General features: G+C 73.5%; 54 protein-coding genes and 1 tRNA gene (2 of these 55 cut by a window edge). 45 read left to right on the top strand and 10 right to left on the bottom strand.

What is annotated here, in order from left to right; genetic code table 11:
- The 9 genes from SJY07_RS02805 to SJY07_RS02765 form a co-directional block, all read left to right on the top strand.
- A protein-coding gene (locus SJY07_RS02805) for an NAD kinase (protein ID WP_380156890.1) crosses the window boundary here: on the top strand, window positions 1–111 show its final stretch. Its footprint begins 828 nt before the window's first position; the window shows 111 of its 939 coding nt (coding positions 829–939); its start codon lies off the left edge, out of view; its stop codon occupies window positions 109–111.
- Between the two features lie 16 nt (window positions 112–127).
- A complete protein-coding gene (gene recN / locus SJY07_RS02800) occupies window positions 128–1945 on the top strand; it encodes a DNA repair protein RecN (RefSeq protein WP_380162117.1) in 1818 nt (605 codons plus the stop codon).
- A gap of 18 nt (window positions 1946–1963) precedes the next feature.
- Complete coding sequence (gene steA, locus SJY07_RS02795) at window positions 1964–3184, top strand: putative cytokinetic ring protein SteA (protein ID WP_328295748.1); 1221 nt, start codon at window positions 1964–1966, stop codon at window positions 3182–3184.
- 67 nt (window positions 3185–3251) lie between these two features.
- Window positions 3252–4220, top strand: coding sequence for a copper transporter (locus tag SJY07_RS02790; RefSeq protein ID WP_380156887.1), 969 nt, complete (start codon window positions 3252–3254; stop codon window positions 4218–4220).
- Complete coding sequence (locus SJY07_RS02785) at window positions 4217–5077, top strand: hypothetical protein (protein WP_380156885.1); 861 nt, start codon at window positions 4217–4219, stop codon at window positions 5075–5077. The genes SJY07_RS02790 and SJY07_RS02785 overlap by 4 nt, the downstream gene beginning before the upstream one ends.
- Complete coding sequence (murJ, locus tag SJY07_RS02780) at window positions 5074–6693, top strand: murein biosynthesis integral membrane protein MurJ (RefSeq protein ID WP_380156883.1); 1620 nt, start codon at window positions 5074–5076, stop codon at window positions 6691–6693. Before SJY07_RS02785 ends, murJ begins: the two co-directional genes overlap by 4 nt.
- Window positions 6694–6709: 16 nt before the next feature.
- Window positions 6710–7768, top strand: a complete 1059-nt coding sequence (locus SJY07_RS02775; protein ID WP_380156881.1) for a glycosyltransferase family 4 protein — start codon at window positions 6710–6712, stop codon at window positions 7766–7768.
- Between the two features lie 50 nt (window positions 7769–7818).
- Complete coding sequence (locus SJY07_RS02770) at window positions 7819–9537, top strand: CTP synthase (RefSeq protein ID WP_328295753.1); 1719 nt, start codon at window positions 7819–7821, stop codon at window positions 9535–9537.
- A complete protein-coding gene (locus SJY07_RS02765; RefSeq protein ID WP_328295754.1) occupies window positions 9534–10208 on the top strand; it encodes an NUDIX hydrolase in 675 nt (224 codons plus the stop codon). The genes SJY07_RS02770 and SJY07_RS02765 overlap by 4 nt, the downstream gene beginning before the upstream one ends.
- Before the next feature lie 3 nt (window positions 10209–10211).
- Here the strand turns inward: SJY07_RS02765 and SJY07_RS02760 are convergent, their stop codons facing one another.
- Together SJY07_RS02760 and SJY07_RS02755 are read right to left on the bottom strand one after the other, a co-directional pair.
- Window positions 10212–11135 (bottom strand): methyl-accepting chemotaxis protein, encoded by a 924-nt coding sequence (locus SJY07_RS02760; RefSeq protein WP_328295755.1) that lies wholly within the window; start codon window positions 11133–11135, stop codon window positions 10212–10214.
- Window positions 11132–11677, bottom strand: a complete 546-nt coding sequence (locus SJY07_RS02755; protein ID WP_380156878.1) for a PAS domain-containing protein — start codon at window positions 11675–11677, stop codon at window positions 11132–11134. The genes SJY07_RS02760 and SJY07_RS02755 overlap by 4 nt, the downstream gene beginning before the upstream one ends.
- Window positions 11678–11783: 106 nt before the next feature.
- Here SJY07_RS02755 and xerD point away from each other — a divergent pair, with 106 nt between their 5' ends.
- The 27 genes from xerD to SJY07_RS02620 all read left to right on the top strand — a co-directional run bounded on the left by xerD (window position 11784) and on the right by SJY07_RS02620 (window position 41162).
- Window positions 11784–12815, top strand: coding sequence for a site-specific tyrosine recombinase XerD (xerD, locus tag SJY07_RS02750; RefSeq protein WP_380156876.1), 1032 nt, complete (start codon window positions 11784–11786; stop codon window positions 12813–12815).
- 377 nt (window positions 12816–13192) lie between these two features.
- Window positions 13193–14008 carry a ParA family protein gene (locus SJY07_RS02745; protein WP_380162115.1) on the top strand — a complete coding sequence of 272 codons (816 nt, stop codon included), beginning with the start codon at window positions 13193–13195 and terminating at the stop codon, window positions 14006–14008.
- A 211-nt stretch (window positions 14009–14219) separates the two neighbouring features.
- Window positions 14220–16829, top strand: a complete 2610-nt coding sequence (locus tag SJY07_RS02740) for an AMP-binding protein (RefSeq protein ID WP_380156875.1) — start codon at window positions 14220–14222, stop codon at window positions 16827–16829.
- A gap of 165 nt (window positions 16830–16994) precedes the next feature.
- Complete coding sequence (locus SJY07_RS02735) at window positions 16995–17729, top strand: SAF domain-containing protein (protein ID WP_380156872.1); 735 nt, start codon at window positions 16995–16997, stop codon at window positions 17727–17729.
- A gap of 3 nt (window positions 17730–17732) precedes the next feature.
- The gene (locus SJY07_RS02730) at window positions 17733–18524 is read left to right on the top strand and encodes a hypothetical protein (RefSeq protein WP_328295761.1); all 792 of its coding nucleotides are present in this window, start codon (window positions 17733–17735) and stop codon (window positions 18522–18524) included.
- A gap of 95 nt (window positions 18525–18619) precedes the next feature.
- Window positions 18620–19915 (top strand): CpaF family protein, encoded by a 1296-nt coding sequence (locus tag SJY07_RS02725; protein WP_380162113.1) that lies wholly within the window; start codon window positions 18620–18622, stop codon window positions 19913–19915.
- Window positions 19903–20787, top strand: coding sequence for a type II secretion system F family protein (locus SJY07_RS02720; RefSeq protein WP_380156870.1), 885 nt, complete (start codon window positions 19903–19905; stop codon window positions 20785–20787). Before SJY07_RS02725 ends, SJY07_RS02720 begins: the two co-directional genes overlap by 13 nt.
- A complete protein-coding gene (locus SJY07_RS02715) occupies window positions 20787–21749 on the top strand; it encodes a type II secretion system protein (RefSeq protein WP_380156868.1) in 963 nt (320 codons plus the stop codon). The genes SJY07_RS02720 and SJY07_RS02715 overlap by 1 nt, the downstream gene beginning before the upstream one ends.
- 27 nt (window positions 21750–21776) lie before the next feature.
- Window positions 21777–22010 carry a hypothetical protein gene (locus SJY07_RS02710; protein ID WP_328295765.1) on the top strand — a complete coding sequence of 78 codons (234 nt, stop codon included), beginning with the start codon at window positions 21777–21779 and terminating at the stop codon, window positions 22008–22010.
- A complete protein-coding gene (locus SJY07_RS02705) occupies window positions 21977–22408 on the top strand; it encodes a TadE/TadG family type IV pilus assembly protein (RefSeq protein WP_380156866.1) in 432 nt (143 codons plus the stop codon). Before SJY07_RS02710 ends, SJY07_RS02705 begins: the two co-directional genes overlap by 34 nt.
- Window positions 22405–22815, top strand: coding sequence for a TadE/TadG family type IV pilus assembly protein (locus tag SJY07_RS02700; protein WP_380156864.1), 411 nt, complete (start codon window positions 22405–22407; stop codon window positions 22813–22815). The genes SJY07_RS02705 and SJY07_RS02700 overlap by 4 nt, the downstream gene beginning before the upstream one ends.
- Entirely contained in the window at window positions 22812–23297 is a 486-nt protein-coding gene (locus SJY07_RS02695; RefSeq protein ID WP_380156862.1) for a pilus assembly protein TadG-related protein, read from the top strand. Before SJY07_RS02700 ends, SJY07_RS02695 begins: the two co-directional genes overlap by 4 nt.
- Complete coding sequence (locus SJY07_RS02690; RefSeq protein ID WP_380156860.1) at window positions 23273–23881, top strand: hypothetical protein; 609 nt, start codon at window positions 23273–23275, stop codon at window positions 23879–23881. The genes SJY07_RS02695 and SJY07_RS02690 overlap by 25 nt, the downstream gene beginning before the upstream one ends.
- Window positions 23881–25017: a hypothetical protein gene (locus tag SJY07_RS02685; RefSeq protein WP_380156858.1), complete on the top strand. Its 1137-nt coding sequence runs from the start codon at window positions 23881–23883 to the stop codon at window positions 25015–25017. The genes SJY07_RS02690 and SJY07_RS02685 overlap by 1 nt, the downstream gene beginning before the upstream one ends.
- 51 nt (window positions 25018–25068) lie before the next feature.
- Window positions 25069–26955 carry a LysM peptidoglycan-binding domain-containing protein gene (locus SJY07_RS02680; protein ID WP_380156857.1) on the top strand — a complete coding sequence of 629 codons (1887 nt, stop codon included), beginning with the start codon at window positions 25069–25071 and terminating at the stop codon, window positions 26953–26955.
- Between the two features lie 124 nt (window positions 26956–27079).
- Entirely contained in the window at window positions 27080–27367 is a 288-nt protein-coding gene (locus SJY07_RS02675) for a WXG100 family type VII secretion target (RefSeq protein WP_328295772.1), read from the top strand.
- A gap of 299 nt (window positions 27368–27666) precedes the next feature.
- The gene (locus tag SJY07_RS02670) at window positions 27667–32007 is read left to right on the top strand and encodes an FtsK/SpoIIIE domain-containing protein (protein ID WP_380156854.1); all 4341 of its coding nucleotides are present in this window, start codon (window positions 27667–27669) and stop codon (window positions 32005–32007) included.
- Between the two features lie 4 nt (window positions 32008–32011).
- Window positions 32012–32968, top strand: a complete 957-nt coding sequence (locus SJY07_RS02665; protein ID WP_380156852.1) for a segregation and condensation protein A — start codon at window positions 32012–32014, stop codon at window positions 32966–32968.
- Window positions 32965–33711, top strand: a complete 747-nt coding sequence (gene scpB, locus SJY07_RS02660; protein ID WP_380156850.1) for an SMC-Scp complex subunit ScpB — start codon at window positions 32965–32967, stop codon at window positions 33709–33711. Before SJY07_RS02665 ends, scpB begins: the two co-directional genes overlap by 4 nt.
- Entirely contained in the window at window positions 33708–34700 is a 993-nt protein-coding gene (locus SJY07_RS02655) for a pseudouridine synthase (RefSeq protein ID WP_328295776.1), read from the top strand. The genes scpB and SJY07_RS02655 overlap by 4 nt, the downstream gene beginning before the upstream one ends.
- A 35-nt stretch (window positions 34701–34735) precedes the next feature.
- The gene (aroH, locus tag SJY07_RS02650) at window positions 34736–35098 is read left to right on the top strand and encodes a chorismate mutase (RefSeq protein WP_328295777.1); all 363 of its coding nucleotides are present in this window, start codon (window positions 34736–34738) and stop codon (window positions 35096–35098) included.
- Between the two features lie 19 nt (window positions 35099–35117).
- Window positions 35118–36230, top strand: coding sequence for a prephenate dehydrogenase (locus tag SJY07_RS02645; RefSeq protein WP_380156848.1), 1113 nt, complete (start codon window positions 35118–35120; stop codon window positions 36228–36230).
- Window positions 36231–36366: 136 nt separating this feature from the next.
- Entirely contained in the window at window positions 36367–37101 is a 735-nt protein-coding gene (cmk, locus tag SJY07_RS02640; protein ID WP_380156846.1) for a (d)CMP kinase, read from the top strand.
- Window positions 37098–37853 (top strand): lysophospholipid acyltransferase family protein, encoded by a 756-nt coding sequence (locus SJY07_RS02635; RefSeq protein WP_328295780.1) that lies wholly within the window; start codon window positions 37098–37100, stop codon window positions 37851–37853. The genes cmk and SJY07_RS02635 overlap by 4 nt, the downstream gene beginning before the upstream one ends.
- The gene (der, locus tag SJY07_RS02630; RefSeq protein ID WP_380156843.1) at window positions 37850–39337 is read left to right on the top strand and encodes a ribosome biogenesis GTPase Der; all 1488 of its coding nucleotides are present in this window, start codon (window positions 37850–37852) and stop codon (window positions 39335–39337) included. Before SJY07_RS02635 ends, der begins: the two co-directional genes overlap by 4 nt.
- A gap of 58 nt (window positions 39338–39395) precedes the next feature.
- Window positions 39396–39472: transfer RNA gene (locus tag SJY07_RS02625), tRNA-Pro, on the top strand.
- Between the two features lie 169 nt (window positions 39473–39641).
- Complete coding sequence (locus tag SJY07_RS02620) at window positions 39642–41162, top strand: APC family permease (protein WP_380156841.1); 1521 nt, start codon at window positions 39642–39644, stop codon at window positions 41160–41162.
- 12 nt (window positions 41163–41174) lie between these two features.
- On the opposite strand, the gene SJY07_RS02615 is transcribed toward SJY07_RS02620, so the two are convergent.
- The 3 genes from SJY07_RS02615 to SJY07_RS02605 all read right to left on the bottom strand — a co-directional run bounded on the left by SJY07_RS02615 (window position 41175) and on the right by SJY07_RS02605 (window position 43362).
- The gene (locus SJY07_RS02615) at window positions 41175–41750 is read right to left on the bottom strand and encodes a TetR/AcrR family transcriptional regulator (protein ID WP_328295795.1); all 576 of its coding nucleotides are present in this window, start codon (window positions 41748–41750) and stop codon (window positions 41175–41177) included.
- Between the two features lie 52 nt (window positions 41751–41802).
- The gene (locus SJY07_RS02610) at window positions 41803–42138 is read right to left on the bottom strand and encodes a YnfA family protein (RefSeq protein WP_328295796.1); all 336 of its coding nucleotides are present in this window, start codon (window positions 42136–42138) and stop codon (window positions 41803–41805) included.
- A 72-nt stretch (window positions 42139–42210) separates the two neighbouring features.
- A complete protein-coding gene (locus tag SJY07_RS02605; protein ID WP_380156839.1) occupies window positions 42211–43362 on the bottom strand; it encodes a glycerol dehydrogenase in 1152 nt (383 codons plus the stop codon).
- Window positions 43363–43489: 127 nt separating this feature from the next.
- Here SJY07_RS02605 and SJY07_RS02600 point away from each other — a divergent pair, with 127 nt between their 5' ends.
- The 5 genes from SJY07_RS02600 to SJY07_RS02580 are packed head-to-tail and all read left to right on the top strand — an operon-like array spanning window position 43490 to window position 47937.
- The gene (locus tag SJY07_RS02600; protein WP_328295798.1) at window positions 43490–44368 is read left to right on the top strand and encodes an ABC transporter ATP-binding protein; all 879 of its coding nucleotides are present in this window, start codon (window positions 43490–43492) and stop codon (window positions 44366–44368) included.
- Window positions 44365–45126, top strand: a complete 762-nt coding sequence (locus SJY07_RS02595; RefSeq protein WP_380156836.1) for an ABC transporter permease — start codon at window positions 44365–44367, stop codon at window positions 45124–45126. The genes SJY07_RS02600 and SJY07_RS02595 overlap by 4 nt, the downstream gene beginning before the upstream one ends.
- A gap of 20 nt (window positions 45127–45146) precedes the next feature.
- Entirely contained in the window at window positions 45147–46244 is a 1098-nt protein-coding gene (locus SJY07_RS02590; protein ID WP_380156834.1) for an ABC transporter substrate-binding protein, read from the top strand.
- A complete protein-coding gene (locus SJY07_RS02585) occupies window positions 46241–47305 on the top strand; it encodes an LLM class flavin-dependent oxidoreductase (RefSeq protein WP_380156832.1) in 1065 nt (354 codons plus the stop codon). Before SJY07_RS02590 ends, SJY07_RS02585 begins: the two co-directional genes overlap by 4 nt.
- Window positions 47302–47937: a cysteine hydrolase family protein gene (locus SJY07_RS02580; protein WP_380156830.1), complete on the top strand. Its 636-nt coding sequence runs from the start codon at window positions 47302–47304 to the stop codon at window positions 47935–47937. The genes SJY07_RS02585 and SJY07_RS02580 overlap by 4 nt, the downstream gene beginning before the upstream one ends.
- Here the strand turns inward: SJY07_RS02580 and SJY07_RS02575 are convergent.
- The 4 genes from SJY07_RS02575 to SJY07_RS02560 are packed head-to-tail and all read right to left on the bottom strand — an operon-like array spanning window position 47927 to window position 50873.
- The gene (locus tag SJY07_RS02575) at window positions 47927–48721 is read right to left on the bottom strand and encodes an anti-sigma factor domain-containing protein (protein WP_380156828.1); all 795 of its coding nucleotides are present in this window, start codon (window positions 48719–48721) and stop codon (window positions 47927–47929) included. The genes SJY07_RS02580 and SJY07_RS02575 overlap by 11 nt on opposite strands.
- Window positions 48708–49310: a sigma-70 family RNA polymerase sigma factor gene (locus tag SJY07_RS02570; RefSeq protein WP_328295804.1), complete on the bottom strand. Its 603-nt coding sequence runs from the start codon at window positions 49308–49310 to the stop codon at window positions 48708–48710. The genes SJY07_RS02575 and SJY07_RS02570 overlap by 14 nt, the downstream gene beginning before the upstream one ends.
- Before the next feature lie 50 nt (window positions 49311–49360).
- Window positions 49361–50047, bottom strand: coding sequence for a class F sortase (locus SJY07_RS02565; protein ID WP_380156826.1), 687 nt, complete (start codon window positions 50045–50047; stop codon window positions 49361–49363).
- Complete coding sequence (locus tag SJY07_RS02560; protein WP_328295806.1) at window positions 50028–50873, bottom strand: DUF4397 domain-containing protein; 846 nt, start codon at window positions 50871–50873, stop codon at window positions 50028–50030. The genes SJY07_RS02565 and SJY07_RS02560 overlap by 20 nt, the downstream gene beginning before the upstream one ends.
- A gap of 256 nt (window positions 50874–51129) precedes the next feature.
- Between SJY07_RS02560 and SJY07_RS02555 the strand changes: the two genes are divergently transcribed.
- Together SJY07_RS02555 and hrpA are read left to right on the top strand one after the other, a co-directional pair.
- Window positions 51130–51252, top strand: coding sequence for a twin-arginine translocation signal domain-containing protein (locus SJY07_RS02555; protein ID WP_380156824.1), 123 nt, complete (start codon window positions 51130–51132; stop codon window positions 51250–51252).
- A gap of 540 nt (window positions 51253–51792) precedes the next feature.
- On the top strand, window positions 51793–55944 hold the full coding sequence (gene hrpA / locus SJY07_RS02550; protein ID WP_380156822.1) for an ATP-dependent RNA helicase HrpA: 4152 nt from the start codon (window positions 51793–51795) through the stop codon (window positions 55942–55944).
- Between the two features lie 78 nt (window positions 55945–56022).
- On the opposite strand, the gene SJY07_RS02545 is transcribed toward hrpA, so the two are convergent.
- Entirely contained in the window at window positions 56023–56778 is a 756-nt protein-coding gene (locus tag SJY07_RS02545) for an SDR family NAD(P)-dependent oxidoreductase (protein ID WP_328295809.1), read from the bottom strand.
- A gap of 230 nt (window positions 56779–57008) precedes the next feature.
- Here SJY07_RS02545 and SJY07_RS02540 point away from each other — a divergent pair, with 230 nt between their 5' ends.
- Together SJY07_RS02540 and SJY07_RS02535 are read left to right on the top strand one after the other, a co-directional pair.
- The gene (locus SJY07_RS02540; RefSeq protein ID WP_328295810.1) at window positions 57009–57593 is read left to right on the top strand and encodes a CDP-alcohol phosphatidyltransferase family protein; all 585 of its coding nucleotides are present in this window, start codon (window positions 57009–57011) and stop codon (window positions 57591–57593) included.
- Window positions 57590–57671: the 5' end (the start) of a DUF881 domain-containing protein gene (locus SJY07_RS02535; RefSeq protein WP_328295811.1), read on the top strand. The gene runs 773 nt beyond the window's last position; 82 of the gene's 855 nt are visible here — the first part of the coding sequence; it begins with the start codon at window positions 57590–57592; the stop codon falls past the right edge of the window. The genes SJY07_RS02540 and SJY07_RS02535 overlap by 4 nt, the downstream gene beginning before the upstream one ends.

Raw genomic sequence — 57671 nt, 5'->3', positions numbered from 1 at the left:
ACGATCCGGCTGGCGCGGCTGAGCTCCGGCAGCTTCACCGACCGGCTCGTGGCCAAGTTCGGCCTGCCCGTCCAGGGCTGGCGGGGTCCGCGCTCGAGCGAGGACGGGTGACGGCGTGATCGAGGAGATGCACATCCGCTCCCTGGGGGTCATCCGCGACGCGCGGCTCCCCCTGGGGCCCGGGCTCACCGTGATCAGCGGGGAGACCGGCGCGGGCAAGACGATGGTCGTGACCGGTCTCGGACTGCTCATGGGGGAGCGCGCCGACGCCGGAGCCGTCCGCGCGGGCGACGACGCGGCCGTCGTCGAGGGCCGGATCCAGGTCCCCGAGGACGGTGCCGTCGCGGCCCGCACCCGCGAGGCGGGCGGCGAGGTCGACGAGGGTGAGCTCCTGCTCGTCCGGACCCTCTCGGCGACCGGTCGCAGTCGGGCCCACGTCGGTGGTCGCAGCGCACCCGTCGGGGTGCTGGCCGAGATCTCCGAGCACCTCATCGCCGTACACGGTCAGACCGACCAGCTCCGACTGCGCTCGGGGGCGCAGCAGTTGCGCGTGCTGGACGCCTTCGCCGGAGCGGTCGTGGCGAAGGACCTCGCCGAGTACCAGCAGGTCCACGCCCGCTGGCGGACCCTCAGCGCCGAGCACGACCACGTCGCCGGCCACTCCGCCGAGCGGGCCCGCGAGGCGGAGCTGCTGCGACTGGGCCTGGAGGAGGTGGAACGCGTCGATCCCCAGCCCGAGGAGGACGTCGCGCTGCGTGAGGAGTCCGATCGCCTCGCCCACGTCGAGGTCCTCCGGGAGGCCGTCTCGACGGCTCACGAGGCGCTCACCGGAGAGGCCAGCGGGGGAGACGGAAGCGGGGAGGGCGGGGCCGACGCACGGGTCGACAGCGCCCGTCGCGCCCTGAGCCAGGCCGGCGATCACGACCCGGCGCTGTCCGGGTTCGCGGCCCGCGCCGGGGAGGTCTCCTACCTGTTGGCGGACCTCGCGACCGAGGTCGCGGCCTACGCGCAGTCCCTCGAGGCCGACCCGTTGCGCCTCGCCGTCGTCCAGGAACGCCGTGCGCTCCTGACGTCGCTGGTGCGTCGCTACGCGACCGACCCCTCCGAGGGGGTCGCGGGAGTGCTCCGGTGGGCGGGGGGCGCGGCGGAGAGGCTGCTCGACCTCGACGACGACGGCCGGCTGGAGACACTGGCCAAGGAACGCGACGAGCTCGAGGGACAGTTGCGCGCCCTGGCCGCTCGACTCAGCGTCGCCCGCCGGGCCGCCGCGTCGACGCTGGAGGAGCGGGTGGCGAGCGAGCTCACCGCGCTCGCCATGCCCAGCGCGCGCATCGAGGTCGCCGTCCACACCGGCCACGACCTCGGACCGTGGGGTTGCGACAGCGTCGAACTGCTCCTCGCCGCGCACTCCGGGGCGGCCCCACGACCGCTGTCGCGCGGTGCCTCGGGCGGTGAGCTGTCCCGGGTGATGCTGGCCCTCGAGGTCGTCCTGGCCGGGACCGACCCCGTGCCGACCATGGTCTTCGACGAGGTCGACGCGGGTGTGGGGGGCCGCGCCGCGGTCGAGATCGGCCGACGGCTGGCACGGCTGGCGCGCACGACCCAGGTCGTCGTCGTCACCCACCTCGCCCAGGTCGCGGCCTTCGCCGACAGCCACCTCACGGTCGTCAAGACCGACGACGGCAGCGTGACCGAGTCCGGGGTGGTGCGTCTCGACGACGAGGGACGGGTCACCGAGCTCGCCCGGATGCTCTCCGGCAGCGGGTCGGGGACCGCCCGCGCGCACGCCGAGGAGCTCTTGAACTCCTCGCGTGCGGAAGCGGTGCAGGAGACCGGGGCCGGGCGCACGAGCAGGTCACGTCCGGCGCGTGCGGCACGGGGCGGTCCTGCACCCGTGGGACGATCGAGCACTGCTGCGCGGAAGCCGCGCGGGCGTGCGACGTAGGGGTGGAGGAGTTCGACGGTGATCAGGCGGCGACGAGCGCGCGGTGACGCGGCCGGAGCCGAGTCGAACGGGACGACCGGCACCCTCGACGTGGTGAAGGGGACGGCGCGGGTGGACCGCCGGACCAAACGGCTCACCAAACGCCTCAAACCCGGGGACGTCGCCGTCATCGACCACCTCGACCTCGACCGGGTCTCCGCCGAGGCGCTCGTCGCCTGCCACCCGGCCGCGGTGGTGAACGCCTCCCGCAGCACCTCCGGCCGCTACCCGAACCTCGGACCCGGAATCCTCGTCGACGCCGGCATCCCCGTCATCGACGAGGTCGGGGACGACGCCATGACCGCGCTCGTCGAGGGCGCGAAGCTCCAGCTCGACGACGACGTCGTCCGCGTCGACGGGCAGGTCGTGGCCCGCGGACGCCGGTTGACCCCCGAGGTCGTCGCCGCGGACATGGAGGTCGCTCGCGCGGGTCTGTCGTTGCAGTTGGAGGCCTTCGCGGCGAACACGATGGAGTACCTGCGCCGCGAGCGCGACCTCCTGCTCGACGGGGTCGGGGTGCCCGACATCCGCACCGACCTCGACGGTCGCCACGTCCTCATCGTGGTCCGCGGGTACCACTACAAGGAGGACCTGGTCACGCTGCGGCCCTACATCCGCGAGTACAAGCCGGTCCTCATCGGGGTGGACGGGGGCGCCGACGCGATCCTCGAGGCCGGGTACAAACCTGGCCTGATCGTCGGTGACATGGACTCCGTCTCGGACGCGGCGCTGCGCTGCGGCGCCGAGGTCGTCGTGCACGCCTACCGCGACGGGCGTGCGCCCGGTCTGGAACGGGTCCGGTCGCTGGGCATCGACGCGGTCGTCTTCCCCGCCACCGGGACCAGCGAGGACGTCGCGATGCTGCTCGCCGACGACAAGGGTGCGACGCTCATCGCCGCCGTCGGCACCCACGTGACCCTCGTGGAGTTCCTGGACAAGGGCCGCTCGGGCATGGCCAGCACCTTCCTCACCCGGTTGCGCGTCGGCGGCAAGCTCGTCGACGCCAAGGGGGTGTCCCGGCTCTACCGGTCCCGGGTCTCCGACTCCCAGGTCGTCGTCCTCGTCCTCTCCGGCGTGCTGGCCCTCGTCGCCGCGCTGCTGGTCACCCCGACGGGCCAGGCGATCCTCGCGGTCACCGGTGCCCGCTTCGAAGACCTGTGGGCGGGGTTCCTCGGCCTGCTGCCGGGGGAGGGGCCGTGACCGGCGCGTCCCGCCGAGGGCGCCTGGACCGACTGCACCGCACCACTTCTCGACGACAGGATGCCCAGTGATCGACTTCCGATACCACGTCGTCTCGCTGGTGTCGATCTTCCTCGCGCTCGCCGTCGGGATCGTCCTGGGCGCCGGTCCGCTGAACGAGGGCATCTCGACGGGGATCACCGACCAGGTGAAGCAGCTGACCGCGGAGAAGAACCAGTTGCGCTCTGAACGCGACGCCGCGCTCACGGCCACCAAGGCGCAGGACAGCTGGGCCGAGGCTGTCACGCCGGCGTTGGTCGCCCGTCAGCTCGGTGGTCGCAGCGTCGCCGTCGTGGAACTCCCCGGTGCCGACTCCAGCCAGGTCGACGCCACCGTCGACGTCCTGGAGCAGGCGGGTGCGATCGTGTCCACGCAGGTCACGATCCAGAACAGCTGGATCGACCCCGCGAAGCAGAGCGACCGCGACGACGTCGCCGACGAGCTGACCGGTCAGCTGACCACGGCGCCGGCCACCGACGCCGGCACCGAGGACGTGCTCGCCGCGGAACTGGCCCGGGCCCTCGTCACCACCGAGCTCGCGCAGACCGGTCAGCCAGACGAAGGCGGTGCAGCGGTGCTGAAGACGCTGACCGACGCGGGCCTCGTCGAGGTCGACGGCGGAACCGACGCGAGCGGTCAACGGGCGACGCTCGCCCTGCTCGTCGGTGGGGCGCCCGACTCCGACGCCACCGACGCCCAGGTCACCAAGGACGACGCGGCCTGGGTCGCGCTCGCCCGCGAGCTCGACGCCGCCAGTGCGGGCGCGCTGCTCGCGGGTCCGCCCGAGGCGGCCGCCGACGGTGGACCGGTCGCGGCGCTGCGTTCCGACAAGGACGTCGCGGCCACCGTCAGCGGGGTCGACGACCTCGACTCCCCGATCGGGCGGGTCAACGTCGTCCTCGGGCTGCGCCAGCAGCTGTCCGGAGGCGCGGGCCAGTACGGGACCGCGGGCTCCGCCGACGCCGTCTCCCCGCAGCTGCCGGCGGCACCGCAGTGAACGGCGCCTCGACCCCGCGCTCCGCGCTGGCGCTCACCGCAGCCCGCGGGGCGGGTCGCCGCCTCGGCGCGCTGCTGCGGGACCACCCGCCGGCGGGGGCAGGGCGTTGGGACCGCCGGAACCACCGCGGAGCAACCGTCACCCTGCTCGAGGGGCCCACCGCGGCCCTCGCCGTCGCCACCGGGTCGTTGGCCTCCCGACCGCCGTACCGGGTCGCGGGAGTCGTCGCGGCCCTCGGTGCGGGGGCCTTCGGCGCGTTGGACGACCTCACCGAACGGGCCGGGGACCGGGACGCCGGTGCGCGTGGTCTCCGCGGTCACCTCGAGGCGCTGCGCCGGCGTCGTGTCACCACGGGGGCCTGGAAGGTGCTGGGCATCGGCGCGACCGGGCTCGCCGCCGCGGTGGTGGTGGACCGGCCCCGCACGGCCGGGCAGGTGGTCAACACCCTCGTCGGTGGTGCCTTGGTGGCGGGCAGCGCCAACCTGCTGAACCTCTTCGACCTGCGTCCGGGGCGTGCGGTGAAGGTCGCGACGGTCGTGGCCGTGTCGTTGGCCGTGGGAGCCTCCGGCAGTGCCGGCGCGGCGGCGGCCCGCCCCTGCGCGGCCGCCGTCCTCGGCGCCTGCTCGGCCGTCCTGCCCGACGATCTCGCCGGGCGCAGCATGCTCGGCGACACCGGCGCGAACGCCCTCGGCGGGGTCCTCGGCGTCGCCGCGCTCGCCCGGTGGGACCGGCCTGGTCGCTGCCTGGCCCTGGCCACCGTGGTGGGGCTGACCCTGGCCTCGGAACGGATCAGCTTCAGCCGGGTCATCGAGTCCGTGCCGGTGCTGCGGGAGCTCGACCGCCTCGGCCGTCCGTGACGCCGAAGGTCCGCTCGGTCGCCGCCGCCGCGGCGTCGGTCGCCCTGCTGACGGTCTTCGCCCGCCTCGCGGGGTTCGGCCGGATCCTCGCCTTCAGCCAGACCGTCGGTGACACCTGTCTCGGCACTGCCTACCAGACCGCCAACCAGGTCCCCAACGTCCTCTTCGAGGTCGTGGCGGGAGGGGCGCTGGCGGGGGTCCTGGTGCCGCTGCTGTCCTCCCGGCTCGCCTCGGGGGACGAGCGCCAACGTGCCGACGCGTCCCGGACGGCGTCGGCCGCGCTCACCTGGAGCGTCCTCGTCCTCGTCGTCGTCGCCGGGCTCACGGCGTTGCTGGCGCGGCCCGTCATGGGGCTGCTGCTGCGTGGCGGCTCCGTCGAGGGGTGCGGGGACTCATTGCTGCGCACCGGCACCGTCATGTTGTGGGTCTTCCTGCCGCAGGTCCCGCTGTACGCCGTCGCCGTCGTCTTCGCCGGGGTCCTGCAGGCCCAGCAACGCTTCACCGCCCCGGCCGCCGCGCCCCTGGTCTCCAGCCTCGTCGTCGGCCTCGCCTACCTGGTCGTCGGCTGGATGGTCCCGGCCGCGGTCGTCCGCGGGAACCTGGCCGCGGTCCCCGACCGGGCCGTGGCGGTGCTCGCCGGGGGGACCACCCTCGGGGTCCTCGTGCTGGCCCTCGCGCACGCTCCGGCCCTGCGCAGCGCCGTCCGCTGGCGCCCGACCCTGCGCCCGACCCCCGGCGACGGGTCCCGGTTGCGCTCGCTGGCCCTGTCCGGACTCGCCGTCCTGCTCGCCCAGCAGGTGGTGACCATCGCGATCACGGTGGCCGCGAACGACGGCGCGACCGGTGCGGTGAACCGCTGGAGCTACGCCTGGGCGATGTTCCTGCTGCCCTACGCCGTGCTCGCCGTCCCCGTCGCCACCGCCGTCTTCCCACGCCTCTCGCGCGCTGCGGAAGGGGCCCACGAGGACTTCGCGACGATCCTCGCGCCCGCGGTGCGCGTCGTCCTGCTGGTCAGCTCGCTCGGGGCCGCTGCCCTCGCGGCCGTCGCCGCGCCGGTCGCCGTCGTCTTCGTCGCGAGTCGTGTCGGGTCCGGGCAGTCCGGGGACCTCGCGGCGGCACTGGTCCTCTTCGCGCCGGGACTGCTGGGGTACGGACTCGTCGCCCTGCTGACCCGGGCGCTCTACGCCCTCGGCGAGGGGCGCTCCGCGGCGGCCGGCACGGTGGCCGGCTGGGTCGTCGTCCTCATCGGCGTCGTCGTCCTGCCGGCGGTGCTGCCCGACGAGCGCGTCGTGAGCGCGCTCGCCCTCGCGCACACCCTCGGGCTCACCGTGGCCGGGGTCCTGCTGCTGCGCGCCGTCCACCGCGCAGCCGGACCCGGATCCCTCACCGGGCTCGTCCGCGTCGTCGTCGCCTCGCTGCTCTCGGCGTTCGCGGGCGGGCTCGTGGGCGGGCTGGTCGGGGCCCGGGTCGGCGTGCACGGGATCGCGGGCGAGGTCGCCCTCGGCGTCGGCGTCGGCGTGCTCGCCGTCCTCGTCTGGGCGCTCGTGGCCCGGTTCACCGCCCCCACCGACGTCCGTGCGCTCACGGGCACCCTGCGGCGCGTCGTGCGCCGCTGAGCCAAGGAGAACCCTCGTGTCGAACGGTCCCGTCGTGTTCGTCCTCGCCAGCAGCGCCGGAGGAGTCGGCCGCCACGTCGTCCAGCTCTGCGCCGGACTGCGCGCGGACGGCGTCGACGTCCGTGTCGCGGCGCCCGCGGAGACGTTGCGGCGCTTCGCCTTCGACGCGGCGACCACGGCCGTGGAGATCGGTGCGAGCCTCGACCCGGTCCGGGACCTGCGAGCGGTCGCGGCGCTGCGTGCGGCGCTGCACGCGGTTCCCGGGGCGCTGGTCCACGCCCACGGGGTGCGGGCCGGGCTCGTCGCGGCGCTCGCGGTCGGGCGACGGACCCCGTTCGTGGTGACCCTGCACAACGCCGTCCTCGGTGCGGGGCCGCGCGCGCGGCTCGGCCTGGGCGTCCTGCGCGTCGTCTGCCGTCGGGCCGACGTCGTCCTCGGGGTCTCGGAGGACCTGGTGCAGATCGCCCGGGCCCTGGGGGCGCGGACCGCCGAACGGGCCCTCGTGCCCGCACCGGAACTCCCGGCGGGGGAGGCGACCCGGGGGCGCGCCGTCCTGGGGGAGGGCCCGGTGGCCCTGGCGGTCGCGAGGCTCGCCCCGCAGAAGGGGCTGCCGACGCTGCTGGACGTCGCCGACCGGCTCACCCTCGGGCGCATCGTCGTCGTGGGGGAGGGGCCGCTGCACGACGAGCTCGCGGCCCGGGTCCGCGACGAGCGGCTCCCCGTCACGCTGGTCGGTCGACGCGACGACGTGGCCGACCTGCTGGCCGCCGCCGACGTCGCCCTGAGCACGAGCCTCTGGGAGGGCCAGCCGGTCTTCGTCCAGGAGGCCCTGCGGGCGGGGGTGCCGGTGGTGGCGACCGACGTCGGTGGCACCCGGGAGGTCACGGGGGACGCCGCCGTCCTGGTGCCCGTGGGAGACCCCAGGGCGTTCGCGGACGCCCTGGACGCCCTGCTGGGTGATCCGGCTGCGCGGGAGGACCGTGGACGCCGCTCCGCGGCCCGTGCGGCCCGGCTGCCGGACGCGGCGGCGGCGCTCGCCCAGGTCCGCGGGGTCCACGACCGTCTCCGGTCCTGATCGCGCGGCGCGGCGGCGAGGAGGCCGTGCGTCCGGTACGCTCGAACTCCGTGGCGAACCGCAGCACTCCCGAGTCCCCCACCCAGCACGTCTTCGTGACCGGGGGTGTGGCCAGCTCCCTCGGGAAGGGGCTCACGGCCTCCAGCCTCGGCCGACTCCTCCGGGCCCGTGGCCTGCGGGTGGCGATGCAGAAACTCGATCCCTATCTCAACGTCGACCCCGGCACGATGAACCCGTTCCAGCACGGCGAGGTCTTCGTGACCGACGACGGTGCCGAGACGGACCTCGACATCGGCCACTACGAACGCTTCCTCGACGTGCGTTTCGACGCCTCCGCGAACGTGACCACCGGCCAGGTGTACTCGTCGGTGATCGCCAAGGAACGTCGTGGCGAGTACCTCGGCGACACCGTCCAGGTCATCCCGCACATCACCAACGAGATCGTCGACCGGATGCGGGCCCAGGCCCGCGACGACATCGACGTGATCATCACCGAGGTCGGCGGGACCGTCGGCGACATCGAGTCGCTGCCGTTCCTCGAGGCCGCCCGCCAGGTGCGGCAGCGCCTCGGCCGCGACAACGTGTTCTTCGTCCACGTGTCCCTGGTGCCCTACATCGGTCCCAGCGGAGAGCTCAAGACGAAACCCACCCAGCACTCCGTCGCGGCCCTGCGCAGCATCGGCATCCAGCCCGACGCCATCGTCTGCCGCGCCGACCGGGAGATCCCCGAAGGCGTCAAGCGGAAGATCGCCTCCATGTGCGACGTCGACGACGAGGCCGTGGTGGCCGCGATCGACGCGCCCTCGATCTACGACATCCCGAAGGTCCTGCACCGCGAGGGTCTCGACGCCTACCTCGTCCGCAAGCTCAACCTGAGCTTCCGCGACGTCGACTGGACCACCTGGGACGACCTGCTGCGTCGCGTGCACAACCCGCGTCGCCACGTCGAGATCGCCCTCGTGGGCAAGTACATCGACCTTCCCGACGCCTACCTCTCGGTCACCGAGGCGTTGCGCGCCGGTGGTTTCGCCGAGGACGCGAAGGTCGACATCCGGTGGGTGGCGGCCGACGACTGCGCCACCCAGGAGGGTGCGCAGAAGCAGCTGCACGGGGTCGACGCGATCTGCGTCCCGGGCGGTTTCGGGGTGCGCGGCATCGAGGGCAAGCTCGGTGCGCTGCGCTGGGCCCGCGAGAACGGTGTCCCGACGCTCGGTCTCTGCCTCGGTCTGCAGTGCATGGTGATCGAGTACGCGCGCAACGTCGCCGGCCTGCGGAACGCGAGTTCCACGGAGTTCGAGCCCGACGCGAAGCACCCGGTCATCGCGACGATGGCCGAGCAGCGCGAGATCGTCTCCGGTGACGGCGACATGGGCGGCACCATGCGCCTCGGGTCCTACGAGGCGGTCCTCCAGCAGGGTTCCGTCGTGGCGACCACCTACGGCAGCGAGCGGATCTCGGAGCGCCACCGTCACCGCTACGAGGTGAACAACTCCTACCGCGACCAGCTGTCGAAGAAGGGCCTCGTCTTCTCGGGCACCTCCCCCGACCGCGAACTCGTCGAGTTCGTGGAACTGCCCGCCGACGTCCACCCGTACTACGTCGGGACCCAGGCCCACCCGGAGTTCAAGTCGCGCCCGACCCGGGCGCACCCGCTGTTCTCCGGTCTCGTCGCGGCGGCTCTGCGTCGTCAGCGCGAGGGGCAGCTCATCGACGTGGACCCGCAGCCCGCGGAACCCGTGACCGAGCAGCTCTCGGACGTGACGGCATGAGCTTCCCGGAGGAACTGCAGGTTCCCCTCGTCGACGGGGCGGAGCTGTCGGACGCACCGGCGCAGCGTCGCCTCGCGGGCAGCGAGGTCGTCTTCGCCGGGCACGTCTGGGACGTGGTGAGCGAGACGGTGGAGCTCACCGACGGTTCCCCGGTCGTGCGTGACGTCCAGCGCCACCCGGGTGCGGTGACCATCCTGGCTCTCGACGACGACGAGAACGTCCTGTTCATCAAGCAGTACCGCCACCCGGTCCGCCGGGAGTTGTGGGAACTGCCGGCCGGGCTGCTCGACGTCGCCGGCGAGGCGCCCCTGCTGGCGGCGCAGCGCGAACTCGCCGAGGAGGCCGACCTCGTCGCCTCCGACTGGGCCGTCCTGGTGGACTGGTTCAACTCGCCGGGAGGTTCCAGCGAGGCGAACCGCGTCTACCTCGCCCGCGGGTTGTCCGCGGTGGCGCCGGCGGACCGGCACGTGCGCGAGGACGAGGAGAAGGACCTCGTCCCCGTCCGCGTCCCGTTGGCTCAGGCCGTGGACGCGGTGCTCTCCGGTCGTTTCGCGAACCCGGGCAGCGTCATCGGGGTGCTCGCCCTGCAGGCGGCCAGGGCGAGCGGCCTGGACGCGCTGCGCCCGGCCGACGCTCCCTGGCCGACCGGGCTGCTGCGACCGCAGGGGTAGTCCTCAGGAACCCCGGACGGTCGCGACGAAACCGCCGACCTGCTGCTGCAGGAGGCCGGCGATCTCCGACAGTCCGGTGGTTCCGCCTCCACCGGAGACGGCGTCGGTGATGGCGCCGACCTCGGCGTCCATGCTCTCGATCCGGGCGGCGACACCCTCGATGACGGCCACGGCCTCCTCGGTGGCCTGCTGGCTCGCCGCCACCTGCGCGGCGATGACCGAGTTGGACTGGGCGGCCTGGTCGGCGAGGCGCTTGACCTCTTCGGCCACGACGGCGAACCCCGCCCCGGCCGGCCCGGCGCGCTCGGCCTCGATGGTCGCGTTCAGCGACAGCAGACGGGTCTGCGCGGCGACCTTCTCGATGAGCTTCACGGCCTCCTCGATGCGCGAGGACGCCTCGCGCAGCGATCCGACCGTCGCGACGGCCCGTTGGACCTGCTCGACGGCGTCGCGGGCCGTGCGGGCGAGCTCGGCGGCCCCGGCCCCGGCGCTGGTGGCCCCGGCGCTCACCTGCTCGGAGGCCCCGAGGACGGTGGACTCCAGTTCGTCGGCGAGGGCGAGGCGACTGGCGGTCGCCTGGTCCAGCTCGGCGCCGGCGGTCGCGCTGGCGCGGCGCGCGGCGTCGATGACCTGGGCGCCGTTGCGGAACGCGCCCCGGGTGCCGCCGAGGAGGAAGCGGCGGTGGAACCGGCCCTCGCTGGCCGCCGTCAGCGTCGCGGACGCGTCGCGGACGAAGGCGTCGGTCATGTCGAGCTGGTGGTTGAAGGCGGTGCGCAGCTCGACCAGCACGGCGTCGTCCCCGAGGTAGGGCACGCGGGCCTCCAGGTCGCCCGCGGCGGCCCGTCCGGCGACGGCCGCGACGGTGCGCAGGACGTCGTCGTGCGTGCGGCCGGTGGTGGCTGACGGCTTGCGTCGCAGCAGGTTCACGCGGCCACTCCTTCGGGACTGAGGGACCAGACGAACTCGTCGTAGGTCATCCCCGCGGTGTCGAGACGTTCGGTGAGGAGGGCACGGGAGGCGGCGACGGCCTCGGCGGGTCGGCTGAACCGGGCCTCGACGGCCAGCAGTTCGTCGTAGAGGCGGCGCACCGCGGTGAGGGCCGCGGGGACCGGGACCCGGCGGTTGGAGTGGTAGCCGAGCAGCTTCCCGTGGGCGTCGACGCTGGGGGTCACGTGCGCCAGCACCCAGTAGTGCGCACCGTCGGCGGCCAGGTTCACGACGTAGGCGAAGATCTCGCTGCCGCTGCGCAGGGTCTCCCAGAGCAGGTCGAAGATCCCGCGAGGCATCCCGGGGTGCCGGATGATGTTGTGCGGCTGGCCCACGACCTCGCCCTCGGTCAGGGCGGACACGCGGAGGAAGACGTCGTTGGCGTAGGTGATGAGCCCGCGCGCATCGGTCTTCGTCACGATCAGCTCGTCGTCGCCGAAGCGCCGTTCGACGCCGGTGGGTGAAGTTCTCGATGCTCGCACGCAGGTGTGGTCGGCCGAACGGGTGAACGACTTGACCGGATCTTTCCGCCCGGTCCCGGCGTGTGTCCCCGGTCACGGCGCGGTGCGCGCCCCGTAGGGTCGGAGCGTGTCCGCCCAGGTCCTCGCCGCTGCCCCCGGTGACTCCGGGGAACCCCGCGAGGCGAGCGCCCTGCAGGCGGCGGTCCGGGACTACCTCGCTCACCTGCAGGTGGAACGCGGCCTGTCCGCCAACACGCTGGGGGCCTACCGCCGTGACCTGGCCCGTTACGTGCGCTTCCTGGCCGGCCGGGGGATCACCGATCCCCGTCAGGTCGACGAGGCCGCCGTGAGCGCGTTCGTCGTGACCCTGCGCACCGGCGAGGACGGCGCGGCGGTGCTCACGGCCAGTTCCACCGCCCGGGCGGCCTCCGCCGTCCGCGGGTGGCACCGGTTCCTGCACGCCGAGGGCCGCAGCGCCGACGACCCCTCGGTCCTGGTGCGACCACCGGCGCCACCGCGTCGCCTCCCCGCGGCGCTGACGGTGGAGGAGGTCACCCGGCTGCTCGACGTCGCGCGGTCCGGCGGTGACGGCGGGCAGTCGGCCGTGCCCTTGCGCGACGCCGCGCTGCTCGAGGTCCTCTACGGCTGCGGGGCGCGCATCAGCGAGGCCGTGGGGCTCGACGTCGACGACGCGATGCCCGAGGTGCTGGGTGAGACGGGCGTGGTCCGGTTGCGCGGCAAGGGGTCGAAGGAACGGGTGGTCCCCATCGGGTCCTACGCCCGCACCGCGCTCGAGCAGTACCTCGTCCGATCCCGTCCGCAGCTGGTGGCCGCGGGGCGGGGGACACCCGCGTTGTTCCTCAACACCCGTGGCGGTCGGCTCTCGCGACAGAGTGCGTGGGCGGTGCTCCAGTCGGCGGCGCGTCGGGCGGGGATCACCCGGGCCGTCTCGCCGCACACGCTGCGTCACTCCTTCGCGACGCACCTGCTGCGGGGAGGGGCCGACGTCCGGGTGGTGCAGGAGCTGCTCGGTCACGCCTCGGTGGCGACGACGCAGGTCTACACCCTCGTCACGGCTGATTCGCTGCGCGAGGTGCACGCGGAGAGCCACCCACGTGCTCACGACCCGTCCACCGCTCCACCACGCCCGGCGGACTAGGGTCACCCGCAGAGACACACCCGTCACACGCCCACGACTGCCCGAGGAAGTGCCCCGCCGTGACCAGCGAGTACCCCCAGCACGCCACCGGCACGCCGACGAGCGACGACGCTCGAGTGCCGGCTCCGGTGCAGGAGCCGGTGGCCCCGCCGGTGGTGCAGCCCCTCCCGCGGCCGGTCCCGCGTCCCTTCCCGCAGCGACCCACCGCCCTGCCGCAGCCGATCCAGCAGCCGGTCGCGCAGTCCGAGCCCCGACCCGAACCGCAGTCGCCCGTCGAGACGGAGCCGCAGCCCGTTCCGGCGGGCGAGGTCCGGGAGACCCGCGCGGTGCAGGGCGAGATCGAGCTGGGGCCGCAGAACGGCCCCACGGGGCGCCCGATGCCGGTCTTCCCGGTGCCGGCCCCGTTGGCGCAGCACGGTCCGGCGCGCGTCATCTCGATGTGCAACCAGAAGGGTGGGGTCGGCAAGACGACGACCACCATCAACCTCGGGGCGGCGCTGGCCGAGTACGGCCGCCGCGTGCTGCTGGTCGACTTCGATCCGCAGGGCGCGTTGTCGGCGGGACTGGGCATCAACTCCCACGAGCTCGACAAGACCGTCTACCAGCTCCTCATGGAGCGCGGGACCGACGTGCGCGAGGTCATCCGCGAGACCGCCGTCGAGGGTCTCGACCTGCTGCCCGCGAACATCGACCTCTCCGCCGCCGAGGTGCAGCTGGTCGGGGAGGTCGCCCGCGAGAGCGTCCTGGCCCGCGCGCTGCGGCCGGCCCTCGACGACTACGACGTCGTCCTCATCGACTGCCAGCCCTCGCTGGGCCTGCTCACCGTCAACGCGCTGACCGCCTCCCACGGGGTCCTGATCCCGCTGGAGTGCGAGTTCTTCGCGCTGCGCGGGGTCGCGCTGCTCGTCGAGACGATCGAGAAGGTGCAGGAGCGGTTGAACCCGGCCCTGGAGGTCGACGGGATCCTCGCCACCATGTACGACGGCCGGACCCTGCACAGCCGTGAGGTCGTGAGCCGTGTCGTCGAGGCCTTCGGCGACGACGTGTTCCACACCGTGATCGGGCGGACGGTGAAGTTCCCCGACGCGACGGTGGCGGCCGAACCCATCACGTCCTACGCGAGCAACCACCCGGGAGCCGAGTCGTACCGCCAGCTAGCCCGTGAACTCGTCGCCCGGGGTGACGCGGCCTGAGTCCCCGCCCCGAACCTCCCGTGGCGTAAGGGATCCCGGGGTTTCCGGTGGCTCTGGGTCAGCGGCGAGGACCGTCCGTAGAACTCCGGCGTCCGTGCGGTGGTCTTGTGGTCGGGACCACGCTGCTGCTCCGTTGGGGCGACCCCGGACGGGCTAGGGTTCGGCCACACGAGACCGGTTTCCTAGACCGGTCGGGGGAGGGGGCTCACCCGTGGGGGTCACGACAGGGACGGACGCCGTGGACGAAGGGTTCACGAGGTTCTCCGAGGAACACGCGCAGGGACAGTTGGTCCCGCGCATCGTCGACGTCGCGCTCGCGTGCGCCGACGAGGTCCTGGTCGCCGACGGCGTCGACCGGCTCACCGGGGCGGACCTGCTGCGCCGGGCCGCACTCGTGCGTTCGGCGGTGCTGGCCCACCATGCGGGTCTCGACCCCCGGGCCACCCCGGTCGCGGTGCTCCGCGGGCACGACGTCGGCGCCGTCGCCGCGATGGTCGGGGTGATCGCCGCCGGTCACCCCGTCGTCGTGCTCGACCCGACGACCCCGGCACCGAGGTTGCGGCACTACGTCGAGGCGGCCGGCGCGAGCCTCGTCGTCTCCGACACCGCACGGACCGCCACCGCGGCCGAGGTCGCCGCGAGGGTCCTCGACCCGGACTCGGCCGACGCGTCCGCCTGGCCCGACCACGTCGACGCGGCCGCCGCGCTGCTCGGCTCGCCGGCCGACCCCGACGACGTCGCGGTCATCGTCTACACCTCCGGTTCCACCGGCGCCCCGAAGGGCGTGGCCTGCGAGCACCGCTCGATCCTGCACGACACCTGGGTGAGCTCCGAGGGCACCGGTGCCTACCCGGCCGGCAGCGTCGTGGCGCACCTGCTGCCGATGGCGTTCAGCGCCGGGGTCACCCCGACCCTCGGGGCGTTGCTCGTCGGCGCCCGCCAGGAACTCTTCGACCCGCGTCGCCGCTCGATCGCGGAACTCCCGGGTTTCCTCGCCGACGTGGGCGCCGACGTCCTGCTCGCCTCGCCGGCCATCCTGCGGGGGGTCATCACCTCGCTCGGGACGCGGGGACGACTCCCCGGGCTGAAGAGCGTGACGATGGCCGGTGAGACCGTCCACGGTGCCGAACTCGCCGCGATCCGCCGCGCCGTCGGCCCGGACTGCGTGGTGCGCAACCGCTACGGATCGACCGAGACGTGGCTGATGACCGAGTACCCCATCAGCGGCGACGACGAGTCCCCCGACGGCGCGACGCCCGTCGGCTGGGCCGTTCCCGGCGCCCGGCTCCAGGTGGAACTCGAGGACGGCTCCCTCTCCGACGAGGGCACCGGGCGCGTCGTCCTCACCAGCCGCTGGCTCGGTGGTCGCTACTGGAACGCCCCCGAGAAGACCGCAGAGGTGTTCCGGGACAACCCGGACGGCTCCCGCACGTTCCGCACCAGCGACGTCGGGTCCCTCGGCAGCGACGGTTGCCTGCGTCTGCTCGGCCGCAGCGACCACAGCGTGAAGGTGCGCGGCCTGCTCGTCGAACCCGGGGAGGTCGACGCCCTGCTCTTCGCCCAGCCCGACGTCCGCGAGGCCCTCGTCGTCGGTCGCCCCTCCGCCCGCACCGGGCGGATGTCCCTGGTCGCCTACGTCGTCCCCGAGGGTCCGCGTCCGCAGGCCTCGGCCGTCCGGGCCGTGGTGCGCGAGAACCTGCCTTCGCACATGGTCCCCGAGCACGTCGTGTTCCTGGACGCGTTGCCGCGCACCGAACGCGGGAAGCTCGACCGGTCCCGACTCCCGGACCCCGCACCGAGTTCGGCCCCCTTCGAGGTTCCGCGCACGGGCTGGGAGGAGGTCGTCTTCGAACAGTTCTGCGCCGTCCTGGAACTGGAGGACCTCTCCATCCACGACGACTTCTTCGAACTCGGTGGCGATTCCCTCGCGGCCGAGGCCCTCGTGAGTCGCCTCGAAGCACTGGGGGACCAGTCGCTCGCCCAGATCGGGACCGCGACCCTTGCCGCCGCACCGACCGTCGCGTCGTTCGCGGCCGCCGTGCGGTCGAAGGTCCGCAGCGACCGGCCCACCCTCGTCCCGCTGCGTCCCGAGGGCGGGGAACGACCGCTGTTCCTCGTCGCCGGAGCGGGCAGCGCCGCGCTGGCGATGCGGACCCTGGCCCACCAGATCGTGCCCGGCATCCCCGTCCTCGGGTTGCAGGCCAACGGGTTGGAGAACCGGGCCCTGCCCGACTGGTCGGTCGGGCGCATCGCCCGCCGCCACGTCGCGACGGTCCGGGGGGAGCAACCCGAAGGCCCCTACCGGATCGCGGGGCACTCCCTCGGCGGTCTCATCGCCCTCGAGATGGCGCACCAGCTGCGCCGTGCGGGCCAGGAGGTCGAGACCCTGATCGTCCTCGACTCCTTCCCGCCGGACCCCGCGCTGATGCCCGTCGTGCACCACCCCTCGACGCTCGCCAAGCTGAAGGAAGGGGTCTCCCTCGCCCTCACCGGGATCAAGGCGCACTCCGGCCTCGGGCACTACATCCGGTTCTTCCGGCAGGGGAACTTCCTGCAGCGCAGGTACACCACCGAGGTCTACCCCGGTCGCACCCTCGTCCTCGTCGCGGGCGACGACGTGGACGCCGCAGCCCGCCGGCAGTGGGGTCCCCACCTCAGCGGCGACGCCCGCATCGTCGAGGTCGCCGGCGAGCACATGTCGATCCTGCGCGACCCTCGGGTGGCCTCGGTCGCCGCCCTCGTCTCGGCGGAACTGCGTTCCGAGGACGCACCTGCCGTCCTCGACCTGCGGGAGCACCACGGGGAACTCGCCGACCGCTGACACCACGGATCGGGTGGGTCCGGGGCCGGGAACCCCGAACTCACCCGATCCGACCACACAGCGTCGTCACTGCTTGCGCAGAGCGGGTGACGCTGAAACCCCACACGGCGCAACCGGTCGCGATCCGTCACGGGTGCAGCGGGACCGCGTGCCACCTTTCTGGGCATGCCCTCGACCGCCGCCCCGCCCACCCAGCGCAGCGCCCGCCCCGCGCCGAGCGCCACCTCCGCGGCGCGGTTGCCCGGCCCCGTCCGGGAACGCCGTCCGGCGCTGATCGCCTCCGGTCTCGTTCTGGTCGTCGCCGGCTCGCTCGGCAGCGCCCTCGTGGTGCACCGCAGCGGAGACCGCGTCGACGTCCTCGTGGCCCGGCACGACATCGCTCCCGGCGCGGTGGTGACCGCGCAGGACCTCGGTACCGCCCGGGTGGCCGCCGACGGAGCTGCCGTCGTCCCCGCTTCCGCCCTGGCGAACTTCGTCGGCACCCACGCGACCTCGCGCATCCCCGCGGACACCCTGGTGAACCGGACGATGTTCCTGGCCGGGGACACCGTCCCCACCGACGCGGCGGTCGTCGGGATCGTCCCCGGGCCCGAGCAGCGTCCCGGCGACGCGCTCGCCGCCGGCGACGTCGTCCGCGCCTTCCTCGTGGCCTCCGACGGCTCCACCACCGTCACGGGGCAGCCCGCCGGCACCGTCCTGCTCGCATCGGCCCGGGTCGTCGCCGGCGGCTCCGCCGCCGCCGCGGGCGTCGGTGACGTCGCCGGCGACCCGGGGACGGTGTCCCTGCTCGTCCCGACCGCCGACGCCGCCCAGGTCGTGGCCGCGGCCGCCGCGGGACAGGTCGCCCTGGTGCGCCTCGCTGACGCCACCGTCCCGCCCGTCGACCTCGTGCGGGAGTGACCGGTGGCCCTCGTCTCCTTCCTCTCCGCCAAGGGCTCTCCCGGGGTGACCACCACCGCCCTGCTCAGCGCGGCGCTCTGGCCGCACCCCTGCGTCCTCCTCGACGCCGACCCGGCCGGCGGTGACGTCGCCGCCCGCGTACCCGCCGTCGACGGCGGTGTCCTCGACCCCGACCGCGGCCTGCTGCCGCTGCTGACCAGTGCCCGCCGCGGTCTCAGCGGGGCGCAGGTCCTCGAGCAGGCCCAGGTCGTCGCCGGGGGCACCCGCGTCGTCTGCGGGATGACCGGGCCCGAGCAGTCCCTCGCCGCCGGGCGCGGCTGGTCGGCGCTCGCGAACGCCGTCGCCGACCTGCGCGACGGCGAGGTGCCCACCGACGTGCTCGTCGACGCCGGCCGCGTCGGCGCCGACGCCGTGCACCTCGACCTGCTGCGGGCCGCCGACACCGTGGTCCTCCTCGTCCGCGCCGACACCGCCGCCGTGCTGCACGGCCGGGAACGACTACGCGTCCTCGGTGGTGCGCTGCGCCGACCCGACGGTCTGCTCCCGCGGACCGGTGTCGTCGTCGTGGGGGACCCGCACCGCCGCGACGCCGCGGACGCGGCGGCGGTCCTGACCTCCGTCGGCGACTGGGTCGAGGACTTCGGCCGCCTCCCGCTCGATCCCGCCGGAGCCCGCGTCTTCGACGGCGCCCGTTCGGCGCGCCCCGAACGCACCGCGCTGGTGCGGGCGGGGGTACCGGTGGTGGCCGCCCTGGCCGCCGCCGCCCACGGCGAACTCCAGCGAGGTGCCGCGTGAGCCTCCTCACCCACCGCGATTCCGACCGCGGCTCCAGCCGGGCCACCGGACGGTCCACGACCGGGCACCGATCGCACGAGGCCGTCGACCACGACCTGGTCCGGCGTCTGCGCGGCGTCGTCGCCGACCGCCTCTCCGCCCAGCGACGTCGCGACGACACCGCGGGCCGCACCCCCATGTCGGCTGCCGACGAACGGCAGTTCGCCCGGTCCCTCGTCGTGCAGGTCCTGGAGGACCACGCCCGCGCCGAGGTGGAGGCCGGCCGGCCGCCGTTGTCCGCCGAGGGCGAGGAATCCGTGGCCTCCGCCATCGGCGCCGCCCTCTTCGGCGTCGGACGACTCCAGCCGCTGCTCGAGGACCCCGACGTCGAGAACATCGACATCAACGGCTGCGACCGGGTGTTCGTCAGCTACGCGGACGGCCGGGAGGAACTCCACGGTGCCGTCGCCGAGTCCGACGAGGACCTCGTCGAACTCGTCCAGGTGCTCGCCTCCAACGTCGGACTCACCAGTCGGCCCTTCGACTCCGCCAACCCCCAGCTCGACCTCCGGCTGCCCGACGGGTCGCGGCTCTCGGCGGTCATGGGCGTCTGCCAGCGTCCGGCGCTCAGCATCCGCCGGGCCAGGCTCTCCAGCGCCACCCTCGCCGACCTCGTCGCGTCCGGTTCCATGACCGAGGACCTCGCGCAGTTCCTGCGGGCCGCCGTGCGGGCCCGCAAGAACATCATGCTCGCGGGGTCCACCAACTCCGGGAAGACGACCCTGCTGCGGGCGCTCGCGGCCGAGATCCCGCCGCACGAGCGGCTCATCACGGTCGAACGGGCCCTGGAACTCGGTCTGGACCAGCAGGTGCGCGAGCACCCGAACGCCGTCGCGTTCGAGGAACGGCTGCCGAACTCCGAAGGGGTCGGCGGGGTCACCATGGCCGAACTCGTCCGTCGTTCGCTGCGCATGAACCCCAGCCGGGTCATCGTCGGTGAGGTCCTCGGCGACGAGATCGTCACGATGCTCAACGCCATGAGCCAGGGCAACGACGGTTCGCTGTCCACCATCCACGCGAACTCCTCGGCGGAGGTGTTCAACCGCATCTCCACCTACGCCCTGCAGGCGGAGGAGCACCTGCCGGTGGAGGCCAGCCACATGCTCATCGCGGGCGCGGTGAACTTCGTGGTGTTCCTCGACAAGCAGAACACCTACCACTCCGGCGGGAGCCTGCGCCGTGCCGTCGCCAGCGTCCGCGAGGTCACCGGCGTCGACGGCCGCGTCCTCAGTTCCGAGGTGTTCCTGGCCGGTCGCGACGGGGTCGCCCGTGCGCACGCGCCGTTGCAGTGCGCCGACGACCTCGAGGCCGCCGGCTACGTCGCCCCCGTCCTCGAGCGGTGGGGTTCGTGAACGGCGCGGTGCGGACGCCACCGGAGTTCCTCGTCGCGTTCACCGCGGCGCTCGTCGGGCTGGGGATCCTCGTCCTCGTGCTCGGGGTCCACGGTCGGATCCCCGGACCGAGCTCCCGACCCGGGCTGCGCCGCGGTGCGGTCGCGGGACTGGGCCAGCAGGCGCTGCTCGGGATCGGTGCCGGCGTCCTGACCCTCGTCCTGACCCGGTGGGTCGTGGCGGGGATCGGCATCGGTCTGCTCGTCGCGTGCTGGCAGCGGCTGCTCGGCGGCAACGCCGAGGAGAACCGCGGCATCGCCCGACTGGAGGGTCTCGCGAACTGGACGGAGTCGCTGCGCGACACCATCGCCGGCGCGATCGGTCTGGAGCAGGCGATCCCCGCGACGACGGCCACCTCGGCGCCCGTGCTGCGGCCGTCGTTGAACCTCCTGGTGGACCGGTTGCGCATCCGCGAGCCGCTGCCGGACGCGCTGCTGCGCTTCGCCGGCGACGTCGACGACCCGAGCGCGGACGTCGTCGTCGCGGCGCTGGTGCTCAACGCGCGGTTGCGCGGCCCGGGGTTGCGTGACGTGCTCACGGCCCTGGCCACCTCGACCCGCGAGGAACTCGACGTGCGTCGCCGCATCGAGGCCTCCCGGCGCAGCATCCGCCGCAGCGTCCAGATCGTGCTGCTCATCGTCCTCGGGGTGATGGGGGTCCTCGCGGTGTTCAACCGCGACTACGTCGCCCCGTACTCCACGGTCGCCGGGCAGATCGCGCTGATGGTCGTCGCCGCGCTGTTCCTCGCCGGGCTGACCTGGCTGCGCCGACTCGCGAAGGTCGAGTCCCACGAACGGTTCCTGACCCACCCCGAGACCGGGAGGACGACGTGATGGACGGACTGGAACTCGCCCTGCTCACGGGGGCCGTGGCGGCCTCGGGCATCGTCGTCCTGCACGCCGCCCTGGTGCCGGCGCGGCCGTCGGTGTCCGTCCAGGTCGCCCGCCTCGACGGGGCCCGTCGCTCGACCCGGCGCACCGTCCTGTCCGCGGCGGAGGCCGCCGCCTCGGTCGCCCCCGACCGGGGGTTGTTCGGCCTGCAGGCCGCGTTCGGCCGGATGATGGCGACCCTCGCGGACCGTCTCGAGGTGCTCGCGGCCGAACGTGGCTGGCGGCTGCGGCGCACGCGCGCCGACCTCGCCGTGCTGGGCCGGCGGACGGGGGAATTCCTCGCCACCAAGGTCGTCGCCGGGCTCGTGCTGCTGCTCCTCGCCCCGATCTGCTGGTTGTCGTTGCGCGGGTTCGGGGTTCCGCTCCCCGGAGGCGTCCCGTTGTCGCTCGCGCTGGTGATGGGTGGTCTCGGCTTCGTGGTGCCCGACCTCGCCCTGCGGGGCGACGCCCAGCGCCGTCGGCGGGACTTCCGCCGCGTCGTCGGGGTGTTCTCCGACCTGGTCGCGATGAACCTCGCCGGTGGTCGGGGTCTGCCCGAGGCGTTGCTGAGTTCGGCCTCCGTCAGCGACTACTGGGCCCTCGTCCGCATCCGCCAGGCCCTGGCCGGGGCGCGGTTGTCGGGCAGCACGCCCTGGCAGGCCCTCGGTGACCTCGGCGACGAACTCGCCGTGGCCGAACTCTCCGACCTCGCCGGTGCCCTGGCGCTGGCGGCCGACGACGGTGCGAAGATCCGCGCCTCGCTCGCGGCCCGTGCGGCCACGATGCGCCGCCGGGACATGGCCGACGTCGAGGGCGAGGCGGGGGAGAAGTCCCAGTCGATGCTCGTCGCCCAACTGGTCCTGTGCACCGCGTTCATGGTGTTCCTGGCCTTCCCCGCAGTCCACAACCTGATGGCCCAGTCGTGATCGAGAAACCTGTCGAAGGGAACCACCATGTCCGACAACCTCCTCCTGCTGTCCCGGCTCGCCCGGGTGCTCTCGGCCCGCGCCCGTCGGGCCGCGGCCCAGGGGCGCGACGCGGGAGCCTCCGCGCTGGAGTGGGCGGTCATCGCGGCGATCGTCGTCGTGGCGGCGACGCTCATCGGCGGCGCGGTGTACAAGATCGTGCAGACCAAGAGCGAGGAACTGACGAAGTGTTCGCAGACCACCGTCGGCGGCGTCTGCTAGTCCGCGACGACCGGGGTTCCGCGGCGCTGGAGATGGCGTTCATCGCCCCGGTGTTCCTGCTGCTGGTGTTCTTCGGCATCCAGGCGGGGTTGTGGGCCTACGGCCGTTCGGTCGCGCTGGCCTCGGCCCGCGAGGGCGTCGCGCAGTTGCGCGTCGTCCCCGACGAGCAGCAGGCGGCCGCGGCCGACCCGGTCGTGCGCGCCCACGTCGAGCAGTTCGCCGGGACCATCGGTCGGGAGTCGCTGCTCGACCCGCAGGCGAGCACGCGGTGGAACGCGAACCGCAGCGAGGTGAGCGTCGTGGTCACCGGCCACGTCATCAGCCTCGTCCCCGGTCTCGACCTCACCACGACGCAGCGGGCCTCCGGAACCGTCGAACGCTTCGGGAACGTCCGGTGAACCGCCCCCCGGGGGACGAGGGGAGCGTCGCGCTGGAGTTCACCCTGGTGGCTCCCGCGCTGTTCCTGCTCATCGCCCTGCTGCTGGCCTACGCCCGGGTCACCCAGGTCTCGGCCACGCTGGACTCCGGGGTCCGCGACGCGGCCCGATCGGCCACGACCGCACGCAGTCCCGGTGCGGCGCAACACCGTGCCTACGCGGTGCTGCACGACGCCGTGGGTCCCGGGAACTGCGCGGACAGCCTCGTCGTGGAGCCCATCCCGGAGTTCGCCGCGGGGCGCGCGGTGACCGTCACCGCCCGGTGCAGCTACTCGGTGGCCGACCTCGGTCTGCCGGGTCTGCCGGGGTCGTTGTCGGTCACGAGTTCCTTCGCCAGCCCCCTCGACCCGAACCGGGAGCTGTCGTGAACCGGTTCCGGGGGGACGAGGGCTCCGTCGCCCCGGCGGTGCCGGTCCTGGCGCTGGTCCTGCTGCTGCTGGCCGGTCTGGTGGTCGACGCGTCGCGGCAGCTGAGCGCCCGGGCCCGGGCCGTCGCCTACGCCGAGGAGGCGGCCCGCGCCGGCGCGGCCGCGATCGACCTGGACGCGGAGGACCTGGAACTCCTCCCCGAGGCCCAGGTCGCCGCGCGGGTCGACGCGTACTGCGCGGCGGCCGCCGCCTCGGGGGCGCCGATCGTCGACCCCGGGCACTGCTTCCGGGGGACCACGGACGTCGGTGATCCCCTGCACCGCCGGATCGTCGTGCGGACCCACGTCGAGATCGTGCAACCGGCCTCCCTGCTGGGGATCGTCGGTGTCGAGGAACTTCGGGCCTCCGGTGACGGGCGGGCCCGCCCCTTCGAGGGGACGAGCGAGGAGGACGTGACGTGCACGGAAACCGGATCCTGCTGATCGCCGCCGCGGGCGCGATCTCGTGCCTGACGGCGTGCTCGGACGGAGCGAGCGACGTCACTCCGCCCGCGGCGGCGGTCGCGGCGAACGCGGCCGCGCCCACCCCGACGGCTCCGCCGGCGCCGGTCCCCTCGACCGCGGTGGCCGGCGAGTTCGACGGCCGCTTCGACCGCGATGCCGCGGTGACGGCGTTGCGGGGGTACCTGCGCGAACAGGCCCTCGCGATCAACGCCGGTGTCGCCGACGCGGCAGCCGTTCCCGCGTTCACCGCCACCCTCACCCCGAACGGCCGGTCCTGGGCGCTGCCGTTGCTCGCGGCCAACCTCGGGGACCGGATGCCGGGCCCCTACCCGGTCGGCGTGCTCGCGAGCACGCGAGCGGGGGACGACCGCGTCGAACTCGACCTCTGCCTGCAGGACCGCGGGTGGCAGGTCGAGCGCACCAGCGGCGAGCCGGTGAACGCGGCCCACTACGGCGGCGCGCACGCCGTCGTCCTGCGCGTCGGCGAGGCGTGGCTGGTCGACGACCTGGCCACCACCGGGGCCGACTGCGGTGCGGGCGACGTCGTCGAGGAGCGGTTCTGATGCGGCGCACCGCGGCGGTCCTCCCCGCGGTTCTCACTGCCGTCCTCGCCACCGCCGTCGTCGGTCTCGCGACCCCCGCGCAGGCGGCCGAGGCCGGCGGTGCCCGGGCGATGGCGGCCAACCACACCGGCTCCGACACCGACAACGTGCACGGCAGTTGCCGGACCTACGCCTCGTCGGCCGGCAACTACGGCGCCGTCTGTTCCGCGGGCGGGACGGCCAGGAACTACCGGGCGCTGCTCGGCGGTGCCCCGGTGCCGACCTGCTGGTTGCTGCCGCCGGACGAGACGGGCCCGACCATGGACTCGGCCACACCGTTCGGGCTCAGCACCGCGACACCGGTGCTCACGCCGGGGCCCACCGACACGCCCTCCCCGGTCGACGTCCCGTCGTCGGTACCGACCACGGCCCCCGTCACGCCGCCCGTCGTCGAGCCGACGCCGGGGACCCCTCCCACCACGACCGGCCCGCCGGAACCCACGGTGACCGAGACCACGCCGGTGGAGGTGCCCGCGGACTTCCTGAAGGTGTGCATGACGACGCCCGTCGACCCGGTGACGCTCGCGCCCGCACGGGTCGTCGGGTACTCCAGTGGCGTCCTCCCGTTCCTGCGCAGTTCCCCGGACCGCCCGCCGTTCTGGTGGGAACTGACGGAGGGACAGCGCAGGTACCTCATCACCAAGGAGAGGACCGGCCGACTGCACCCGGGGATGCTCGTCACCTCGCCCTCCCGCACACCGCGTCTGGGACAGACCATCTCGTTCTCGGCCGAGGGCGACCGCGACGTCCCCCTGGACTACGGCCTGCTGCGCATGCGGGCCGAGTTCCGCTCCCTGACGGTCGCCTCCGGTGAACCGGGTCAGAAGGACGTCGAGTGCGCCGGTGGGGGCCGGGAACTCCTGCCCGGTGCGACCGAACGCACCGGATCCGGCATCTGCTCGTTCAGCTACTCGCAGACCTCCGGGGGCCGGGGCGACGGCGACACGTTCGACGTCCGCGCCACCGAGAACTGGCGGATCTGGGTGAGCGACGACGACGGCCTGAGCTGGACGGTCGAACGGGACGTGCAGATCCCGCTCCAGCTCGACCTGCGCGTCACCGAGATCCAGACCCTCGTCGTCCCGCTCGCGCCGTGACCCCCGCATGACCACCCGATCCGAACGCCCCACCGAACCGAGGCGAGACCCGTGAGCACTGCCACCCCCACCCGGACGGCCCGGAACCCGACCCCCGCTCCGCACCGGTTGCCCCGTGCGCCGATGTCGCGGGCCGCACGCGTCGGCGAGGTCCTGCGCGGCCTCGGCGCCGCACTCGTGCTGCTCGCCGTCCTGGTCGGCGTCCCGTTCGCCCTGGTGGAACTCGTCGGCAACCCGTTGCCCACGACCGCACCGACCCGCGCGTGGCTCGACGCGGAACTCAGCGCCGGGGCCGTGCTCGACGTCCTGGCCGTGGTGCTGTGGCTGGTCTGGGTCCACTTCGTCGTCTGCGTCCTCGCCGAGGCCCGGGCCTGGATCGCGGGTGGACGCTCCGGGAAGGTGCCGGTGGGCGGGGCCAACCAGCTGCTCGCGCACCGTCTGGTGGCCGCAGTCCTCCTGTTGGCCTCGGGCGCGGTGTGGGTGCCCGGGACCGTCGCGGTCCTCGAGACCGTCCCGGTGGGCTCGACCGCCGCGGTCCAGGTCGTCGGTGTCGAGACGGGCGCCGCGCGGAGCGTGGTGACGGCCGGGGCCTCGCAGGCCGCGCCTGCCGCTACCCCCGACCTCGGCTGGAGCGCCCGTTCCCGCGCGGAACCCGTGCTGTACGTCGTCCAGCCACCCGAGGGGCGTCACCACGACTGCCTCTGGGACATCGCGGAACGAACGCTCGGCGACCCGATGCGCTACCACGAGATCTTCGCCCTCAACGTGGAACGGGTGCAGGCCGACGGTTCCCGCCTCGTCGACGCGGATCTGATCCGGCCCGGCTGGACGTTGCTGCTGCCGGCCGACGCGGTCGGTGCGACCGCGGTTCCGCTGAGCGCACCCGCACCCGGGGTTCCGGCCGCCGGGGTCGGGGCTCCGGTCGAGCACGCGAACTCGACCGCGACCCAGGACGCCCGGGACGCCCAGGACGACCTGGTCTCCCGGGCCGCGCTGTCCGGCGGGTTGCTGCTCGCGGGCGTCGTCGTCGCGTTGCGACGGCCGGGAACCCCGGCAGCGGCCACGGCCGCCGATGCCCTCACCGCGACCTCCGACCCCGGTCGGGCCCGGTTCCTCGACCACGCGCTGCGCCGGCTGGCGCAGGACCGCGCGGCGGCGGGTCTGGCGTTGCCCGACGTCGTGGCCGCCCACCTCTCCGTCGACGAACTCGTGCTGCACCTCGGGGTGCGCGGTGAGGGTCCGGCAGCGGTTCCGCCGCGACCGTGGACCGTCCTCGAGGGCGGTGCCTGGCGGGTGCTGCTGGCCGACCTGCCCGGCGCCACCGCCCTCGGCGTCACGGCTCCGGACGTTCCCGCGCCGTTCCCGACCCTGGTCGACGTGGCCGTGTCGGGGACGCACGAGATCCTGCTCGACCTGGAGAGCGCGCCGGGGATCGTGGCGATCGGTGGGCACCACGACACCGCCCGCGACGTCGTCGCGTCCATGGCCGTGGAACTCGCCGTGAACTCCTGGTCGGACGGGGTCGACGTCCACCTCGTGGGTTTCGGGGACGACCTGTCGGTCCTGGCGCCGGAGAACCTCCACCCGCACCCGCTGCTGGACGAGGTCCTCGACCGGCTCGAGCGGCACGGTTTCCGGGAGACCGGTGCGGACCTCCTGGCGGGGCGGTCGGACCGGGCGGGGGACAGGCCGCGGCCCAGCGTCGTCGCGTTGTCCGGGCCGCCGACGGAGACCCAGGCGGACCGGCTGCAGGCTCTGGTGGGCGGTGGTCGGACCCCGGTGGCCGTGGTGTGCGTCGGCGACGTCCCCACCGCGAGCTGGCGTTTCGCCGTGACCGCCGAGGGAACCCTGGACCTCGGGGTCCTGGGTCTGGCCGGCCGGGCGCGCAGGCTCCCCCCGTCGGAGTACACCGCCTGGGCGGCTGCTCTGCGGGTCTGAAGGATCCCCCGGACGGGGGTGTGGAAACCGGACCGGTCGACGCGCCGGGGTGGTCCACTTGAAACTCCTCGTCCGACCGGTCGAGGTTCCCCGAGTTCCGAAGGACGGAAACACCATGGCGAACATGAACGTCACCTACGACGACATGCGTTCCGCGGCGAGCAACCTCGAGAGCGGCAAGGCGGAGATCGCCGACCGCCTCATGCGGCTGAAGTCGCTGGTCGACGGCCTCGTCTCCAGCGGCTACGTCACCGACCGCTCCTCGGTCGCGTTCAAGGACTCCTACGACGAGTTCAACACCGGCATCACCCAGGTCCTCGAAGGCCTGACCGGCATGTCGTCCTACCTGAACAGCGCGGCGCAGACGCTGTCCGACGCCGACACCCAGCTGGCCTCCAGCCTCGGCCGCTGACCCACCCCGCGCGCCGGGCACCCCGCGCGGGTGCCCGGCCGGGCGACCGGGACCGCCGACCGGAACCGGTGAGGGGTTCCCGTCCCCGACCCGTGGGTCGACGTCGAGGGCCGCGGTGCTCGGGCCGACCGCCTCGACGGTGTGACACCGCGGACCACGAGGTCACCCACCCGGGTGCACCCCCCGCTGCCGGGGGGTGACGACCTGCGGACCCGCTGCGCCGCACGGGGGAGGGCCCTCGCACGGCCGGGCGCACCCGGTCACGCTGGAGGACCGCCGAGTTCTCGAGGAGCAGTCCCATGCGTCTGGCCGTCACGGTCGTCGACCCCCGCGAGGGGACCCGTCGTGACGCCGTCGTCGAGGCGGATCCACGCACGCCGCTGGGTGACCTGACCTCCGCCCTGGGGACCCGCGGGGCCCGGCTCTTCCACGACGGCCGGGAACTGCTGCCCGAGACCCTGCTCGAGGACAGCGGCGTCCGTGAGGGCGCCGTCCTCAGCCTGCACGACGCCGGCGGGTGCGTCCCGGCGGAACCCGGCGGGCTCGTCGAACTCCGCGTCGTCGGAGGCCGGGGGGCGGGGGCGGTGCACCGGTTGGGGGTGGGGGAACACCTCGTCGGCCCCACGGGTCCGGTCGTCGTCGCCGGTCGGGCGATCGTCCGCATCGCGGTCGCGCCCACGGGTGCCGTCATGGTCTCGGCGGTCGAGGGCGACCCCCGGTTGGAGGCCGCGGAACTCACCGACCCGCGGTTGTGGGTCGCCGGCGACGTGCTCGACCTCGGTGGCGCGGTGCTCGGGATCGGGGTCCCCGCCGTCCCGGACGCCGTGCTGGAACCCACGGCGACCTCCGCCGACGACGTGGTGGGTCTCGACTACAACCGGCCACCGCGGTTGCTGCCCCCGGACCTCACGACGAGGTTCCGGTTGCCGAACCCACCCGGGGACCCGACCCGTCGTCCCTTCCCGGTGGTCGCCGCCCTCGTGCCGTTGTTCATGAGCGCGGCCATGGTCACCATGAGCCACAACTACCACTACCTCGTGATCGGTCTCCTGAGCCCGGTGGCGGTGGTGGCGAACGCGGTCGTGGACCGGCGCGCCGGACGCACCACCCACCGCGAGGTGCTCGCCCGCTACCGCCGGGAGAAGCTGGCGATCGAACGCGATGCCGCCGAGGCCCTCGTGGCCGAACGACGCGCCCGTCGCGCGACGTCCCCCGACCCGGCGGAGCTCCTGCTCACCGCGATCGGCCCGCGGGCCCGGCTGTGGGAACGTCGTCGCCGCGACGCGGACCACCTCGACGTCCGGCTGGGCCTCGCCGACCTGCCCTCCACCGTGGTCGTCGAGGATCCCGAGGAACTCGAGCACCGCCGGCAGGTCTCCGCCACCGCGCACCGGGTTCCGGTGACCGTCTCGTTGCGGGAGAACCCGGTCATCGGGGTCGCCGGAACGGGTGCCCGCGCCCTCGCCAGCCGGTGGCTGGTGCAGCTGGCCGTGCTGCAGAGTCCCCGCGACGTGTCGTTGCACGTCCTGACGACTCCCGCGGGCCTCGCCGAGTGGGACTGGCTCCGGTGGGTCCCGCACGCGCGTTCCGAGGCGGGCGGCGCGGCGTCGGTCTTCGTCGGCACGAGCACCGAGACCTGGGCCCGGCGCGTCGCGGAACTGGCGACGGTGCTCGAGGACCGTCGCCGGACCCTCGCCGGACTGGCCTCCGGGACCCGGTTGGACGCGCCGGACCTCGTCGTCGTCCTGGACGGGGCCCGCCGGCTGCGGTCGTTGCCGGGGGTCGTCACCCTGCTCACCGAGGGGCCCGCGCTGGGGATCCGCGTCGTCTGCTGCGAGGGCGACCGCCGGTCACTGCCCGAGGAGTGCTCCGCCGTCGTCCAGGAACGCGCCGACGGGACCCTGCGCGTCGAACGGCAACGCCACGCCCCGGTCGGCGGGATCCTCGCCGACGTCCCCGCACCCGGGTGGGCGGGGCGGATCGCCCGGGCGATGGCCCCCGTCCGCGACGCCGGCGACGACGACTCCGGCGCCGGGCTTCCCGACCGGTCCCGGTTGCTCGACGTCCTGGACCTGGAACCCCCGACGCCGCAGGGCGTCGCGGCGCGCTGGCTCCGGCGACCGGCGAGCACCACGGCCGTCGTCGGGGAATCCCTGGACGGGCCGTTCGGCATCGACCTGCGCGCCGACGGCCCGCACGGACTCATCGCCGGCACCACGGGTTCCGGCAAGTCCGAACTGCTGCAGACCATCGTCGCCTCCCTCGCGGTCGCCAACCGGCCGGACGCCATGACCTTCGTCCTCGTCGACTACAAGGGCGGCGCGGCGTTCAAGGACTGCGTCGACCTGCCGCACACCGTCGGGATGGTCACCGACCTCGACACCCACCTCGTGGGACGGGCCCTGACGTCGCTGGGGGCGGAACTCCACCGTCGCGAGCACCTGCTCGCCGAGGTCGGGGCGAAGGACCTCGAGGACCACGACGACCTGCGAGAAGCGCACCCGGACCGGGAGCTGCCCCGCATCCCGCGTCTGCTCATCGTCATCGACGAGTTCGCCTCCCTCGCCCGGGAACTCCCCGACTTCGTCACCGGCCTGGTGAACATCGCCCAGCGCGGCCGGTCGCTGGGGATCCACCTGTTGCTGGCGACCCAACGCCCGACCGGTGTCGTGAGCGCCGAGATCCGCGCCAACACCAACCTGCGCATCGCGCTGCGGGTCACCGACGCGGGGGAGAGTTCCGACGTCCTCGACGCCCCGGACGCCGCGCGGATCGCCAAGGGAACACCGGGCCGGGCCTACGTGAAGCTCGGGCACGGTTCGCTCGTCCCGTTCCAGTCCGGACGCGTCGGCGGACGGCGGCCGGGGGTCTCGCGCGACACGGCGGTTCCCGCGCCGTGGTCGGCACCGTTGCGCCTCGAGGACCTCGGCCGCCCCGTCCCGCGCCGGCCGAAGGGTCCCGCCGCGAAGGACGACGCCGCCGAGACCGACCTGCGCCACCTCGTCGACGCCGTCCGCGGCGCGGCGCGCGAACTGCAGGTCCCGACCCCGCACAGCCCGTGGCTCCCGGCGCTGCCGGAACTCCTCACCGCCGGGGAACTCCCCGCCCCGAACCGACCCCTGGCCGCGAGCTTCGGCGTGGTCGACGTCCCCGAACGCCAACGCCGGGACCCGTTGGCGTTCGACCTCGCCACCGACGGCCACCTCTACGTGGTCGGCGCACCCCGCAGCGGACGCTCGCAGGTCCTGCGGACCCTCGCGGCCCGGCTGGCCGAGCAGGTGCCCACCGCGGACCTGCACCTGTACGGCCTCGACTGCGGGGGCGGCGCGCTGCTGGCCCTGGCCGGTCTCCCGCACACCGGGGCGATCGTCCAGCGCAGCGAGACCGACCGCGCGGTCCGGTTGCTGACCCGGTTGCGCGACGAGGTCCTGCGTCGCCAGGCGGGGCTCGGGGCGCTCGGCGTCGCCGACGTCGGGGAACAACGGGCCGTCTCGCCGGACCCCTGGCCGCACCTGGTCCTGCTGCTGGACCGCTGGGAGGGTTTCCTCGGTGGACTCGCCGAACTCGACGGCCAGGCGCCGCTCGAGCTCGTCACGATGCTGCTGCGCGAAGGAGCAGGCGTCGGGGTCCACCTGGTCGTCGCGGGCGACCGGCAGCTGCTGACCGGGCGCACCGGGACCCTCGTCGAGGACAAGCTGCTGCTGCGCCTCACCGACCGCGCGGACGCGACGATGGCCGGGCTCTCGGCCCGCCAGGTCCCCGAGGACATGGCGCCCGGGCGGCTGCTGCGCGCCGGTGCGGGCGCCGCCTCCGGCCAGGAGGCCCAGGTCGCCGTCCTCGGCGCCGACCCGTCCGGGCCGACCCAGGTCGCCGCGCTGGCCGCGCTGGGCGGCCGGCTCCGGGACCGCGACGGTGCCCTCCCGCGGGGGAGGCGGCCGTTCCGCCTCGACACCCTCCCCGCCCACCTCGACTACCCGCGCGCCCTGGAGCTCACCGAGACCGGCCCCGGGCGGCTCATCGCCCTCGTCGGCGTCGGCGGGGACGACCTCGCCGGACTCGGACCCGACCTGCTCGCGGGGGCGGGCACCGCGATCGTGGCCGGCCCCGCCCGGTCCGGGCGCAGCACCGTCCTGCTCACGATGGCGCGCTCGCTGCTGGACCAGGGCGCGGAGGTCGTCGTCGCCGCGCCCCGGCCCTCCCCGTTGCGGGACCTGGCGGGCCGGCCGGGGGTCCGGGCCGTGCTCACCGGCGACGACCTGACCATCGAGGACCTCGAACCCGTGCTCGGCCCCGGGGCCGGACCCGCTGTCCTGCTCGTCGACGACGCCGAGCTGCTGAAGAACTGCGCCGCCGACTCCTGGCTCGCCGCCCTGGTGGCCCGCGCGGGCCGCGACGCGACGGGCGTCATCGTGGCGGGGGAGACCGCCGAGGTCGGCGCGGGCTTCTCCAACTGGCAGGTCCCGTTGCGCCGCAACCGGTGCGGGGTCCTCATCGCCCCCAGCGACATCATGGCCGGTGACGTCGTGGGGGTGCGGGTCCCGCGCAGCGCGCTCGGAGCCCCGGCCCAGCCGGGCCGGGTCCTGCTGCACACCGGCGACGGCGAGCTGCGCACCGTGGCCGTCCCGCAGTCGGTAGCCTGACCGCGTGCCGGCCAGCCCCTCCCCGACGAGTCCCGGGACCTCCGAGCAGGTCCCCGGTGGCCCCGTCGTCGACGGCCCCGTGGCCGAGCAGGCTCCGTCGGTCGAGACCGGCCGCGGGGGCTTCGCCGTCCACCTCGACAACTTCGACGGACCCTTCGACCTGCTGCTCGGTCTGATCACCAAGCACCAGCTCGACGTCACCGAGGTGGCGATCGCCCGCGTCACCGACGACTTCATCGCCCACCTGCGCGAGGCCTCGAAGCAGGACGAGGGCTTCGACCTCGACGAGGCCAGCGAGTTCCTGCTCATCGCCGCGACCCTGCTCGACCTCAAGGCGGCCCGCCTGCTCCCCGCGGCCGACGTCGAGGACGCCGACGACCTCGCCCTGCTCGAGGCGCGCGACCTCCTCTTCGCCCGCCTGCTGCAGTACCGCGCCTACAAGCAGGTCGCCGCCCTGCTCGCGGAACGCTTCGCCGACGCCTCCCGCCGGGTGCCGCGCGCCGTCGCGATGGAACCGCACTTCGAGAAGCTCCTGCCGGAACTCGTGCTCACCGTCAGCCCGGAGCAGTTCGCGGCGCTCGCCGCTCGCGCCCTCACCCCCAAGCCGATCGCGATGGTCGGGTTGGACCACCTGCACCAGTCCGCCGTGAGCGTCCGCGAGCAGGCGACCCTGATGGTCGACCGCTTGCGGCGCAGGGGAACCGTCACGTTCGCGGAACTCGTCGAGGACGCCGGGGAGGGGGAACTCGGCACGCTGGTCATCGTCGCGCGGTTCCTCGCCGTCCTGGAACTGTTCCGCGAGCGCCGGGTGCGCCTGGACCAGCCCGAGGCCCTGGGTGTGCTGACGGTGCGCTGGGACGCCCAGGCCGAGGCGAACCAGGGTGAGGCGGCGGCCGCGGTGCCCGCGGGGTTGGACGAGTTCGAGGGTGCTCCCGGCACCCCGGGAGGGAACGGTTCGTGACCGGAGAAGTGCTCGACGAGGCGGCGCAGGACGACGGGGGTCGCCGGATCCGCGGTGCGCTCGAGGCCGTCCTCATGGTGGCCGACGAACCGGTGCAGTCGCGCGCGCTGGCCCGCGCGACGGGGGAGAACGCCGACGAGGTCGACCTGCTGCTGCGCGAACTGGCGGGGGAGTACGCCGAGCAGGGGCGTGGGTTCGAGCTGCGCGAGGTCGGCGGTGGGTGGCGGATGTACTCCCGGGCCGAGCACGCCGACGTCGTCGAGGCGTTCCTGCTGGACGGGCAGACCGCCAAGCTGACCCAGGCGGCGCTGGAGACGCTGGCGATCGTCGCCTACCGCCAGCCCGTCAGCCGCGCGCGGGTCTCCGCGGTGCGCGGCGTGAGCGTCGACGGGGTGATGCGGACGTTGCTGACCCGTGGGCTGGTCTGCGAGGCGGGGGTCGAGGTGTCCTCGCAGGCGACGCTCTACCGCACGACGGAGGAGTTCCTGCAGCGGATGGGGCTCGACAGCCTCGAGGACCTGCCGCCGCTGGCGCCTTTCCTGCCGGAGGAGGTGTCGATGGACGACCTCGAGCCGCGGGAGCTCCTGGCCGAGCCGATCCCGCCGCCGATCGCCGAGTCGATCCTCGAGCCGGTTCCGAGCACTCCCGATGTGCGCGACAATGGCGGGTCGGAGCCCGAGGCTCCCGCGGCCGGGCCGGAACCGGAATCGGCCGAACCCCAGCAGCAGGAGGACACACCATGAGCCCGAAGGCGCCCCGCAGCAGCGGTGGCCGAGGGCAGGGCCGCCCCCAGAGGTCGGACCGCCCCAGCACCGGAGGTCGTCCCTCCGGCAAGAGCGGCGGCCGGCCCCAGCAGGGCGGGCCGAAGGGGACCGGCGGGAAGGCCGCACCCGGCGCCCGCCGCGGTTCCGCGAAGCGGATGACGGACAACGTCAAGCCGGCGCCGCAGCCGCCGCGTCGTGGTCCGGGCCCGGTCAGGGCCCACCCCGGCACGGACGTCCACGACCCCGAGGGCGTGCGTCTGCAGAAGGTCCTCGCCCAGGCCGGGGCCGGGTCCCGTCGCGCCTGCGAGGAGATGATCACCGCGGGCCGCGTCACCGTCGACGGTGAGGTCGTCACCGAGCTCGGGGTCCGCATCGACCCGACGCGCCAGGTCGTGCACGTGGACGGCATGCGCTTCTCCATCGACGACGAGCTCGTCTACATCATGGTGAACAAGCCCAAGGGCGTCGTCTCCACCATGTACGACGAGGACGGCCGGCTGAACCTGGCCGACATGGTCGGTCCGCGCGAGGAACGGCTGTTCCACGTCGGCCGCCTCGACCTCGAGACCGAGGGCCTGATCCTGCTGACCAACGACGGGGCGCTGACCCACCGGTTGCAGCACCCCTCGTTCGGGGTGCAGAAGACCTACCTCGCCGAGGTCCGCGGTCCCGTCAAGCGTGACCTCGGGCGCAACCTGCGCGCCGGGATCGAGCTCGACGACGGCCCGGTGCAGGTCGACTCGTTCAAGCTGGTCGACTCCAAGCCGGGCTACGCCCTGGTCGAGGTGATCCTGCACGAGGGTCGCAAGCACATCGTGCGTCGTCTGCTGGAGGCCGAGGGCTACCCCGTCCTGAAGCTGGTGCGCGTGCAGATGGGCCCGATCGTCCTGGGTGACCTCAAGCCGGGCAAGAACCGCCGCCTGACCCGCGGTGAGGTCCAGCAGCTCATGGCGGTCGCGGGGCTGTGAGCGCTGCGCAGTCCGGGACGGATACCCTGCCGCGCGTGTCGGTTCGGGCGGTTCGTGGTGCGGTGCAGGTGGACGTCGACGAGCGCGGGGAGGTGCTGTCGCGGACGAGGGACCTCGTCCAGGAGGTCGTCCAGGCCAACGACCTGACCCTCGACGACTTCATCAGCGTGATCTTCACCTCCACCGCCGACCTGGTCTCGGAGTTCCCCGCCGTCGCGGCGCGGGAGCTCGGGATGGGTGACGTGCCGCTGATGTGCGCGCGCGAGCTCGAGATCGCCGGGTCCATGCCCCGGGTGATCCGCCTGATGGCCCACGTCGAGACCACACGGGCCCGCAGCGAGATGAAGCACGTCTACCTCAACGGTGCGCAGGCCCTGCGGCGCGACATCGCGCAGTGACCGGCCCGGTGGTCCCGACGTGACGCTCGACGCGGCCGCACCGGCCCGCACCCGGGGGACGGTGCGCGTGGTCGGCACCGGCCTGCTGGGCACGTCGGCCGCCCTCGCGCTGACCCTGCGCGGGGTGGACGTGGTCCTCGTCGACCCCTCGCCGACGGCGGTCGCGCTGGCCCGTGACCTGGGTGCCGGTCGCTTCCCCGCGGCGGGCGACGATCCGGCCCTGGTGCTCGTGGCCGCACCGCCCGACGTCGTCGCGGAGGTCGTCGCGGCCGAGCTCGCGGCGTTCCCGCGAGCCGTCGTCACCGACGTCGCCAGCGTCAAGGGCGGACCCCTGGCCAGCCTCACCGCCGCGGGTGCGGACCTGCGTCGCTACGTCGGCAGCCACCCGATGGCGGGGCGGGAACGCTCCGGTGCGGTGTCCGCGCGGACGGACCTGTTCGCCGGTCGGCCCTGGGTGATCGCCGCGACCGGGGTCACCGACCCCGTCGCGGTGCGAGCCGTCCGCGACCTCGCGATGGACTGCGGCGGGGTGCCCGTGACGATGGCCGCGGCCGAGCACGACGCGGCCGTGGCCGTCGTCTCGCACGCCCCGCAGGTCGCCGCGAGTCTCGTCGCCGCCCGCCTGCGCGAGGCCTCCGAGACCGCCGTCGGGCTCGCCGGTCAGGGGTTGCGCGACGTCACCCGGATCGCCGGCAGCGACCCCACGTTGTGGGCGCAGATCCTGGCCGGCAACGCCGCCCCCGTGGCCGACGTGCTCGAGGAGCTGCGCCGCGACCTCGACGACGTCGTCGGCGCGTTGCGGGCGCTCGCCCTCGATCCGACGGCTCCCGGCGCCCGCGGTCGCCTGGCCCGGGTGATCGCCGACGGGGGGTCCGGGCGCGACCGGATCCCGGGCAAGCACGGCAGTGCGCCGACGGCCTACACCACCGTCGTCGTGGTCGTCCCCGACCGGCCGGGGGCGTTGGGACGGTTGCTGACGGAGGTCGGCGAGGCGGGCGTGAACCTCGAGGACCTGCGGCTGGAGCACTCCGAGGGGCAGGCCGTGGCGCTGGCCTCCATCGACGTCCTCCCCGCGTCCGCCGACCCGCTCACCGAGGCCCTGCGGGCGCGCGGGTGGACGGTTCCCCGCTGAGCCCGGCCACGGCTCCGGGCCGGCCGGTGACGATTCACGGCGGGGTGCCCGCGTCGACTAACCTCGACCGGTGTCCTCCTCGTCCGCTGCCAGTGGCCCCGTCGCGTCCGCAACCGTCCCCGACGAGGTGTCCGTGGTGAGCAGTTCCCTCGTCGTGGCCGTCGACGGCCCCTCCGGCAGCGGCAAGTCCAGCGTGAGCCGGGCCGCGGCCCGTGCGCTCGGCGTGGCGTTCCTGGACACCGGGGCGATGTACCGCGCGGTGACCTGGGCGGCGATGCGGGACGGGATCGACCTGGGCGACGCGGTCGCCGTCGCCACGCACGTGCGCAGCGTCGCCCTCTCGATGGGCACGGACCCCGCGGCGCCCACGGTCGCCGTCGTCGGCGCGGACGGAGCCGAGACCGACCTCACCGAGGCCGTGCGCTCCGCCGAGGTCACCGGCAACGTCAGCGCGGTCGCCTCGGTACCCGACGTCCGCCACGACCTGGTCCTGCGTCAGCGCGCGCTCATCGAGTCCGCCTGCGTCGCACCGCTCGCCGGTCGCAACGCGGGGGTCGTGGCCGAGGGCCGCGACATCACCACGGTCGTCGCCCCCGACGCGGACGTGCGGATCCTGCTGACCGCGGACGAGAGCGTGCGCCTGGCCCGCCGTGCGCAGCAGGACCTCGGTGCGGCCGACGAGGCCGCCGTCGCGGCGACCCGCCACGCCGTCGTCGAACGGGACCGCGTGGACTCCCGCACGACGGCCTTCACCTCCGCCGCCGACGGGGTCGTGACGCTCGACTCCACCCACCTCGACTTCGAGGGCACCGTCGCCGCCGTGCTCGAGGTCGTCGCGCGGGCCACCACGCCCTCCGGGGAGCGGCCGTGAACAAGGCTCCCGTGGGCGGTTCCCACCCCGACGCGCCGAGGCCCTGGACCCGGGCCGTCGGCACGCTCTTCGCCAGGGGCCTCTGGAACTCCAGGGTCATCGGTGCGGAGAACGTCCCGACGACCGGTCCGGTGCTCTTCGCCGCCAACCACGCCTCGATCATGGACGGCCCGTTGCTGTACGGCGTCACGCCGCGGGCCGCGCACTTCCTCGTGAAGAAGGAGATGTTCGAGGGCTCCGCGCTCAACCGCTTCGTCGGCTGGTCGCTCCTGCAGGCCGGGCAGATCCCGATCGACCGGACCCGCGGCGACCGCGACGCGCTGCAGTCCGTGCTCGCCGTCCTCGCCGCGGGCGGCGCGGCCGGGGTGTTCCCCGAGGGCACCCGCGGTCGCGGTGACGCCGCGAGCGTGCGCAGCGGCATCGCGTGGATCGCGTTGCAGTCCGGCGCCCCCGTCGTGCCCGTCGCCTGCCTCGGTGCGCACCGGGCCGGCGAGAAACCCCGCTCGGTACCCCCGCTGCGCCGCAAGCTCAGCTTCTGCTTCGGCGAACCCTTCACCGTGGTGAAGGACCCCGGCGTACCAGGGCGTGTCGCCCTGGCCGACGCCGTCGAGCAGGTCCGGGTCAAGCTGTCCAGCCACGTGCTGGACTCCTTGCAGCGCACCGGTATCCACCTACCCGAAGACCAGGACGGTGTCGACGAGCTGGGGCTCGGCGAGATGGCGTCCGACGACGTGCCAGGAGGCACCCGGTGAGCACCACCCCCGAGAACCCCGAAACTCCCGACCAGACCCAGGTTCCCGACGAGAACGTCGAACGCGCCCTGCGCGTCGGCCTCGACGACTACGACCTCTCGCCCGAGGACGTCGCCCTGCTGGAGTCCGACGGCTCCGACGAGGGTGACGACGCCCCCACGGGCCCGCTGCCGGTGCTGGCCGTCGTCGGCCGGCCCAACGTCGGGAAGTCGACGCTGGTGAACCGCATCATCGGCCGCCGCGAGGCGGTCGTCGAGGACGTGCCCGGCGTCACCCGTGACCGCGTCGCCTACCCGGCGAACTGGGCCGGCCGCGACTTCACCCTCGTCGACACCGGCGGCTGGGAGGCCAAGGCCGAGGGCCTCAACCTCGCCGTCGCCGACCAGGCGGAACTCGCGATCGAACTCGCCGACGCGGTGATGTTCGTCGTCGACGGGACCGTCGGCGCGACGGCCAGCGACGAGCAGGTCGTCCGCCTGCTGCGCAAGTCCGGTCGTCCCGTGACCCTCATCGCCAACAAGGTCGACGGTCCCCGCCAGGAGGCCGACGCGACCGAGCTCTGGGGCCTCGGCCTCGGTGAGCCGCACCCCGTCTCGGCGCTGCACGGGCGCGGTACGGGCGACGCCCTCGACGCCGCGGTGAAGACGCTGCCTGCGGTCTCCGCGGTCGGTGGCGGCTACCAGCTGGAGGGCGGCCCGCGGCGCGTCGCGCTGCTCGGGCGTCCCAACGTCGGCAAGTCCTCGATGCTCAACAAGCTCGCCGGGTCCGACCGGGTGGTCGTGCACCCCACGGCCGGCACCACCCGCGACCCCGTCGACGAGCTCATCGAGCTCGGTGGACGCACCTGGCGCTTCGTCGACACCGCCGGCATCCGTCGTCGCGTGCACCTGACCAAGGGCGCCGACTTCTACGCCTCGCTGCGCACCCAGACCGCGCTGGAGAAGGCCGAGGTCGCCGTCGTCCTCGTCGACGCCAGCGAGCCGCTGGCCGAGCAGGACATCCGGGTCATCTCCACCGTCGTGGAGTCCGGGCGGGCCCTCGTCGTCGCCTACAACAAGTGGGACCTGACCGACGAGGAGCGCCGGCACTACCTCGAGCGCGAGATCGAGAAGGAACTCGTCCAGATCCCGTGGGCGCCCCGCGTGAACGTGTCGGCCTTCACCGGCCGGCACATGGAGCGTCTCGTCCCCGCGATCGACATCGCGCTGGACTCGTGGGAGATGCGCATCCCCACCGGGCGCCTCAACGCGTTCCTCGGCTCGATCGTCGCCGCCCACCCGCACCCGGTGCGGGGCGGCAAGCAGCCGCGCATCCTCTTCGGGACCCAGGCCTCGACCAAGCCGCCGCGCTTCGTCATCTTCGCCAGCGGCTTCCTCGAGGCCGGGTACCGCCGGTTCATCGAGCGTCGTCTGCGTGAGGAGTTCGGCTTCGAGGGCACGCCGATCGAGGTCAGCGTCCGCGTGCGGGAGAAGCGCAAACGATGAGGTAGGGTTCTACCCGGCCCGCAAACAACGGGGCCGGGTGGTCGCTCCTCGGAGCGATCGGGCTGTGGCGCAGCTTGGTAGCGCACTTGACTGGGGGTCAAGGGGTCGCAGGTTCAAATCCTGTCAGCCCGACCAGCGGAAACGCAGGTCAGAGCGGGTGTTCGTCTTCGGACGGGCACCCGCTTCGTCGTTCCCGGGGTCTCCCTCCGGGCAGCGGCCGGCCACGGGGCGAACGGGTGGGTCCGAAACCTGCCGGAAACACGCTTGGGCCACACTGCGCTCCACCCTCGAGCATCGGAGCACAGTGACCCACGAACGACGCGGCGGCCCGGACCTGCCGGACCCGCTGGACTCGGTGCACGGCGTCCAGAAGAGCCGCCTGGTGAAGACGTTGCGACGCGGCGACATCGTCCTCTTCATCGTCGCCGCCGTCATCAGCGCGGACAGCATCGCCGTCCTGGCCGCCGGCGGACCCGAGGGTCTGGTGTGGTCGGCGTTCATCGGCATCGCCTTCCTCGTCCCGTCGGCCTTCGTCTTCGCCGAGACCTCTTCGACCTACCCGGAGGAGGGCGGCCCGTACCAGTGGGTGCGCCGGGCCTTCGGCCGGACCTGGGCCTCGATCGCGGTGATGCTCTACTGGATCACCAACCCGATCTGGCTCGGGGGTTCGCTGGCCTTCATCGCCGGGTCGGTGTGGGCGGAGTACGTCACCCCGACCTCGGCCCTCGGTGACTTCGTCGTGAAGCTCGCCTTCGTCTGGGTCGCGATCCTGCTGGCCATCGTCAGCCTCAAGCGCGGCAAGCTCCTCATCAACGCCGGCGCCTACGCGAAGCTCTTCGTCCTGCTGAGCCTGACCGTCACGGCCCTCGTCCACGTCGCGCAGGTGGGTTCGGCCGGGATCGACTGGTCGAGCGCGCGCCCCACGGCCGCCGGGTTCCTCCTCATCGTGCCCGTCGCCCTCTTCGCCTTCGTCGGCTTCGAGGCGCCGAGCGCGGCCTCCGAGGAGATGCACGACGCGCAGAAGGACACCCCCGTCGCCATCGCCCGCGGTGCGGGCATCACGCTCATCGCCTACCTCGCCCCGGTACTGGCGATCATCCTGGTCACCCCGGCCGATCGCACGGCCGACTCCGGGGTCATGCAGGCCATCGAGGAGAGCTACGCGGTCTTCGGGCCTGCCTCGGGGGTCCTGCTGACCGTCACGGGGCTGGCCTTCGTCTACGCGCTGCTGACCCAGGGCAGCGCCTGGATGATCGCCACCGACCGGATGCAGGCCGTGGCCGCCGGCGACGGCGCCTTCTTCACGACCAGGCTGGGCGAGTTCTCCCGACGCCTCGGCACCCCGGTCCGGATGAACCTGCTCTCCGGCTGCGTCGGGACGGTCTTCCTCGCCGCGGCCACGCTCCTGGTCCACGGGACGGCCGCCGCGGTGTTCGGGGTGGTCCTCACCCAGGCGGTCTCGACCCTGCTCATCAGCTACGTCGTCATCCTGCCCGCGATGATGTGGTTGCGGCACAAGCACGACGTCCCGCGTCCCTACCAGGTCCCCGGCGGCCTCAGGGGCTACACCGTCCTGCTGACGATCATGTACGCCTTCGTCCTCCTCGGCTCCGTCGCGGCGATCGTCCCGGGCGTCCTGGAGGGCTGGCTGGGGCTCGACTACGACTTCCTCGACGAGTGGGGGGTCAGCCGGGGCAGCTTCGAGGTGTTCACCGTGGGCACCCTCGTCGTCGTGATCGCCGCGGCGCTCGTGGGCCGGGCCGTCGGCGGCGCCCGCGACGAACTCGCCGTGCCCCTTGCGGAACCGGAAGCGTCCCGACGCTAGGGGCCGGGCGCCTCAGTCGGGGTGGTCGGGGCTCAGCGGCCACCACGGCGGCACGAGCAGGGCGAAGTCGTCGAGGAACGCCTCCGGGTCGCGGGGGGCCTCGCCCGCGAGCCACACCGAGACCGCACCGACCGTGCCGTCGGCCACGAAGCGGGCCACGAGCTCCGGGTCGGCGACGGGGGAGCGGACCGCCCCGCGCTCGACGAGGAGGCGGATGGAGGCGCGGAAGTGCTCGCTCAACAGCGAGCGCAACGAGGCGTCCGCGGCGCTCGCGAGGCTGCGCAGGTAGACGTCGCGGTGGCTCTCGAGGTGGTGCAGCACCGCGAGCGTGGTGTCGCGGACGGCGACGTCCCACGCGCGCTCGTGCGCCCCGCCCAGGAAGCGTTCGCGGGCCTCGTCCAGCTCCCCGCGCAGCACCGCGCGGAGCAGGCCGGAAGGGGAGTCGCTGTGCTCGTAGAACGTGGACCGGTGCACCCCCGCGGCGCGGGCGATCTCCGCGACGGACAGGGTCTCCGGGTTCTTGACCGCGGCCAGTTCGAGCACCGCGGCCGAGAGTCGCTCGAAACTGCGCCGAGCTCGAGCGTCCACCGTCCGACCCTACCGTTCGACGTGCGCGACGGGTGTCGGCGTCCGGGCGCCGCTACGACGGGCGGGGGGCGTACACGATCAGGCCCACGCCGACGAGGCAGACCAGTGCCCCGGCGACGTCGAAGCGGTCCGGGCGGTACCCGTCGACGAGCGCGCCCCAGAGCAGCGAGCCGGCCACGAACACCCCGCCGTAGGCGGCGAGGACGCGTCCGAACTGCGCGTTCGGCTGCAACGTCGCGGCGAACCCGTAGAGACCGAGGGCGATGACCCCCGCGCCGATCCAGGCGATCCCGCGGTGCTCGCGCACGCCCTGCCAGACCAGCCACGCCCCGCCGATCTCCAGCAGGGCGGCGAGCACGAACAGGGAGATCGAGCGCAGGGCGTCCACGGGGCGGAACCTACCCGCGAACGCACGACGGGACCGCTCCGGTGAGCGGTCCCGTCGCGCTGCCGGGGATTCTCAGTGCCCGGCGACGTACTTCACCGGCGCGGGCAGGCCGGCCTCGGCGCGGACCCGCGTCGCGAAACCCTCGATCGAACGCAGGGCCGAGACGACGTCGGCGGGACGCACCGCGAACGGCATCGAGTGGATGGTCTCGCTCGGGACCGTCGCGGCCTGCGCGACCGCGGTGAGGGTGTCGACGTCGTCGACGCCGAGCCCGATCTCGGTGAGCGTGTTCGGCAGACCGACCCGGGTCGTGAACTCGACGAAGTCACGGATCTCGGACGTGGGCGCACCCTCGAGGACGAGCTGGGCCAGCGACCCGATGTTGACCTTCTGCCCGTGCGCGAGGCCGTGCGCCTGCGGGGCGGCGGTCAGGCCGTTGTGGATGGCGTGCGCCGCGGCGAGACCGCCGGACTCGAAGCCGAGGCCCGAGAGCAGCGTGTTGGCCTCGATGACCTTCTCCACGGCCGGGGTGACGAGGTGGTCGCGCACGGCGTCGAGGGCGGGGAGGGCGTTCTCCCACAGGATGTCCCACGACAACCGGGCGAGCGCGGTGCCGGCCTGGGTGGGCAGTCCGCCGGCCATCGTCGCCGACCCGGACTTCGCGGTCGCGCGGGCCTCGAGCCACGTCGCGAGCGCGTCGCCCACGCCGGCGGCGAGCAGCTTCACGGGGGCGTTGGCGACGACCTGGGAGTCGATGAGGACGAGGTCGGGGTTGCGCGGGAAGAAGCGGTACTCCAGGAAGGCGCCCTCGTCGGTGTAGACGACGGCCAGCGCCGAGGTGGGGGCGTCGGTCGAGGCGACGGTGGGCACGCTGGCCCAGCGGATCCCGGCGAGGTGGCCGGCGGACTTCACGGCGTCGATGGTGGAACCGCCGCCGAGGCCGACGAGGACGTCCGCCCCGGTGTCCGCCACGACCTGGACGAGGCGGTCGATGGTCCCGACCGTGGCCAGGCCGGAGAACACGTCGCGGTGCACGGGCAGCCCGGCGCTGCGCAGCGACGCCTCGACGTCGTGTCCGACGAAGCCCCAGACGACGTCGTCGGCGACGAGGACCGGGTTCTCGCCGACGGCGGCGAGGTACTCGCCGACCTTGGCGAGGGCTCCCGGGCCCTGGACGTAGCGACCGGGGCTCATGACGGTGCGGATGGTGGTCTCGGCAGGCATGCCGACTCCTTCGACGATCGTCCTTCGTGGATGTTTCGTTCGTGAAGGAGCCTAGACCTCCTCCAAGCTTCAACCATCCGGGGGGTTCGCCGTCGGGCGCGGCCCGGCTCGTGAGTAGGGTCACCCCATGTTCTGCGAGCAGCCGTCCGAGGCCTCCGCCACGGCAGAGCTGCCGCCTTTCGTGGAGGTCCAGGACGCCTGCAAGACGTACCCGACCCGCGAGGGTGTCGTCCACGCCCTCGACCACGTCGCCCTGCAGGTGCCGCGGGGACGCTTCGTCAGCGTCATCGGCCCCTCCGGCTGCGGGAAGTCGACGCTGCTGCGGATGATCGCCGGCCTCGAGCAGCCCGACGGCGGGTCGGTCCGGATCTGCGGGCGCAGCGCCGCCGAGGCGGGGGCGGACAAGATGATCGGTTTCGTCCCGCAGGTCCCCGCGCTGCTGCCGTGGCTCGACGTCCTCGGCAACGTCCAGGTCCTGGACAAGGTGAACCGCGCGGGCACGGCACGCCGTCGCCGCAGCACGCCCAGCACTCCCGGTGCGCCCGGACTGGCCTCCGACCCGGTGGCCCTGCTCACCCGCCTCGGCCTCGGTGACGTCCTGCACCGCAAACCCCGCGCGCTCTCGGGGGGCATGCAGCAGCGGACGGCCATCGCCCGCGCCTTCGCCCTCCAGCCCGACGTGCTGCTCATGGACGAACCGTTCTCGGCCCTCGACGAGTTCACCCGCGAGGCCGCCCAGCTGCAACTGCTCGACGTGTGGCAGGAACTGCGGACGACGGTCGTCTTCGTCACCCACTCCATCGCCGAAGCCGTCCTGCTCTCCGACACCGTCGTCGTGATGGCCGCCCGGCCGGGGCGCATCGCGGGCGTCGTCGAGATCGGGCTGGACCGGCCCCGCCACCACGGGTTGCTGGACTCCGCGGGCATGCACGAGCACGAGCACCGGATCCGCCAGGTCCTCGAGACCGCGTGGAACCCCCTCGACCCCTCGCAGGACGTCGCGTGAGGATCCTGCACCCCCGGTTCTGGCTCCCGACGGTGCTGGCGCTGGTCGTCGTCGCGCTGCTCTGGAGCTGGGTCGCGCAGGAGAACCCCTACGTCCTGCCGACGTTGTCGAGCGTGGGTCAGCAGTTCCGCGAGGACCCGAACCTCTACCTGAGCAACGCGGGAACGACGTTGCAGGAGGCCCTGGTCGGCCTGGTGTTCGGCACCGTCGGGGCGGTCGTGCTCGCCGTGCTGGTGGCCGAGTCGCGGATCCTCTGGCGGGCGTCGATGCCGTTGGCGGTGATCCTCAGCGTCACCCCCGTCGTCGCGATCGCCCCGGCGCTCGTCGTCGCGTTCGGGTTCGGCATGACCCCCAAGTACATCGTGACCGGTCTCATCACGTTCTTCCCCGTCCTGATGAACACCGTCACGGGGTTGCGCTCGGTCGACCGGCACGTGCTCCAGGTCTTCCGGACGGTGAACGCGTCCCGCCTCGACGTCCTGGTCCGGTTGCGCTTCCCCAGCGCGTTGCCGTACCTGTTCTCCGCCCTGCGGGTGGTGTTCCCGCTCTCGCTGGTGGGGGCCATCGTCGCGGAGTTCTCCGCCGCGGGGGCGAAGTCCGGGTTGGGCACGCTCATCAGCGTCGCGAGTTCGAACTCGCAGCTGGACCGGGTGTTCGCCGCCATCGCCTGTCTCGCCGCGATGGGTTCGCTGTTGTTGCTGCTCGTCACCACCGTCGAACGTCGTGCCCTGGCCTGGCACGAGTCGCAGTCCCGCTGAGAACACCGAGGAGACCCCCTGTGAGCCTTCCCCGCACCCCGCTCGCCGTCGGCGCGATCGCCGCCCTGCTGCTCGCCGGCTGCGGAGGTTCCGACGACGGCGCCGTCGACGGTGTCTCCACCCCCTCGGCGACCAAGGGTTCCGCGGTCTCGGCGGAACGGTGCAAGGAGAACGAGGCCGCGGGGAAGATCACCTACATCACGGGTTTTCAGTACCAGGCCTCGGCCGGCATCCTCGATCCCATCGCGGCGAAGGCGCTGGGCTACTTCGACGCCCTCTGCCTCGACGTCGAGATCCAGCCGGGCACCGGTGAGACCGCGCAGAACGCCCAGCTCGTCGCGGCCGGCACGGCGCAGATCTCCTCCATCGCCGGCAACGGCGACGTCCTGGTGAACGTCGCCAACGGCGTCGACGTGCAGGCCGTGGCGATGTTCGGCCACGTCCCGGTGGCGACGCTCATGACGAAGCCCGACATCACCGACCTCAAGCAGCTCGAGGGCACGACGCTGGGGCAGAAGGGCGCGTTGCCGGTCACCATCGAGGCCATGCTGCGCGCCGCGGGCGTCGACGTCTCGAAGATCACCCAGGTCGAGGTCGGCTACGACCCGACGGTGCTGGTTCGCGGGCAGGTGCAGTCCCTCACGGGGTACAAGTCCAACGAACCGCTGACCCTGGAGGCCAAGGGGGAGAAGGTGAAGCTCTGGAACCCCGAGGACTACGGGGTTCCCGGATCCATCGCGACGACCATCGTCAACCCGGCGTTCCTGAAGGACCACCGCAGTGCCGTCGAGGACTTCCTGCGGGCCCAGCTCAAGGCCTACGCCTACTGCGAGGACGACGCCGGCGAGTGCGTCGCCGACGCCGCGGAACTCTCCCAGGCCGGTTACGACACCGACCACAACGTCCAGGTGTGGCAGACGGAGTCCAAGCTCGTCGACGACTCGTTGCCGCAGGGCCAGGTGCTCGGTCAGATCGACGACACCGCCGTCCGGACCGAGGGGGACTTCCTCGTGCGGATGGGTCAGATCCCCGCGGTGCCGGACCTGAGCACCCTCGTCGTGCCCGACCTCGTGACCCCGCTCTACGCCGACGGTCAGCTCGTCTGGCCCGCACCGTGAACGCCCCCACGACGGCGCCGACGGAGTTCGGCATCTTCCTGCCCATCGGCAACGGGGGCTGGATCATGTCCGACACGGCGCCGCACCCGCAGGCGACCTACGAGCACAACCGCGAGGCCGCGCTGGCGGCGGAACGCATCGGCCTCGACTTCGTGATGTCGATGGCGAAGTGGCGAGGTTACGGCGGTCGGACCGACCACTGGGGCCAGACCCTGGAGTCGATGACGATGATGTCGGCGCTGGCCGAGGCCACGCACCGGGTGAAGGTCTGGGCGACCGTCCACACCAACCTGTTCCACCCCGCGCTGGTGGCGAAGATGTTCGCCACCCTCGACCAGGTCTCCGGCGGGCGCTGCGGCATGAACGTCGTCGTGGGCGCCTACGAGCACGAGTTCTCCCAGATGGGGCAGTGGCGCGCGGACTTCAGCCACGACGACCGCTACCGCTACACCGAGGAGTGGATCGACCTCGTCGAACGGTTGTGGACGGAGGACTCCGTCACCGCCCGCGGGGAGTTCTTCACCCTCGACGACTGCCAGTCCCGCCCCCACCCCGCCCAGCGGCCGACGCTCATCGCGGCCGGCCGTTCGGCGGCCGGGATGCGGTTCCAGGCGGCCCACTGCGACGGGTCCTTCCTCACCGCCGAGGACCTGCCGGGGTTGCGGGCGGCCAGCCGCGACATCAAGGCGATGGCCGCGCTGCGGGGTCGCTCGATCAAGACCTACGCCATGCTCACCGTCGTGCTGGCCGAGACCGACGCGGCCGCGCAGGCGCGGTTCCGCGAGTACGGGCGCGGGTACGACGCCGAGGCCATCACGAACATGAAGCTGTCCTGGGGTCTGCCGCTGGAACGTGCGATGTCCATGACGGCCGGGGACGAGGCGCACGAGGCGTTCCAGACCGCCGTCGTCGTGGGTGGTCCGGACTCCGTCGTGCGCCAGATCCAGGAGGTGGCGGGGGAGACCGGCCTCGACGGCATGATGCTCATCTTCCCCGACTACCTGCCGGACCTGGCCGCGTTCGGCGAGCAGGTGCTGCCCGCGTTGCGGGCAGGGGCGTGAGCGACCCGCGGCTGGAACTCCTGCGCGACCTCCCCGGGGCGCTGCTGGTCGTTGACGTGCAGCGCTCCTTCGCCGACCCGGAGGTCCTGGCCCACCTGTCCGAGACCGCCCGCGTCGACGTCGCCGCCGCGGTGCTGGGGGTCCGGGCCGCGATCGACCTGGCCCGGACCGGGGGAACCGCCGTCGTCTGGCTGCGGCTGCGGGTCCCGCCGGACGACCCGTGGCCGGCGTCGAACTGGTTCCGCGGTCGGACCCCGGACGACCCGTGGCCGACCGAGTGGGAACCCTGCGTCGAGGGCACCGACGGCATCGAGTGGTACGCCGTGGAACCCCTCGACGGGGAACTCGTCCTCGACAAGCGGACCTACGACGGTTTCGCCGGGACCGGGTTGGCGGAGACGTTGCACGGGTGGGGGACCGGGTGGGTCGCGGTCACCGGGCTCACCGGCGACTGCTGCGTCCTGGAGACGGCCGGGTCCGCCTTCACCCACGGTTTCCGGACCCTCGTGGTGGCCGACGCCACCGCCTCCCACGACCGGGCCACCCACGACGCGGCCCTGCGGGTGCTGGCCGAGCACAGCGCGGTGCTCGTGGACCTCGCCGAGATCGAGGACCTGCTGCTCACGCCCTGACGGTCAACGTCCCCCGCAGGACGCTGTCGGAGGAGTGACCGGGGTTCCCGTCGAGGGGTTCCCGGGAGACGTCGACGACGTCGAAACGGCCGAGGTCCAGGTCGGCGGGCAGCGTCACCGACATGGCCATGCCCGCCCCGGCGCCCGGGTCCGGGCTGAGGAAGCCCAACGGCACCAGGCCCCCGTCGGCGTCGAGCAGCCACGCCTCGAGGAAACCGTCGGGCACCGCCGCCACCCCGGAGATCCGCAGTTCCAGACGTCGGCTCCCGTCGGCCTCGGTGACGTCGGCGCTGCCGCTGCCGGACCCGGCCAGCGGTTCCAGCGCGGCGGTGGACACGACGGCCTGCGCGGGCGCCGCGGTCGTGGGTTCCGCCGGGCCGGAGAGCGCCCTCGTCCCCAGCGCACCGACGCCCAGGCCGACGAGGGCGGCCGCGGCCACCGGCACCCACCGCGGCCGGCGGAGCGGACGCGGGGTGTCCGCCCGGCGCAGGGGGACGACGACCGGTGCGCTCGCCGTGGGGGCACCGGAGCCGGTGGGGTCGATGCCGAGCTCGCGGGCGACGTCCTCCCAGGTCCCGGCCGGGACCGGGACGGGGGTCACCGACTCCTGCGACCGGGCCGAGCCGACCACGCGGCTGATCTCGGCGACCTCGGTGCGACAGGTGGCGCAGGCCTCGAGGTGGGCGTGCACCTCCGGTGCGACCTCCTCCCCCAGGGCGAGCAGCACGACGACGTCCTCGGTGAGGTGTTCCGCCGCCGTCGGGGGCGTCTCATCGATCGGCACTGTCGTCCTCCAGGCGCGATCGCAACCGGCGCAGGGACCGCCGGAGGTGGCTCTTCACGGTACCCACCGGCAGGCCCGTGCGTTCGGCGATCTGGACCTGGGTGAGGTCCTCGAAGAACGCGAGCCGGACGACGGTGCGCTGCGGTTCCCCGAGGCCGTCGACCTCCGCGAGCAGGACGAGGCGGTCGGTCGCCACGTCCTGCGGTGCGGCCTCCAGCACGACGGTGCTGTCGCCGCCGCGCAGCAGCTCCGGGTCGGTGACGACCTCGGGACGGTAGCGGGTCGCCAGCGCGTCGGCGATGCGGTGCCGGGCGATACCCACGAGCCAGGCCGGGAACGAGGCCGCGGAGGGGTCGAAGCGTTCCCGCGACCGCCACGCCGACACGAACACGTTCTGCACGACGTCCTGCGCGTCGGCCTCGTCGAGACGACGCCGCGCGAGCCCGTTGACGAGCGGGGCCCACCGCTCGAACGCCTCGCGCAGCCCGCGTTCGTCTCCCGCAGCGACGGCCCGGCCGACCGCGGCGTCGTCCCACGACGCGGGGTCGGTCCAGTCCGCCGCCGGCGACGGGCTCGGCCGGGGGCTCACGGGCACCACCGTAGGGGCCCCGACGGGCTGCGCCAGTCCACCGGTCCGGCTCAGAGGGCGGTCACGACGACGTTCTCGGCGTAGGACCGGGTGGAGCGGTCGAAGTCGCCCCCGCAGGTGATCAGCTCCAGACGGGGGTCGCCGGTCCGGGCGAACACCTCCTCCGCGGGCAGGTCGGCCTTGAGGTAGGAGTGGCGCGAGGCGACCCGGAACTCCGCGACCCCGCCGTCGGAACTGGTGATCCGGACCGTCGTCCCGGCCTCCAGCGACGCCAGGTCGATGAGGGCCCCCGGCCCGTCCGCGTGGGTGTCGACGTGCCCGGCCAGCACGGTCGCCCCGGCCTCCCCGGGGACGGATCCCCAGCGGTACCAGCCGACCTGCTGCGGGTCCTCGGGGACGGCCAGCGCCCCGTCGGCGTCGACCCCGACGGGGACCACGGGTGCGTCCACCCCGAGGTCGGGGATCTCCAGGCGCACCGGGACGGGCGTCGGGGCCGGAGCCGAGGGGGCGGCGTCCCGGCGGCCCACCGCGGCCGGCCCGGTCGTCACCGGGCTCGTGACCGGCGTCGGGACCGGGACGGGGCTCGCCGCGGGGACGACCGGCAACGGCGCACCGAACCCCGCGGCCGGACGGGAGGACCACCACCCTGCGACGAGGAAGACCCCCGCGACGGCCAGGACGACCGCGACGAGCGCGGCGCCCCGGGCCAGCCGTGCGTCAGCGCGTGGCGTGCGCACGCCGCGAGACGACGGTCGCCGCACCCGCACCGACCAGCGCCAGCGCACCGGCGCCGACCACCCAGCCGGACCACCCGTTCTCGGCGAGACCACCGGAACCGGAGGGGACCCCGGACGGCGCGCCGGCCCCGCCGGTCACCTGCTGGGTCGCGAGAGCCAGGTTGGCGTCCGCGGCGGAACCCCAGGCGTAGACGATGGTCTGCGTCCCTTCGGGCAGGGTCAGGTCCGCCGGGCCGATGGCGACCTGGTCGGTTCCCGCCAGGACGACGTCCGCGCTCACCGTTCCCGCGGGCACGGTGACGCTGGCCTCGTTCGGGTTGGTGAGACCGGTGAGCACCGGTGTGCCGCCGGCCCGGACGTCGACCGCGGGGGCCGCCGCGACGTGGCGGACGGTGAGTTCGGACTCCCCGGCCGCGAGGTCCGCGGGCGCGTTGACGAACGGCGTCAGCGCGGGCGTTCCGGCGGCGTCGAGGTGGGCGACCACGGTGACGTTCGCCCCGGCGGGGACCTGGACGCCCTTCGCCGAGATCGCGGGCTGCGTCGCGGCCGGGTCGGCGCCGGCGGGGTAGACCGCGAGGTCGTAGCTGCCGGAAGGCAACTGCTGCGGGTCGGTCAGGGTTCCAGGGGTGAAACCGGGGACGAGTTCCTTGCCGTTGGCGTACACGTCGACGGTGAGGCCGGGAACCGCGTGCAGGATCGAGACGGTCGCGGTGTCGCTCGTCGCGGCCGCCGACGCCGTGCCCGCGGTGGCCAGCGCGGCCACCGGGACGGACAGCGCGATGAGCGGGGCGGCGACGAGGGCGGCGGTGCTGCGTGCAGTGCGCATCGTTTCTCCTCCAGGAGGGGCGGCGGGCCGCTCGGTGCGGCCCGTCACCCCCTCTTCCGGCCCGGGGAGGAGAACGGATGCAGTTCTCCCGAGGTTTCTCGGAGGTTCCCGGAGTTCCCCGCTCCCGGGTCAGACCAGCGGTGCGGCGAAGTAGTACGAGGTGTTCGGCCAGGACTTGTCGGTCCCGGTCACCGTGCCGTCGAACGCGTGACGTGCGGAGGACAGGTGGGTGACCTGGTAGCGGTAGAACCCCGGCGTGCTGCCGGCGGCGCAGTCGAGGTCGGCCAGGTCGCCCGCCCGGTCGCGCAGGACGTTCTTGAAGACGACGGGGGCCGAGACCGTGGCCGCCGCCGGTTCCGCGACGGCGTCGACGTGGTAGCCGCTGTTGTTCCAGGGGGCGCCGTCCAGGGAGCCCGTGCGGACCCACCCGGCGCGGACCGTGGTGCCGGCGACCACGGCGCCGTCGGTGAAGCAGCCCAGCGTGAGCTCGCCCTTCATCGTGGACTCGACGTAGCTGCGGTCGCTCGAGGGACCGAGGGCGCTGCGGACCGAGAGGTCGGTGCCGGAGACGACGAGGTGGCTCTCGACCTGTCCCGCCCGCAGGGCCACGTGGGCGGTCCGGGTCCGGCGCTCGGTGGCGTCGGCGCTGGTCGCGGCCCCCACCGCGGCCAGACCGGTGCCGAGGGCGAGGGCGGCCGCTGCGCCGACGGCGAAGCGGGCAGCAGGACGTGCGGAAGTGATCATGGTGTTCCCCCAGGTGAAGTGACCGTCGCTCCCCGTGACGGCCACGAGCAGCGTCGCGCGATCCGGGAGTCGCGCGCCAGCGGAACCGCCCGTTCGCTCCGCCGGATGTTCGACGGAGGGTGACGGTTGCTCCGATCGGGTGCGGTCGGGGTGGGCCACCTAGACTCGGGGGGTCATGTCCCGGTCCTCCCAGCGGCGTTCACGACCCGCGTCCCGCAACCCCGTCCGTTCCCGTCCCGGCTCGGCGCCGGGGGCGCTGCCCGACGACCCCCGCGCCACGGCGCTGGCCGAGCGGCTGCGTGCGGTCTCGCTGCGCGACGAGGACCGCCTCCGTCGTCGACTCGCCGGTCTCGCCCGGCGCCCCGTGGACCTCGAGCAGGAGCTCCCGGGCCTCGAGGAGCAGACCGCGACGGCCGAGCGCCGGGTGGCAGCCCGGGTGGCGAGCGTTCCCGCCCTGCACTACCCGGAGCAGCTGCCCGTCAGTCAGGAGAAGGACCGCATCGCGGACGCGCTGCGCGAGCACCAGGTCATCGTCGTGGCGGGGGAGACCGGGTCGGGCAAGACGACCCAGCTGCCGAAGATCTGCCTCGAGATCGGCCGCGGTGTGCGCGGACGCATCGGGCACACCCAACCGCGACGCATCGCGGCCCGGGCCGTCGCCGAACGCGTGGCGGAGGAACTCGGCACCGAGCTGGGCGCCAGCGTGGGCTACGCCGTCCGCTTCACCGACACCGTCGGCGAGGACAGCCTCGTCAAGGTGATGACCGACGGCATCCTGCTCGCCGAGATCCAGCGCGATCCCGAACTGCTGCAGTACGACACGCTCATCATCGACGAGGCCCACGAACGCAGCCTCACCATCGACTTCCTGCTCGGCTACCTGGCGCGGCTGCTGCCGCGCCGGCCCGAGCTGAAACTCGTCATCACCTCCGCGACCATCGACCCGGAACGGTTCTCCCGGCACTTCGGTGGCGCCCCGATCCTCGAGGTGTCCGGGCGGACCTACCCCGTCGAGGTGCGCTACCGGCCGCTGCTGGCGAGCGAACTGGCGGACGAGCTCGCCGGCGGCTCGGGTGAGGACGACGAGGGGGACTCCCTCGACGAACGCGACGAGGTCGTGGGCGACGACCGCGACCAGACCGAGGGGATCCTCGACGCCGTCCGTGAACTGGCGGCCGAGGGACCCGGTGACGTCCTCGTGTTCCTGCCCGGCGAACGGGAGATCCGCGACACCGCGGACGCCCTGTCCGACCTGGTGCAGGAACGGGAGTTCCGCGGGACCGAGATCCTGCCGCTCTTCGCCCGGCTCTCGGCCGAGGAGCAGCACCGGGTGTTCCGGCCCCACGGCAACCGCCGGATCGTGCTGGCCACCAACGTGGCCGAGACCTCGCTCACGGTCCCCGGCATCCGCTACGTGGTGGACGCCGGGACGGCGCGCATCTCCCGCTACAGCCACCGCACCAAGGTGCAGCGGTTGCCGATCGAGCGGATCTCGCAGGCCTCGGCCAACCAACGCGCCGGCCGTTGCGGTCGTGTCGCGGACGGCATCTGCATCCGGCTCTACTCCCAGAACGACTTCGAGTCGCGTCCGGAGTTCACCGACCCGGAGATCCTGCGGACCAACCTGGCGGCCGTCATCCTGCAGATGACGTCCCTCGGTCTCGGGGACATCGGGGCGTTCCCCTTCGTCGAGCCCCCGGAACCGCGGGCCATCACCGACGGCCTCGCCCTGCTGTCCGAGCTGGGCGCGCTGGAGACCGCGCGGGCGGGTGACCGCGGGCCGCGGCTGACCCGCACGGGCCGGGACCTGGCCAAGCTGCCCATCGACCCGCGGCTGGGCCGGATGGTCCTGGAGGCCCAGCGCAACGGCTGCCTGCAGGACGTCCTCGTGGTCGTGGCGGCGCTCTCGGTGCAGGACCCGAGGGAACGCCCCCTGGAGAAGCGCGAACAGGCCGCGCAGCTGCACGCCCGGTTCCGTCACGAGCAGTCCGACTTCCTCACGTACCTGAACCTGTGGTCCTACCTGCAGCACCTGCAGCGCGACCTGTCGTCCTCGGCGTTCCGCCGCCGGGTGAAGGCCGAGATGCTGCACTTCCTGCGCATCCGGGAGTGGCAGGACACCTACTCCCAGCTGCGCCGCGTGGCGCGGGACCTGAAGTTCTCCGTCGAGACGCGGGAACCCGCCGAACTCGACGACGACCAGCTGTTCCCCGATCCCGGCTACGACGCCGACGCGGTGCACCGCTCACTGCTGGCCGGGTTGCTGGGCAACATCGGCTCCAAGGACGTGCGCGAGGACACCTCGAGCGCCGGCAAGGGCCGTCGCGACTCCCGGCCCGCGCGCCAGCAGGTCGAGTACAACGGTGCCCGCGGGGCGAAGTTCGCGGTCTCGCCCGGTTCCTCGCTGGGCCGACGCAGCCCGGACTGGGTCGTCGCGGGGGAACTCGTCGAGACGTCGCGGCTCTGGGCCCGCGTCGTCGCCTCGATCGACCCGCGCTGGATCGAACCACTGGCGGAGCACGTGGTGCGCCGCGTCTACTCCGAACCGCGGTGGTCGCGCAGCCGGGCGGCCGTCGTCGCGACCGAACGCGTCACGCTCTACGGCGTCCCCATCGTGGTGGGCCGCAAGGTCGCCTACGGCGGGATCGACGCGGAACTCTCGCGCGACCTCTTCATCCGCGCCGCCCTGGTGGAGGGCGACTTCGAGACGCGTCACGAGTTCTTCCGGCGCAACCGGGAACTGCTCGACGAGGCCGAGGAGCTGGAGCACCGCGCGCGGCGGCGCGACATCGTCGTCGACGACGAGGTCTTGTTCGAGTTCTACGACGCGCGGATCCCGGCCGACGTCGTGTCCGGCCGGCACTTCGACGCGTGGTGGAAGGAGGCTCGTCGGGCGGACCCCGACCTGCTGACCTTCGACCCGGCGATGCTGGTGCGGGTGGAGGACACCGTCAGCGAGGAGCAGTTCCCGCGCGTGTGGCGCCAGGGCGACCTTGAACTCGCCCTCGACTACGTCTTCGACCCCGGTTCGGCCGCCGACGGGTTGACCGTCGACGTCCCCGTCGAGGTCGTCAACCGCTTCGACGACCGGGACCTGCTGTGGCAGGTCCCGGGCTTCCGGCACGACCTGATCACGGCGATGATCCGGGCGCTGCCCAAGGAACTGCGCAAGAACCTCGCCCCGGCTCCCGACAAGGCGGCCCGCTTCCTGGAGAACGTCCGCCCGCACGTCGACCGGTTCTGGCCCGCCTTCGAGGCCGAGATGCCGCGGTTGGGCGACGGCACCGAGATCTACGCCGAGGACGTGGACTGGACCAAGGTGCCCGGGTACCTGCGCCCGACGTTCCGCGTGCTGGCGGGGGACGGGTCGACCATGGCGGTGGGCAAGGACTTCGCCCGCCTGCGCGCCTCGTTGGAGACCGAGGTCGTGGAGACCCTCACGGCCGCCGCGGACGACGTCCAGCGCACCGGGGCGACGTCGTGGGCGGACCTGCCCGACGAGGTCCCGCTGACCCACACCAGCGTCGTGCGCGGCAGCGACGTGACCTCGTTCCCGGCGCTCGTCGACGAGGGGGAGTCCGTCGGGCTGCGGACGTTCCCGAACTCCGTGCAGGCCGCCGTCGCCCACCGCGAGGGGGTCCTGCGGTTGCTGACGCTCGCCCTGCCCTCCCCGGTGCGCACCGTGCAGAACTCCCTCGGCAACGACGCCAAGCTCCTGCTGGCCCGTGCTCCGCACGCCGACGCGAACGCGGTCGTGGCCGACTGCGCCCAGGCCGCCGCGGCGCAGCTGCTCGACGAGGAGGACGGCGGATCGGTCCGCACCGCAGCCAGTTTCGAGGAGCTGCGAACCCGGGTGGCGGGGCGCTTCGTGGACCTGACCGTGAGCGCCGTGGAGCGCACCCTGCGCGTCCTGCGCACCGCGGCCGCGGTGGAGAAGAACATCTCCCGCACCAGCAGCCTCGTCCTCGTACCCTCGCTGGCCGACGTCCGGGAGCAGTTCACCGGACTCGTCCACGAGGGTTTCGTCACCGACACCGGGGTGGACCGGCTGCCGGACCTGCTGCGCTACCTGCAGGGGATCGACCGCCGGCTGGCGACGATGCCGGAGAACCCCCAGCGCGACCGGGTGCGGATGGCGGAGTTCGCCCGGGTCCGCGAGGAGTACCTGAAGCGGGTGCGACGTGCGGGGTCCCCGGTGCCGCCGGACCTGGGGCGGATCCGCTGGACGCTGGAGGAACTGCGCCTGCAGAAGTTCGCCCCGGGTGTCCCGACGGCGCACCCGGTCAGCGACGAACGGGTGCTGAAGGCCCTCGCCGACCTCCCCTGACCGACTCCTGGGGGACTTTCCACCCTTCCCGGGCCCGGGAAGGGTGGGAAGTCCCCCAGAAGTCGATGGGTGGGTGGGTCAGTGGGCGGCGTAGCCACCGTCGACGAGGTGGTAGGAACCGGTCACGAAGCTCGCGGCGTCGCTGGCCAGGAAGGCGGTCAGGGCCGCGACCTCCTCGGGGGTGCCGAGGCGGCCCGTGGCGTGCTGGGCGGCGAGTCCCGCCTTCGCCTCGGCGGAGAGGTTCGCGTCGATCAGCGGGGTCTGGATGAAACCCGGACCGACGGCGTTGACGCGGACACCCTGTCCGGAGTACTCCAGCGCGGCGTTCTTGGTCAGGCCGATGACGGCGTGCTTGGTGGTGACGTAGGCGCTGGAGCCCTGGATGCCGACGCTGCCGAGCACGGAGGCCATGTTGACGATCGAGCCACCGCCCGCGGCGAGCATGGCGGGGATCTGCGCCTTGAGGGCGTAGAACACCGCGTTGAGGTTGACGTTCATCACCTTGTGCCAGGAGTCGAGGGAGTACTCCGCGACCGGCGCGGCCTCGCCGCCGATGCCGGCGTTGTTGACGGCGACCTTCAGGGGGGCGAGTTCGCCGGCGGCGGCGACCATCGCCACGTTGGTGTCGAAGTCGGCGACGTTGCCGACGAAGGCCCGGGCGGTCCCGCCGGCCTCGGCGATCTCGGCGACGACCCCGTCGGCCGACGCCTCGACGAGGTCGGCGACGAGGACGGAGGCGCCGTTCCTCGCCAGTTCCAGCGCGACGGCGCGGCCGATGCCGGAACCCCCGCCGGTGACGATGGCGGAACGGTTGCTCAGGTCGTAGGTGGCCATGCTCGATCTCCTCAGATCATTGTGTGCGACATGTGTCGGACAACGTGACGACAGTACGCCCGGCGAACGACCCGGGCCAGGCCCGGGGTCACCGTGGGGCCGAACGGGCGCGACCTCGCTCACGCGGGTGCCCGTCCGGCTCGTGACGGAGGGGAGGGGCCCGGCCACGTAGGCTGCTCTCCCGGTGCGCGTGCGCGTACGGGACGACAGCGCGGGACGGGGTGGCAGAGGTGGCGACGGCGAGCGAGCAGGTCGTCAGCACGCGCGTCCTCACCGTCCCCAACGCGCTCAGCTTCCTGCGACTGCTCCTGGTCCCCGTCTTCGGTGTCCTCATCACGAACGGCCAGGACGGCTGGGCGCTGCTCGTGCTCGCGGTCAGCGGGGCCAGCGACTACCTCGACGGCAACCTGGCCCGACGCTGGAACCAGGTCACCCGCCTCGGGCAGGTCCTGGACCCCTTCGCCGACCGGCTCTACATCCTCACCACGTTGTTCGGACTGGCCTACCGCGGCCTGATCCCGTGGTGGCTGGTCGTCGTGCTCGTCGCCCGCGACGTCACGATGATCGTGACCCTGCCGTTCCTGGCGAAGCTCGGTCACAGCGCCCTGCCCGTCCACTTCCTCGGCAAGGCCGGCACGTTCTGCCTGCTCTACGCCTTCCCGCTCCTCCTCCTCGGCGAGGTCTCGCCGACGCTGTCGACGTACGCCGGCGCGCTCGGCTGGGCCTTCGCGCTGTGGGGCACCGGGTTGTACTGGTGGTCGGGGATCCTCTACGTCTCCCAGGTCGTCGGGTTGTGGCGCGCGCAACGCCGGTGAGTCCCCGCAGCGCCCGGCCGCAGGTGCCGCGCGACCCCGCGGCCAGCACGGCGCTGCTCACCGAGGTCATGACCCGCC

Source organism: Kineococcus sp. R86509 (assembly GCF_042466365.1).
In the GTDB taxonomy this organism is placed as follows: Bacteria; Actinomycetota; Actinomycetes; order Actinomycetales; family Kineococcaceae; genus Kineococcus.
The sequence above is the reverse complement of the archived record's forward strand: the minus strand, read 5'-3'. Positions and strand labels throughout refer to the sequence as shown.

Coding starts and splice junctions, on each gene's coding strand:
- SJY07_RS02765 (WP_328295754.1), top strand. CDS start 9,534: ATGAGCTTCCCGGAGGAACTGCAGGTTCCCCTCGTCGACGGGGCGGAG.
- SJY07_RS02745 (WP_380162115.1), top strand. CDS start 13,193: ATGCCGGTCTTCCCGGTGCCGGCCCCGTTGGCGCAGCACGGTCCGGCG.
- SJY07_RS02545 (WP_328295809.1), bottom strand. CDS start 56,778: ATGGCCACCTACGACCTGAGCAACCGTTCCGCCATCGTCACCGGCGGG.
- SJY07_RS02670 (WP_380156854.1), top strand. CDS start 27,667: ATGCGTCTGGCCGTCACGGTCGTCGACCCCCGCGAGGGGACCCGTCGT.
- SJY07_RS02605 (WP_380156839.1), bottom strand. CDS start 43,362: ATGCCTGCCGAGACCACCATCCGCACCGTCATGAGCCCCGGTCGCTAC.
- SJY07_RS02655 (WP_328295776.1), top strand. CDS start 33,708: ATGAGCCCGAAGGCGCCCCGCAGCAGCGGTGGCCGAGGGCAGGGCCGC.
- SJY07_RS02715 (WP_380156868.1), top strand. CDS start 20,787: ATGGACGGACTGGAACTCGCCCTGCTCACGGGGGCCGTGGCGGCCTCG.
- SJY07_RS02735 (WP_380156872.1), top strand. CDS start 16,995: ATGCCCTCGACCGCCGCCCCGCCCACCCAGCGCAGCGCCCGCCCCGCG.
- hrpA (WP_380156822.1), top strand. CDS start 51,793: ATGTCCCGGTCCTCCCAGCGGCGTTCACGACCCGCGTCCCGCAACCCC.
- SJY07_RS02600 (WP_328295798.1), top strand. CDS start 43,490: ATGTTCTGCGAGCAGCCGTCCGAGGCCTCCGCCACGGCAGAGCTGCCG.
- SJY07_RS02675 (WP_328295772.1), top strand. CDS start 27,080: ATGAACGTCACCTACGACGACATGCGTTCCGCGGCGAGCAACCTCGAG.
- SJY07_RS02685 (WP_380156858.1), top strand. CDS start 23,881: ATGCGGCGCACCGCGGCGGTCCTCCCCGCGGTTCTCACTGCCGTCCTC.
- recN (WP_380162117.1), top strand. CDS start 128: ATGCACATCCGCTCCCTGGGGGTCATCCGCGACGCGCGGCTCCCCCTG.
- SJY07_RS02560 (WP_328295806.1), bottom strand. CDS start 50,873: ATGCGCACTGCACGCAGCACCGCCGCCCTCGTCGCCGCCCCGCTCATC.
- SJY07_RS02710 (WP_328295765.1), top strand. CDS start 21,777: ATGTCCGACAACCTCCTCCTGCTGTCCCGGCTCGCCCGGGTGCTCTCG.